The sequence below is a fragment of the Daejeonella sp. genome, from assembly GCF_017495225.1.
GTDB lineage: Bacteria > Bacteroidota > Bacteroidia > Sphingobacteriales > Sphingobacteriaceae > Daejeonella.
Genome location: NZ_JAFEIG010000033.1, coordinates 1 through 57,671, shown reverse-complemented (window position 1 = coordinate 57,671; position 57,671 = coordinate 1). Strand labels below are relative to the sequence as shown.

The following is a 57,671-nucleotide window of genomic DNA, read 5'->3' as shown; positions in this document are numbered from 1 at the left end:
TGAATCAGTTGAATACTATTTTGTATAATTTTCCGACCAAGATCTGTCTGCTCAGGGTTGCGAACAAACAATTTGTCATTCATTTTAATCTGAAGCTGTAATTCCATAAGATCATCTTTTATTTCTGAACACAAATTGCATTCAATTATTTCTGAATTACAAAGTTAGATAAAAGTTTTACAATTATATGAGATAGTATTACTATCATTTAAAATAATGATACTATCTTTGTTTTATTAAATAACAAGAAAAAAATTAGGAAATGGAATCAAAAAACATGTTTAAGGAACTAAAAAACGACCTCCCAGCGAGTATAGTCGTGTTTTTCGTGGCTGTTCCACTTTGTTTAGGTATTGCCCTTGCATCTGGTGCTCCACTTTTTTCGGGAATTATTGCGGGTATTATTGGAGGTATTATTGTTGGGATGGCGAGCGGTTCGGCATTAGGGGTTAGCGGTCCGGCAGCTGGTTTAGCCGTAATTGTATTAACATCCATTGCAACTCTAGGATCATGGCCAGCATTTTTATTGGCAGTAGTAATTGCTGGTATTATTCAATTAGCCATGGGATTTGCAAAAGCAGGTTTTATTGCCTATTTCTTTCCATCTTCAGTAATTAAGGGTATGCTTACGGGTATTGGTTTACTTATCGTTTTGAAGCAAATTCCGCATGCTTTAGGATACGATAAAGATGTAGAGGGTGATGATTCATTTATACAAGCAGATGGTGAGAATACCTTCTCAGCAATAACGAATGCATTTGAATGGGTTACACCAGGGGCATTATTAATTGCGGCAATTTCGCTAGTAATATTAATACTTTGGGATACCGTCCTGACTAAAAAGCATAAAATTTTCCAATTAATTCAGGGACCAATTGTGGTAGTTGCCTTTGGTATTTTAATGAATTATTTATATCAAAATGGTGTTTTAAACTTTAGTTTAGCAACTGATCAGGTAGTTCAACTTCCTGTTGCTGAAAACTTTTCACAATTCTTAACACAATTTACATTTCCAGATTTTAGCCAATTAAGCAATCCGGAAATTTATAAAATAGCGATTGTATTAGCCATTGTAGCAAGTTTAGAGACTTTACTTTGTGTTGAAGCGACAGATAAAATTGATCCCTATAAACGTGTAACACCAACAAATCAGGAGTTAAAAGCCCAAGGATTAGGAAATATTATTTCTGGCTTAATTGGTGGACTTCCAATCACGCAAGTAATTGTAAGAAGCTCGGCAAATATCTCATTTGGTGGGAAGACAAAAATGTCGGCAATTTTACACGGCGTGTTTTTATTAATTAGCGCGATAACTATTGCTGGATTGTTAAATATGATTCCATTGGCAAGTTTGGCGGCCATTTTGATTATGGTAGGATATAAACTAGCGAAACCCGAGCTATTCAAGCAGATGTACAAATTAGGCTGGGAGCAATTTATACCTTTTGTAGCTACAGTTGTTGCTATATTATTAACCGATTTACTTAAAGGAATCACCATAGGTTTACTTTTCGGAATATTTTATACGCTACGTCATAGTTATAGAAATTCACACCATTTACAAACAAGAACAAGCACAGAGGAGGGTCAGAAAGTATATCATTTATCCTTAGCTGAAGAAGTTTCTTTCTTTAATAAGGCTAGTGTTTTAAAGGTATTAGATGAGATCCCTGAAAATTCCAAGGTGATTATTGATTGTACAAAATCTAAATCAATTGCGCATGATGTAATTGAGTTGATTATCAATTACCGTACAAATGCGAAGACAAAAAACATAAAAGTAGAAACCATCAATTTTATAGAACCAATTGTAAATTAATTAAAATTAAGAACATGAAAACATTAACAAAGGAATTACAAGATGCCATCACACCAACAAAGGCGCTTGAACTATTAAGAGATGGTAATAAACGATTTGTAAGTAATTTAAAGGTAAACCGTAATTTATTACAGCAGGCCAACGAAACTTCTGACGGTCAGCATCCATTTGCGGTTATTTTAAGTTGTATCGATTCTAGAACTTCGGCGGAGCTTATTTTCGACCAAGGTTTAGGTGATGTATTCAGTGTGCGTATTGCGGGAAATATCTTGAATGAAGATATACTTGGAAGCATGGAATTTGGCTGCAAAGTAGCTGGTTCTAAGATTATTGTAGTATTAGGACATACTAAATGCGGAGCTGTTAAAGGAGCTTGTGATCATGTTGAAATGGGAAATTTAACCTCCCTTCTAACAAAAATCAGACCTGCGGTTGATGACGAAAACACGGTGAAAGAAAATAGAAATTCAAGTAATGCTGAGTTTGTTGAAAAAGTTTCTGCCATAAATGTTAAGCGTACAGTGAAAGCAATCATGGAAAGAAGTCCGATTTTAAAAGAAATGATTGAAAGCGGACAATTAGGAATTGTTGGCGGAAGCCACGATATCACAACTGGTGAAGTAGAGTTTTTTGAGGATACATTAATATTGAATTAAGCCAGTTTATTTTGAGGAAGGAGGGGCGCATAAAAATGCCCCTTTTTTATTTAATAGATTTTTTAAATCAAAAAGCACTATTTTTCCAGCAAATATCATCAAAATATGAAAATTCAATTTCCCCGAAATTTTATCATAATCATTTTATTAATCTTTATTTGGGCACCCAATTACGCACAAAATACGAGAATTACAGATCCCAATAGCATCGGTTGGTATGCGTTTTCTGCCAATATTAAATTGAAAAAGTCATGGAGCCTACACTCCGAGTTTCAATGGCGACGTGATAAGCTTATCAGTGAGCCTATGCAAAACCTCTTTAGGACAGGCATTGGTTATACCATAAATCCTAAATTGAGTGTTCGCGCGGGCTATGCCATAGCAGAAACCTATAATTATGGGGATATTCCACTAAATAATTTGGGGAAACAATTCACTGAGCATCGTTCATGGCAAATGGTAAACCTAAACGATAAAATAAAAAGCTTTGAAATAAGTCACCGTTTTATGCTTGAACAAAGATGGATCGGAAGATATTCAAATGCACAAATTCAAAAAGAAGATCAATTTATATTTTCGAACAGATTTAGATACATGTTTAGAGTGCAAATGCCACTAAAAGGGAATACTATGGCTGATAATACGCCATATTTAGCTGTTTATGATGAATTATTGATTGGTTTCGGTAAAAATGTGAATGAAAACGTGTTTGATCAAAACAGATTTGCAGTCCTTTTGGGATATCGTTTTAACTCCAAAACTCGCATTGAAGGAGGATATTTGAATCAAATTGCCCAACTATCCAGAGAAGTGGAAGGAAGAAATGTATATCAAAACAATAAAGGTATTTTAATTAGTACGATTTTGAATTTTTAATCAAAAAGCTATTCCAATTCCTAAAATTATTCACTTTTAAAATTTTACGATAGAAATACCAATTCCGGTAAATAAAACAATGTGCTTTACTAACTTTGCCGAGCATGGCAATAAACCTCTACAAACCATTTGAACGCTTAAACTTTAGTAAGCAAAACTGCTTTATTAGCGGAGAAAAACTTCAACATTCGGAAGAAGAGATCCATGTATTTCCATTATGGCTTTTGCACGAATATGAGCTCCACGACAAGCCATTTAAGCTATTGGATGAAAGCATGTCGACTTATAGTCACATGAAGCTTCCATGTGCTTCAAGCATAAATAAAGAGATATTAGAACCGCTAGAAGAGGAAATAAAGACAGCATTTTTATCTGGTTATGATGCGGTACAAAATCTCCCTGATTTAAAACTATTCCAATGGATAGGTAAAATGCTTTACGGGATTTTATTTAATGAAATCCGCATTGGCATAATGCAGCAAAAAGCTAAGGGTGAGGAATTTATATTTTCACAATCGCTAGTACATAAATTTGGAAATCTGCATTTAATGCTGCAATCCCTTACAAAACCTATGGAATTTGAGGGGAGTAATCCTTGGACGATCAAAGTATTTAAAATCGAATCCAAGCAAGATCTTTTCAATTATCGGGATGAAATAAATACCCTCACCTATTCTTTTGCCATGAAGGATTTCGGAATAATTGCATGCTTACAAGACAATGGAACCAATGCCATTTATCATAAAGAAATTCTAGCAAAAGTACAGAACAGTGCCCTTCACCCAGCGCAATTTGAAGAAGTTTGCGCCCGTTTTTTTTATTCCAATTACCTATTTAATCGCTTGCCAGAATACACTATTATGCCCACAGATGAGGCCATTTACATCGAAGCAATGCCTTTGATGGGAATGAGTAGTAAACCACTATTTGATGCTTGGCAGAATAAAACATATGCCCAGGTATTAGAAAATTTCTGGAAACCTTGGGGCATACTTTTATTTGAGATATTGAAAGATCCGGAAAATCCGCTTACTCACCTTTTAGATGAAAATGGTCTGTTAATTCCTGCGGCAAAAGTTGATTTACCCTCTTAAAATTAAATTAGCCCATGAGCTGCTTAATAAAATAGCTAGTAATATCAGGATAATAAACAATCGTTAAAAAAACACCTGTTAAAGCGCCATAAAAGTGTGCATCATGATTTATTGCATCTCTAGAATTACGAGCCGCATACCAGCAATAGGCTAGAAATAAAAATCCATAAATAACCGCCGGAATTGGGATTGGGATAGGGAAAATCATCATTTTATTCAAAGGATAGAATAAAATATAGCTAAAAACCACAGCACAAACTGCTCCAGAAGCCCCCAAACTGTTAAACCAGAAATGATCTTTATGCTTAAAAATAGAGGTGATATCACTCAAAATGATGCTTAAAATATATAAAACTCCAAATTGAACGTGCCCCCAGCTGCTGTATGATGCAAAAGTTCTTTCAAGAGTAAAAGCAAAGAAATAGTAAGACAGCATATTTACTAAAAGGTGAGTCCAGTCCTTATGGATTAAACCACTGGTAATCAGACTATAGAGTCGGCTACCGCGACTTACACTATAAGGATGAAGCATAAATTTTCCATAAACCTCAGCATTTGAAAAAGCATAAATACTGGTAACTATGGTAAAAATGAAAATAATGGTAGCAACGGGTGTTTCGTTGATAAAGCTTTCTATCATTCTAAATCTAATTTAATTGCTGAAACTAATCGGCCAACAGGATATCTTCTATGTGTTTTTTCGTAATATTTGGAATTTCGGTACACCCAATCGAGCGCCGAAAAATTAGCTGTATTTTTTTCTTTTTCAAGCCTCAAACGCTCTGCCAAAGCAGGATCATCTTTGAGAAGCTGAGCAGCAACATCTTCAAAAACATAATCCGAAAAATGCTCTTTTTGTCCGATGATAGAATCAAAGAAATCCCATGCAAAAAATGAATCTACTCCTTGAGGCTCAAGAGTTTCAACGATATAACGGTTTTTAACTTGATTGGTAAAAACCACATAATCGCCAGCATAAAAGTTAACCTTTTGATTTTCAGCCCTAAGCTTAACCTGCGATTTCAAATAATGACCCTCGTAAGGTGTTGAACCACCTTTATAATCTTCTATATAATACATTTCAAGATCGATCAACTCATCCGATTTTAAACGCTTCATTTCAACGCCATTTAACTGCAGAAGTTCAATTACCTTTTGCCATGCTTGCGGAATTACATAAGCAATGGGTTTGTTTACAGTTAAAGAAGCCTTATAATCATCAAAAACCTTGATTTCGCGCTCAAAAGGCTCATTTCGATCATAATAAAGACGCGATTTACCACTCACCTCACTCGTTTTACGTTTAGCCTCATAACCCTTAAATGAAAAGGTAGTAAAGGTATCGGTGTTCAATGACCATCTTAAAGGAAAGACTAATTGGTTTTTTACCGCTTCATCTGCTTTCTTCTTAGTTTCGCCAATGAGTTGAGCATCCTTTTGAACAGTAGCAATAGCATGACTCATAAATAGATAAGTGCTCTTAACTCGTTCATTAAAAGGCTTTAACATGTGAGTTTCTGGAATAAATCCAATGGTATTATGAAGCGCTGCATAGCCACTTGAGTACCTTGGGGTTTCTAAAAATCCTGTAATTCCAGACTCAGGAGTTTCGCCCATGCTATTCACGTAAGGGGTTAAATCATACCCTGAATTTTTCATTTTACTGTAAAGTTCAGGAAGCATTTTGGTACTTAGATAATTTGATAAAATAGGGTTTAACTTATCTTTTTGTGACGCAATTAAAGTCATGGTATATTGGTAATCGGCGCCATTGCTGGTGTGATTATCCAAGAATACATCGGGCTGCCAGGTATTAAAAATCTGCTGGAAAGACCTTGAATTTTTTGAATCCGATTTGATAAAATCTCTGTTTAAATCCAAATTTTGGTAATTCCCTCTAAAACCATAAGCTTCAGGACCGTTTTGATTTACGCGAGATAAACCACGGTTCAACATCCCATCGATATTATAAACAGGAATAATACAAACGACTACATTCTCGGGAATTGAATTCTTTTCAAGCATATCGCGTACCAGCATCATGCTGGCATCAATACCTTCTGGTTCACCTGGATGTATTCCATTATTAATCAATAAGATACGCTTGTTTTGTTTACGAATGAGAACAGGATCGAAAACTTTATCCTTTGATAAAACTACCAATTGTAAAGGCTTACCAATATCTGTCGGACCATAATTGATTAGCCGCATCTGATCATATTTTTTATCCAAGAGGGTATAAAAATCAATCAGTTCTTGATAAGTGCTGCTAATTTTTTCGTTTTTTTCAAAAGGAATAACTTGAGCCTTTACATTTTGAATGCAAAGAGCAAAAAAGAGAAGAATTAAGGTTTTTTTAAACATAATCGTAAATACAAATATAATGCAATAGCTAAGCGAATTGATAATTTTGGAATATTCTAATTAGTTGATGTTTTTTATAAAGATATATTGCTTATTATAAATAACTTATACAATAAAATACCTTGGTTATAAAGGCCTGTTTTTTGGTAATTTATTAACTATCAAATCATAAGAATGATCTATCATTTCTATAATTTGCTTATCAGTCAGTCTTCCATTCATAAACACCGTATTCCAATGTTTTTTATTCATGTGCCAACCTGCTTGTACTTCATCAAATTCCTCTCGGAGTAAAATTGCCCTTTCGGGATCACATTTCACATTAAATCGGTCGGGTTTATCTAAGCCACATAATAAAAAGATTTTTCCACCCACTTTAAACACAAGCGTATCATCCCCGAAAGGGAAGGTTTCTTCCACATTAGCTTTAGAAATGCAATAATCTCTTAAACTTTCAATGTTCATGAGGATAATCTTAATTTTGCCTTATAATTTAAAGCTAGATAAAAATGAGTGCTTACGAAAATATAAATAATAGTCTTACCGATCGTTTTGTTCGATATACAGCCATTGATACCCAGTCTGACCCAAGCTCTGATAGCTTTCCATCCACCGAAAAACAAAAGAATTTAGGAAGATTGCTTGTTGCAGAACTTTTAGAAATGGGGATAAATGATGCACATTTAGACGGGTACGGCTATGTTTATGCAAGCATTCCGAGTACTTCGGATAAGAAAGTCCCAGTTATCTGCTTTTGCTCACACATGGATACCTCGCCCGACTGTTCGGGAGAGAATGTAAAAGCAATTATTCATAAAAATTATCAAGGGGAGGATATTATATTACCAGATGATGAAACACAGATTCTACGTTTGAAAGATCATGTAGATTTAAAAAATCAAATTGGCAATGACCTGATAACTGCCAGTGGTTTAACCCTTTTGGGAGCTGATAATAAAGCTGGAGTAGCTGAAATTATGGAAGCCGCTAAATTTTTAATGAATAATCCGGAGCTCAAACACGGTGAAATAAAGATTCTGTTCACTCCAGACGAAGAAATTGGGCATGGGGTAGATCATGTGGACATCAAGAAATTGGGCGCAGATTTTGCATATACCGTTGATGGCGAGAGCCTTGGTACGATCGAAAATGAAACTTTTTCGGCCGATGGTGTTAAACTAATTATCAAGGGAATAAGTGCACATCCTGGATTTGCGAAAAACAAGATGGAGAGTGCCATTAAGATTGCATCCGAGATCATTTCGCAATTGCCAAAGGATACATTATCGCCAGAAAGCACTTCAGATTTGGCAGGTTTTATTCACCCAGTTTCAATTAACGGTGGAGTAGAACAAACTGATATTGAGTTTATTATACGTGATTTTGATACTGAAAAATTAAAAGAGCATGAACAATTTCTAGAGGAAATTGTAAAGCAAGTATTAAAAAGTTATCCCAATTCAACCTATGAATTTCATGTGGAAGAGCAATACCGAAACATGAAAATGATACTCGATCAATATCCTAATTTAACTCAATTGGCCATTGAAGCCGTTGAGCGAGCAGGTTTAGAGGCAAAACTTCAACGGATTAGAGGGGGTACAGATGGCTCGCGACTATCATTTATGGGTTTACCTTGTCCGAATATTTTTGCTGGAGAGCATGCCTTCCATAGTAAACAAGAATGGGTATCTGTTCAAGACATGGAAAAAGCAGTACAAACGATTGTAAACCTAGCTTTAATTTGGGAAGAGAAGTTTAAATAAATATTATTCCTTTATAACATGAATCTTACCTAAAATTCACAAAAAAGACTAAATACTTAGGTATATTTGCAAATTCAACGAAAACCAATTGCAAAAAAATTCATTTTCTTTCTCTTTAATTACATTTTCTATTGTAACGGAATACTTACTTAGAGAATTTAAACCTTAATTGGCCATACAGTCTAAATCCATTATGAAGATAAAAATTAATATACTTTTTATTTTTTGCTTGATTGCATTTTTTGCTTTTCCATCACAAGGATGGTCGCAGAAGAAGGCAGAGATAATTAAGAATAAATGGGCATCAAAGCCTGTTTTAATAGACGGTGTATTAACTGATTGGACGGATAGTTTGGATTTATATAATGATGTAACTAAGCTTTATTATAATATTTCGAACGATCATGAGAATATCTATTTCGCAGTAAAAAATAACTCTGAAGAGAATCTAAGCAAAATATTGGCTCGTGGTTTGAGTATCACTGTAAATTATGAAAATAGTAAATCAGTGGGTCAAACGGTAACTTTTCCAATTCTTGATCGTACTCCTGGCAAAAAACAAGTAGAAACGGAAGAGCCAGAAGCTAAAGAAATACAAAGGCGAATTATTTCTAAGATCAAGGAGATAAAAGTTGAGGGTTTTAAAGAGTTGGTAGACGGTGGTATCTCATTATACAATACTTATGGTATTAAAGCGGCGATGGCATTTGATGATAAAAATGATATGATTCAGGAAATTGCGGTTCCACTTCGCTTGCTTGGAATTGAACCCGATCGCACTGAATTAATCACATTTCGAATACGCGTTAATGGATTTGAAGGATCAACAACTATCCAGCGAAGAGATATGAATTATTATGACGATATGTATGGAGGCGCTTACGGTGGAAGAAATGGACGTTATGGTCGTGGCTACAATGGAATGTATGGGGGCATGCCTCGAGACAATTTTATAACTACTAAGATCTCAACAAGTACAGAATTTTTTATAAAAAGTACATTAGCTGTAAGGCAAAATTAAAATTTACCCAATCTGTTTCATTAAGCAAACAGGTTAAAAACCAATTATGAACAAACTACAATTTAAAATGAAAAGAATTTTACCCTTAATGATCGGATTCATGATCAGTTTTAGTGCTATGGCACAAACTAGTCGTGATATTGGTGGGGTGGTAAAAGATACAAGCGGGACTAGCATAATTGCCGCAACGGTTAAGTATATTGCTGGGAAGGATACTCTTTTTACACGTACAGACTTAGATGGGAAATTCAATTTCAAGAATATTAAATCATCAACTTTCTTAATCACCGTTTCTAGCTTAGGCTATCAAGCAATAAACAAAAAGTTCTTTTTTAATGATGGAGCCACTCCCCTAACACTTGAGCCTTTTGTTTTAAAATCTGAAAACAGAATGCTTGGTGAGGTAGTAATTTCTGGTACTGCATCAATCACGATTAAGGAAGATACTATAAGTTATAGAGCATCCGATTATGCTTTACGTGAAAATGCTTTAGCAGAAGATTTATTGAAAAGATTACCTGGTGTTGAGGTTGATAAGGACGGAAATGTTACCGCACAGGGAAAAGCCATTACGAGAGTTAGAGTTAATGGGAAGGATTTTTTTGGAGGTGATGTTAAAACAGCTACGCAACAATTACCTGCAGACGTATTACAGTCGGTACAGATTATTGAAGATTATGGTGATCAAGCAAACTTGACAGGGATAAGAAATGGAGATCCTGAAAAGATCTTAAACTTTACCATTAGAGCCGATAAAAACAAGGGTTATTTTGCCCGCGGAACTATTGGTGGTGGCGACAAGGATAGATATCAAGGATCAATTACTGCAAATACCTACAACAATAGCGAGCAGTTTTCTGTTATTGGAAACCTCAACAATACCAATACTTCTGTATTTAGTTTTGGCGGCGGTGGCGGATTTGGCGGCGGCGGTGGCGGCGCACGTGTACAAAGTGTTGGCGGTGGCGGTGGCGGTGGTACGCGCTTCACCGGCGGTGGCGGATTTGGTGGTGGCGGTGGTGGATTTACCGGCGGTGGCGGCAATAACGATGGTTTAACAAATGTTGGATCCATCGGTTTAAATTACCGTAAAGATTATGGAAAGAAAATTAGCTCCTATGGTAATTACAGCTATTCTAATCGTGATAATAATGTGTTTAGCAATCAGCTGCAACAAAATAATTTCCAAAATTCACTTATCTCAACCGATCAGAATTCAACAAACAACAGAATTAATGATAATCATCGTTTCGGATGGAATCTTGAATACAAACCAGATAGCATGAACTACATAAAGTTCAGTCCCACATTTGGTTATAGTGGTACAACAGAATTAGGGAACTCCAATTATATTCAGCGTGATAACAACCTCTTAACTTCTGATGGTCTTTCTAGAAATAATACCGTTTCTAAAAATCCAAATTTCGGGGCTAGTATTTTGTTCAATCACCGACTTCAGAAAAGAGGTAGAAATATCTCCTTATTAGTATCAGCAAATAACTCTAGAACTAAACAGGAAGATGATCAATTAACAGACTATATTAACTACATCGTTTCTGGCCTTAGTACACCCGTTTATAGAAATCAAGAATTGTTTGATAATAATAGGAATTCAAATATAAATGCGAATCTATCTTATAATGAGCCACTTAGTGCTACAACAAACTTAGAATTTAACTATAATCATAGCACCACAAATTATAAAACAGACCGTGATACTTATGATATAAGTACTGCAGGTTTATCAACTTTTAATACCACCTTGAGTAATGAATTTAATTACTCATTCAGTACAAATAGATTTGGCATTAACTATCGTGTAAATCAAAAAAAATATAATTATTCGTTCGGATTGAGTGCACAACCCAATGTATTAGAGGGAAATTCAGTTGTAATGGGTGTTAGAACGCCAAATCGTAATACTGGCTTCAACATAATTCCATCTGCGAGATATTCATATAATTTCTCAAGAACTAAGGCATTTAATGCAAACTATTTCGGTAGAGCTAGTGAGCCAACTTACATACAATTACAGCCTACACCAGATATTTCGAATCCGCAGTACCCAGTTTATGGAAACCCTAACTTGAGTGCTGAATTTTCACATATCTTGAACTTTAGATACAATAATTTCAACTTTAACTCGGGTGATGTATTATTCATTAATTTATCCGGGAATCTTACTGAGAACAAAATTGTTTCTAATATAGTACGTAAAAGAGATCCTATTGTTGGTTTAGTACAAGAATCAAGGTATTTAAATACAGATGGATATTTTACTGCCAGTGCTTTTTATAACTATTCAAAACCATTCCAGGATAAAAAGTATGTGTTCTCAATCAATGGTTCTGCAAACTATATCAATAATATTTCCTTCACAGATGATGTGAAGAATACCGGTAAAAACTGGATTTTCTCTCAAGGATTGAATATGCAAATTCTTCCAAATAAGAATTTAGAGTTTAACCCTGGTTTGAGATATAGTTATAATACCAATACCAATGATGCAATCACAAACAATAATACCGAAGTTTCAACTTATGCTTTGAACTTTAATAGTAAGGTATTTTTCCTAAAATCATGGTTATTAGGTTCTGATTTGAGCAAATCATTCAATAATGGATACAGCAGTTCATTGGCGGTTAATCCATTCATTATCAATACCTATTTAGAAAAGCAGTTTTTCAAGGATAAGCGTGCTTCACTTCGTTTGCAAGCGTTTGACTTGCTAAATGAAAATACTAGTGTATCACGTTCAGTTACTGGTAACGTAATTACAGATAGTCAAAGCAATCGTTTGGCAAGATATGTAATGCTTAGTTTTACCATGAGAATTCAGAAGTTTAGTGGCAAGCAACCGGAGCAACAACAACAAATGATGGGTCCGGGTATGTATAATAGAGGTGGAAGTGGAATGGAAAGAAGCTATAATTAAACCTATTTTTTTAAAAAATACAGCCGCTTCTGAAAGGAAAGCGGCTTTTTTATTGCCTTTAATGTGGCATTTTTTCTTTGTGATAATTATTATATTAGAGATTGTTAAGATAGATTAAAAGCTAAATTTTTTAATATAATTAAAGATGAATCAAAAAAACACACAACAAAGTGGGATGTTTTTAATACTTATCCTGAGCTTATGCCTATCTATTAAGTCAGTAGGACAAGTACGAACACATGGGTTTAATCCGCTACCCAAGCAATGGGATGAAGCGATCCCACTTGGCAATGGCATGTTGGGTGCTTTGGTTTGGGAGAAAAATCAAGTTTTACGTTTTGCATTAGATCGTGCAGACCTTTGGGATAGCAGACCGATGAAAGGGCTTCACCGCGATGAATTTAGCTTCCAATGGGTTACAGAACAAAGGCTAAAAAATAATTATAAACCGGTGCAGGAATATTTTGATTGGCCTTATGATCGGGAACCGGCGCCGACAAAAATTCCGGGGGCTGGGATTGAGTTTAAATTTACGAAGGGATTTGAAATTGCTGAATCTCAATTAAATCTGAATGAAGCGATCTCGGAAATTACTTGGAAAAATGGCGCGCGCTTACAAACTTTTGTCCATGCAGAAAAACCTGTTGGTTGGTTTAAATTTGAAAATCTCAGCACAGGTTTCGATGTTGAATTAATTCCCCCAGCTTACCAAAGTCAAGTAAAAAACAGTGGCGATCCTGTTGGCGGCGATGATTTAGGTCGCTTGGGTTATGAACAAGGAAAGCTTAGCAAAGAAAATAATACCATCATTTATCAGCAAAAAGGCTGGGGCGATTTCTCCTATGAAGTTATTGTTTCCTGGAAAAAAATAGATTCAAAAACAATTGAAGGGGTTTGGACCATAAGAAGTAATCCAGATAATTTTAATAGCAATCTCGATCAAAAATCATTAGAAACACTACTTAAATCTGGCTTTGAGAACAATAAAAAGAGTCATTTAGCTTGGTGGACAACTTTTTGGGCTAAATCAAACTTGAAGGTTCCAGACCCCGTTTTACAGCATCAATGGGAGATGGAACAATATAAATTTGGAGCAACTGCTCGTGAAAATACACCACCAATCTCACTACAAGCTATTTGGTCGGCAGATAATGGTCGCATACCGCCCTGGAAAGGAGATTTCCACCATGATTTAAACACCCAGCTTAGTTATTGGCCATCCTACAGCGCCAATCACCTGAATGAAGCAATGGGTTACCTGAATCATTTTGAATCGAATAAGGATAACTATAAGCGCTATACCAAGCAGTTTTTTGCTAAAGAGGGAATAGCCGTACCAGGGGTAACTACACTCGACGGGACTGAGATGGGCGGATGGATTCAATATTCACTATCCCCAACCGTTTCAGCATGGATTTCACAGCATTATTACTTACAGTGGCGCTATAGCATGGACAAGGAATTTTTGAAAGAAAAGGCCTATCCTTGGATAAAATCGACAGCCCAATTTTTAGAACAGATTTCTGTTTTAGACGAAAAAACAGGTAAAAGAAAACTCGTAATCAGCTCTAGTCCCGAAATAAACGACAATGATGCAAGTGCCTGGTTTACCAAAACAACCAATTATGATTTATCATTGATGCAATTCAATTTTAAGGTAGCTGCAGAGCTAGCTCAGGAATTAAAATTAAAGGGAGAAGCCGAACATTGGTCGGAATTATACACTCAACTACCCGAATTGGCACTTTCAGAAAATAAAGAATTAATGGTTGCTCCAGACTATCCATATTCTTCCTCACATCGTCATTTTTCGCACATGATGTCTATACACCCTTTGGGATTAGTCAAGTGGGAAGATTCAGATGCATCGAAAGATATAATCAAATCCAGCATTAAGCTTTTAGATAGCATAGGTCCAAAAGGCTGGGTGGGATATTCCTATTCATGGTTGGGAAATTTGAATGCAAGAGCAAAAGATGGAGAGGGTGCGGCAAAGGCTCTAACAATTTTTGCCAAAGCCTTTTGCTCGAGCAATAGCTTCCATGTAAATGGCGACCAGACTAAATCTGGTTATTCGGACGCTCATTACAGACCATTCACCTTGGAAGGAAATTTCGCTTTTGCCTCCGGATTACAAGAAATGTTAATGCAGTCGCATGCTGGTTTTCTAGAAATATTTCCTGCCATTCCAACTAGTTGGGATAATGTTTCATTCCAAACCTTACGTGCTGAAGGAGCTTATCTAGTGAGTGCCGAAAAGAAAAACGGAAAATTAAAAAGCTTAAAAATTCAATCCGAAAAAGGTGGAACCCTCAAAATAAAAGCTAATTGGGGAAAATATGAATACAAAAACACCTCAAAATTAAAGGTGAAGGATTTAGGAAATGGATTTATTGAGGTAGAGTTTAAAGAGAATAGTGGGGTGGAGTTTTGGGAGATATAAATTTTAAAGGTAGAAGGATTAGTACCTTCTACCTTTAAATTTAGAATTTGCTGATAAGCATTATTTTAACATCGAAAAATCCATCCCCTGCATATAAACAGCTTCTACTTTTTCTACTAATTTGCCATTCGCTTCAGATTCGGTACTAGCTTTAATCCATTCAGGATCCTTCCGGAAATTTGCCCAAGATAATTTGGCTGCTGCCTCATTTTTGTGCGATAGGAAGTAAAGCAATTTAGGTTGAACAGAAGGATCACTCTCAATGGTAGTGAAATAAATGATGTTTTTCATACCCATGTTCTTAAATATTTTCATGGTATGATCTCTAAAACGAGATTCAAGATTGGGTAATTTTTCAGGTTTTGCGGTATAGATACGCATTTCAAAAGTGCTCAATTCGCCTGATTTAGAAGCTTTAAACTTAGGGCTATAATCTGTTGTTTTTAAGAAATATGTTTCAGCTTTAGCAACCAATTTTCCATTCTCCTCCGACTTCCTAGCAGCTTCTTTCCATTCTGGGTCGGCAGCAAAAGCCTTCCAAGATGCATCTCTAGCCTCCTTATTTGGGTAAGACATCAAATAATAAAATGAATTATCCGAACTTTTAGTAGGCACCCAATATCCCAATCCTTCGATTCCATGCTTCTTAAACAATGGCACCGCATGATCTCTAAATCTGGTAATTAAAGCCTCCAGTTTCCCAGGATTGCAATAATAAACTCTTAATTCATAATAGCGATTATCCGCCGCCTTTACAATGCTCAGTTGACTTAGAAAAAGGAATAAAATTAGTAGGTATTTCTTCATTTTGATTGTTGTTAATTCAATTGAAAATTAGCCAAAAAATGAAGAAATACCTAAAAATCTTTTTTTGCTTTATTTGCTAAGATTAAAATCGGCAGACTTTGTGTTTGCAGAGCTATTTCCTACAAAAACTTTAAAATCTCCCGGTTCGGCTACAAAATCTAAATTAGAATTATAGAATTTAAGATCCTCGATGCTAAGCTTAAAATTCACTTGCTTTGACTCGCCGGCCTTCAAAAATACCTTTTGAAAAGCTTTCAATTCCTTTACGGGACGGGTAATAGAGCCTACCAAATCGCGAATATATAATTGAACAACTTCTTCACCATCTCTAGCACCCGTATTTTTTACTTGCACTGAAACCTGAATAGTTGAAGTAGAAGTCATCGATTTTGCACTCAAAACAGGTGCTGAAATTTCGAAATTAGTATAGCTTAATCCGTATCCAAATGGATAAAGAGGTTCATTGCTAACATCCAAATAATTAGACTTAAACTTCTTAAACCATTCGCCTTCCGCAAGCGGTCGGCCAGTATTTTTATGACTATAATAAATTGGAATTTGTCCGATGTTTTGAGGAAAAGTTGCCGATAATTTCCCTGAAGGATTTACATCGCCAAACAAAACATCCGCGATAGCATGACCAGTCTCAGACCCGCCAAACCACACATTAAGGATTGAAGGAACATGTTTATTTTCCCAGCTAAGATCTAATGGACGACCATTAAACACTAATAAAACTACAGGTTTTCCTGTGGCCAATAAAGCCTCAAGCAATCTGCGTTGAACATCAGGAATCTTGATATCTGTGCGACTAGAACTTTCGCCACTCATTTCAGAACTTTCGCCAAGGGCAGCAACAATAACATCCGATTGCTTAGCCGCATCAAGAGCTTCTTTAATCATTTCTGCTTCCGGACGATTATCACGAGGAATTGTACGACCAAACATGGTAGCGCGTTCTTGATACTCAGGATCTTCTAATAGGTTTGAACCCACTGCATAAATCAATTTATTGCTGGCTCCTAGTGCATCTTCTAAACCTTTTCTCACTGAAATTGCTTTACTAAGATCAGTAGAAACCGACCAAGTGCCGGGCATATTAACTTTTGAATCGGCTAATGGACCAATTAAAGCTATTTTATCCGTCTTTTTTATTGGAAGAACATTATTCGCATTTTTTAATAAAACAAAACTTTTTGTGGCTGCTTCACGCGCAATTTTTCTGTTTTCGGCAGTGAATATTTTGGTTTTGGAGCGCTCATCATCACAATATTTAAATGGATCTTCAAAAAGACCCAATTTATATTTTGCTTCTAAAACAAAGCGGCAAGCACGATTGATATCCTCAATGGATACCGAACCAGCTTCTAACGACTTTTTAAGAGTAAGCAAGAAACCTTCGCCCACCATATCCATATCTACACCCGCTTTTAATGCTAAAGCAGAAACCTGATTTAAATCGCCGAAACCATGCTCAACCATTTCATTAATACCAGTATAATCGGTAACAACTAATCCTTTAAACTGCCAGTCTTTTCTCAAAAGATCGTCTAAAAGCCACTTATTAGCCGTTGCCGGAACACCATCAATCTCGTTAAAGGAAGTCATGATACTACCAGCACCTGCATCAATAGCTGCCTTGTATGGAGGCAAATATTCATTGTACATACGCACTTTGCTCATGTCTACCGTATTATAATCTCTTCCGGCTTCACCTGCGCCATAGAGGGCAAAGTGTTTAACACAGGCCATTAAAGTGTTGATTTTTGCCAAATCATCTCCTTGGTACCCAATAACCATAGCTTTTGCAATTTCAGAACCTAAAAATGGATCTTCGCCACTACCTTCAGAAAATCTTCCCCAACGTGGATCGCGAGAGATATCAACCATGGGAGAGAAAGTCCAGTTGATACCATCAGCCGCAGCTTCTTCGGCAGCAATTTGAGCACTTTTTTGAATTAATGGCATATCCCAAGTCGCCGACATACCCAAAGGAATAGGAAAAGTAGTTTTATAGCCGTGGATAACATCCAAACCAAAAATTAGTGGGATTTTTAAACGGGTATGATTAACGGCTAAATCTTGAGCTTTACGAATTTTTTGCGGACTTGTTAGACTGAAAAAACCGCCAACTTCGCCACGTTTTACTTTGTTTTCTAAATCAGAATTGCCAGTAGAGCCGGTAATTGCCTCACCACCTGTAAGTAAATTTAACTGTCCAATTTTCTCTTCAACAGTCATTTTGGACATTAAATCATTAAGAAAAATATCCATTTTGCTTTGAGAAGCGGTATTGCTAGTCTTTAATGTTTGTAGATTTTGTTTTTGTTGAGCACATGCTGTATAAATTGTTAATGCCGAAATTGCAATTAGGTACTTTAATGATCTCATTTTCTCTCTCTCAATTAGTTTTTCTATGTAATTATATTTTTGTGCTTTATTCTACAAAACCTATTTGTTGAACAATCTTTGCTTTTCCCAATAAAATGGAAAAAACGGTTTATTTATTAATTAACCTTTACAGGTTCTGTTGCTTTTGAAACTCCATTTTCATTAAATGATTCGATGCTGAAATAATAGGATTGACCAACAGTTAAACTCTTTAAATCCAGACTATTAGCATCATAAACTAGCCATGAATTATACAATTTATCGGGAGCAATTCCCCATTTAATATTATAACCTTGAGCTCCATTTACTTTATTCCAAGTAAGTAAAGCATCACGTTGATCTTTTTGTCTATCAACTTTAAAAGCCTTCACAGGTTCGGCAATTTTACCTTCTCCTTTCCCAAAAACCCGAAGTCCCGAAATTGCCAAATGTGGTGTAGGTACTCGTAAATTATTATACTTAATGTATCTTACTCTTTGCGCATTTTCAAGTTCTACATAATCGTTCGGAACATCCTTAAAACTTTTCTTTCGATCAATTAGACTAAACCAATTTTTGCCATCAAGTGAACCCTGAACTTCATAGCGGTGGAACATGCTATCCGGGCGACCATAAAGATTTGATTTATAATCATGGTAATTAATTTGAATGGCGTGAACTTGAGCAGGCTTTTCCAAATCAATTTGCAACCATTGCTGATCATCATTAGACTTAGCCAACCAAAATGATTTTACATTTTCATCTGTAACATGGTTTGCGCTTAAAGTATCAACAGCGGAGGATGCCAGTACAGGTTTTTTATAGGATAAAAGCATCCATCCCGTAAAGTCACCTTGTTTACCCGGGATTGATGGAGCATAATGTGGGTAATCTCCAAAAGAAGTATTGCTGTACATCAAGCCATCTTGATCAAACCAGGTTGGGAAAACACATAATCTTCTTTCCCAGTTCACATTCACAGAAACAGCCATAGATGCGAAATGCCAATATTGACCTCCTGGCCCTAAGACCGTGCTTCCATGCCCTGCGCCATTAATAAAACCTCCAGGCTTGTAAAAAACGGGGTTATTGGGTGCATAAGTAAAGGGGCCAAGCGGATGATCTGCGGTATAAACACCATCACCGTACACGTTAAATTCAGTCCCAGGTGCCGCATACTGCAAATAATATTTACCATTATGCTTAGTCATCCAAGCACCCTCCATATAGCCCTCCATAGTTGAGCTATGATTATCACCAAATCGTTCCCATCCATGCTTCGACTCATCCAAATTAAATAATTCGACTTTATTCCCTTTGGGACTAAAGCGGCGGTTTTTATCTAATTCTATCGCTCGAATAGGAAATAAGTTTGATGAACCCCAATAGATGTAGGCTTTATCATCATCATCGATAAATAAGGCAGGATCTTGTAAATCGTTTAAAATGGACGGGGTAGCCTTCCAATCACCTTTTTTAGGATTATCAGTGTATAAAACACTCATAGATCCAGAAGGATCACCCATAACATATAAAACAGAATCCTTATAATTATGTGCTGCAGGGGCATTAGAGCCTTGAAAATACCATTTTTCAGGTTTAATAAAATTCCAGTTACTTAAGTCTGTGGAGTGCCAATAACCCAAAGATCTAGTTACAAACATGTAATACTCGCCACGAAACTCAACCACAGCCGGATCAGCACCCGAACGGTATGAGATGTTTTTATCAGAGTTATAAATCATGTAGGTATAATCCAAGTTTATCGGATTACAATAGGTTTTCATTTGAGAAAATTGGGCATAAGTTTGCCCAGTGAAAAAAATAAAGGAGAAAAATAAAATTATACTAAACCTTTTCATTTTACTGTTTTTTTAAATAGGGGCTTTCAAAGCCCAATTTCTTCAATCCAGATTGTACATCTTCATCCTGCATGAATAATTTCCACAACAATCCACTTCGGTAGTTTTCAATCATCACCACTTCAGGACCTTTATCGATACCTAAATATCTAGGAACATACCAGTTAGCGCTTTCACTAAAGGCATCATAGAAGCCAAATTTCCCCCAGATTTTATCTTTTTTATTTTCATACCAGTAACGCATGGCAGCCATAGACTGATCTGGAGTATAAACAAGAGATGAAATGGCAGCAGTTGGAGTAATTACGCCTAAATCTTTTTCTTTGCTAGGAGCATGACCCGCGTAACCAATCATGGAATAACTTGATGTGAGTCCCCAGCTATTCTTACCATAACCCTTATATCCAAGCGGATTATCCACACACCACTGATAATTAATTAAAGCTTGATTTTTAGCTTCGAGTCCGTAATCACCATAGGCATCTTTAAGGCCATTAGGGTTTAAACCCAAGAAGGAATAATGTGCCCAAAATAATGGTCCGCCATAGGGTTCATCTCCTTGATGAAAAAACTGAAGTGAAATATCTTTATAAGAGCGCGGAGATTTAATATCACCACTCATTGCCCAACCTTCATCATACACTTTTTTATCAATTCCATGTGTTGGAGAGGCGGCAGCCATCACGTACATAATTAGGCATTCGTTGAAACCTTTCACAGGGAAATTCATTTTCCATTGATTTTGCGGACTCCAATGCCAGTATAAAACATTCTTTCCATTACGATAGAAATCAAAGTCGATACCTTTCCATAGCTCATCAGCTAATGCAGAAAGGGCTCTTTCTTCACGATTTCCATTTTTAAAATATTGTTTCACACAGATAAGTCCTTGAGCAACGAAAGATGTTTCCACTAAATCGCCACCATCATCAAATTTTGAGAAAGGTCTTACTTTACCGGTTTCGCCAACCATCCAATGAGGCCAGGCGCCATGAAAACGTTCAGCCTTTTTAAGATAATTTAAAATTTTGCTTAGTCTTTCAACACCCTCTTCTCTACCTACAAATTTCCGATCAATACCGCTAATGATGCCCATTAAACCGAATCCGGCAGCACCAGTAGCTACTGTATTTTTATCATTTTGGGGATAAATATTATCTTCATGGTAACGCTCTCTTCCAGCACCAGAAATAGGCTCAGCACCATCCCAGAAGTATTGAAAGCTATGGTATTGAACTGTATCAAGAAGCTGTTCATCGCTTAATTTACCATCAATTTGAACGTTTTTTTTAAGTCCACATGAAAAAAGTGAAACAGAAATTAAAAGACAAATGGTGTAAAAATATTTCATGTTTAAATTTTGGGGCTTTGAAAGCCAAGTTTTATTAATCCAGATTTTACTTCGGGACATGACATAAATAAATCCCAAATCAATCCTGTACGGTAATTTTCAATCATCACAATTTGAGGGCCTTGATCAATAGCTAAATAAGATTGAGCAAACCATGGATCATGAAGTGAAAAAGCATCTTTAAAGCCATATTCGCCCAATAATTTATCACCTAATTTATAATAGAAAAAGCGAATAGCCTGCATTGACTCCTCGGGAGCAAAAGGCAAAGATGCCACAGCAGCTGTAGGAGCAATATAACCCTTGTCATTATTAGGAGAACTGGCTGTGTATCCACCATTTATATCACTTGCTGTTAAGCCCCAACAATCTTTTGAATAGCCAAATTTTAGTGGATCGGCCACACAATAATTATAATTTATTTTGGTGTGGGCTTTAGCTTGAACTTCATAATTGGCATAAGCATCTGTAAGTGAATTCGGATTTAATGCCATAAAACTATAATGCTCAAAGAATAATGGTCCGCCATTAGGAGGCCCCAAAGGCAATTGAACACCATAATATGTATTTCCATTCTTCATGCCGCCATTTGCTGCCCAGCCCGCATCATAAACAGATTTTGGGATGGTATGAGTAGTAGAAGATGCGGCTAAAACATAAACCATCAAGGCTTCATTCCAGCCTCTAACTGGAAGATTCATTTCCCAATTAAAATTTGAACTCCAATGCCAATACAATCTATCTTCACCATTTTTTCTAAACCAATCCCATTCAACGGCATTAAAAAGAAGATTTACGTCGGCACGTAGGTTTACTTCATCTGCATCATTTGAATTAAAATATTGACGAGCAACGAGTAAGCCTTCCATTAAAAAAGCTGTTTCTACAAGATCGGCGCCATTATCTTTAGCGCTAAACGCTTGTACTTTTCCGGTATTTCCATTGATCCAATGTGGGAAAACACCGTGAAAGCGGTCGGCCGACTTTAAAAAAGAAAGAATCTTTTGAATTCGTGCCTTTCCTTCAATTCGGGTAATAAAATTTCTGTTCACTGCGGTTACGATAGACATGATGCCAAAACCGGTACCGCCAGTAGTTACAATATCTCCAGAGGTATTTCGCTCACGTGCCATACCGCTGTTGGGATGAGCAAAGTCCCAGAAATATTTAAATGTTTGTTTTTGGATTAGGGTGAGGAGGTCGTTGTCGGAGATACGGGCAAATTTATCTACATCATTTGCTGAAGTAGTAAGATTTACCGTGACTGCACTTTGAAGCTTGTTTCCAAGTTTAGATAACAATCCAGTATTGACTGTTAATATATATTTTGTAAGCGCTTGTAGAGCCGTTGGCTTGATTACAAGTGTATTATCGTTGTTTTCGAATGTAGAGCTAAATGTAGCTGTATTGCCAAATGAATCTGAAAGATTGATATTATCTTTTATTGAGGCAGCATTAATTGGAGCAGAAAATGAGATTTTAATTTCAGGCTCCTGATTTAAACCATTATAGGTAAAACCGCTGAATGCACCATTTACTTTTAAATCGGTAAAAAAATACGTGGAAGGTAGTGTTGGGTTAGTTGGAGTTATAACAGTACTTGATTTTTTACAGCTAACAATCGTTAAGAGTAATAGTAAAAATGTAAAAAATCTATTCATTCTATTTTAAATTTAAGGGTTGCCCCATTGAGCAACCCTTAATTAGTTTTTATTTTCCTCTACCTTCAAGTTTAGAAAGTGAGCTTATTTCTACATCACTTAATGCTTTATCGTAAATTCTAACTTCATCCAACTGACCAGTTAAATAACTAGCCCAATCTTGTTTACCTGTGCTTGTAGTTAAACTTGGTTGAGTTTGAAAATGAACTGTTCCGAACACCATCTTTTGAGCGTTTTGGAATGTTATTGGTCCGTTATTAGCAATCACCTGAGTTGCAATTTTTGAACCATTTACATAAATTCTATAAGTAGAGCTTGCTGCATCATAACTGGCAGTGATATGATTCCACTTATCCCATGGATTTACCATAGCATAGTTTCCCAACCAATTATCAACACCATTATTGTTAACGCGCATTTTTAATTGACCAGTTGATGCATTGCCACCATTCTCGAAAAATATGGTTAGGTTACCCCAAAAACTATTAGGATTAGCAATATCCATTAAGCCTACAATGCCCTTATCATTTAAAGGCATATTTTGCCACAGACTTACTGTAAAACTTTTTAAGTTTTGTACAGCAGTAGGAGTATTGGTTATAACGTAGCCGTTTAGTGCGCCTTGCAAAGCTTTGCCTTTAACACCATTACTAAAATCAGTACCAGTAGAAGTACCAGCAACTTTAGATACGCTATCTATTAAGTTTCCATCGAATGACCAATGCGCAACAAGATTGCTTGGAGCGATTTGCTTAGCACTTGTATAGCCGCCAATATTTAAAGGCGGTGCATAGCTAGATGGATCAAATTCTTTTTGGCAAGATGAAAAGCCTATAGCTCCAATTGCCAATATGATTAAATATTTTGTATTCATTTCTTTAAATTTAAACTATTAATAACCTGTATTTTGAGTTAAAACACCAGCTGCTTTATCAATTTCATTCGCTGGAATTGGCCAAACTTCATTTTTATTAGCTTTCCAACCCTTTGCTCCGAATACCGTTGCAGCACGTCCTTGACGAATTACATCAAAATAACGATCAGATTCCATAGCTAATTCAACTTGTCTTTCTTTCCACACAGCTTGACGCAATAAAGCTTTATCAGTTGTGGTAACATCTGGCAAAACTCCACTAACTCCACCTCTAGCACGTGCTCTTACTCTATTTAATGAATTTAAAGCAAGAGTAGTATTACCCTGCTCATTAGCAGCTTCTGCATTCATTAACAAAACATCAGCAAATCTAATTACCCTAACATTTTGTTGAGCACCTTCATTAAATCCACTAATAATTGATGAAAACGGAACATATGATTTTTGGTTATACATTGGATTATCACCAGTAGCGGCAATAGCATCACCTTGTGGCGTTGTTTCACCTCTAAAGATGATTGTTGCATCTCTTCTAGTATCTCCTGTTTCGAAAGCGCTTGCCAAAGCTGCGGTAGGAACATTAAAGCCCCAACCAGCTACTGATCCTCTAACACCTTGAACTTGGCTATATTGAGAATTTGCAGAACCTGGAATAGCAGCCACAATTTCACATTGAATTTCAAATACAGATTCAATGCTATTTTCGTTGTTAAGACGGAAACTTTGCTCAAAGTTTGGCACTAAATTATAACCCATACCCAATACAGAGTTAGTTAAGGTTAAAACTTGATCCCACTTAGCTTGGTACATCGCCACTTTAGCATGTAATGCCATAGCTGCACCTTTAGTTGCGCGACCTAAATCAGCAGCAGGATAAGTTTGCGGTAAAGCTGCAGCAGCTTCAGTTAAATCCTTCTCAATTGCTGCATAAACCTGTGCTTTAGGCGTTCTTGGCTTATTAAATTCAGATGCATCTTTTGGTACAGTTAAACGTAATGGCACATCGCCAAAAGCTCTAACTAATCTAAAGTATGAATAAGCACGAACAAATTTTGCTTCTGCCAAGTATCTAGCTTTTAAAGTTGCATCCATTTGGATGTTTGGAATATTATCCAAAACTTGGTTACAAAGATTAATGTTTTGATACTGACCATTCCAAAATCCTTCTAACTGACCTTGCGTAGAAGTTACAGTGAAATTATCAAAGTCATTTAAAAAGCTAGCATCGTTTGGAGAGCTACCCTTTTCGGCATCATCACCTGGAATACTTTCTAATGCCAATGCCGGAAAAGCTGTATTTTCCCAATTTCTAAGGCTAGCATAAATAGAGTTAACAGCCTTAGTTGCATCCTCTTGACTTTTCCAAAAGGTAAGAGCTGGCTGGGTTGCTTGCGGTTCAACGTCTAAGAAACTCTTTTGACATGAAGGCATAACTAAAAGACTAGCACCTACAATTAGTAAGCCTATCTTTTGTACATATGTATTTCTAAAATTTATTTTCATTGCTCTTTATATTAGAATGTAACTTGAAGTCCTAATCTGTAAGTTCCAGATAATGGATAAACACTTGCATCGATACCAGCATTTGTTGGTGATCCACCTACTTCTGGCGTAAATCCTCTGTATCCAAATAAATTGATTGCATTTTGAGCATCAGCAAAGAATCTTAGTCTTTGCATTTTAACTTTATTTGCAATATTTGATGGTAAAGAATAACCCAACTGAACATTTCTTAAACGTATGTATGAGCCATCCTCAACATAAAAGGAGTTTGGAGCAGCATTGGTAGTTGATCCAATTCCTGCTGAAGGATAAGTGTTTGAAGTACCTGCACCTCTCCATCTGTTATCGTAGAAATCTTTACTAAAGTTTTCGTTACCGAAACGGAAGGCTAAATTGGCATTATACACATCAACACCAGCCACACCTTGAACATCAACAGTTAAATCAAAATTCTTGTATTCAAAATTAGAGCTAAAACCAAAATTAAATTTAGGATTTGGATTTCCTAAAACAACACGGTCTCTACCATCAATTACCTTGTCGCCATTTTGATCAATATATTTGAAATCTCCTGGTTTTGCATTTGGTTGTGCAGATCCTGTTATTTCAGCAGCATTTTGGAAAATACCTGCTACTTTATAACCAAAAAACTGCCCAATTGCTTGTCCTTGAATAGTACGTGTAGCTAAAGCTCCATTCGCAATTCCGGCACCACCAGCAAAAATTGGATTCAAACCAGTCACAACAGAAAGAACTTTGTTTTGGTTGTATCCGAAGTTAGCACTAAATGAGTAAGATAAACCTTTTGAAGTTTGATCAGACCATGATCCTAAAAATTCGAAACCTCTATTTTGAAAATCTGCTTGGTTACCAATTAGGGAGCCTGAAGCAGTTCCAATAGATGATAAAATTGGAATTTCAAAAATTGCTTGTTCTGTTTTCTTGTTGTAGAAACCAGCTTCAACGCTTAATTTATCATTGAAAAATCTAGCTTCTAAACCTAGGTCTGTACCAACTGTACGCTCCCAGTTTAAGAATGAAGGCACTAAAGAGTTAACGTTTGCTCCTGTATAACCAACACCATTAAAGAAAGCAACAAGGCCACCACCTTGAGATACTGTTAATGTAGTAGGATTTACCGGTACACCAGCATTACCAACTTTACCCCAAGATCCTTTTAACTTTAAGTAGCTAAGAACTTTTTGGTCTTTCATGAAATCTTCATTACTAACAACCCATCCTGCACCAACAGCTGGGAAATATCCCCAAAGATCTCCACCACCAAAAAACTGAGAAGCGGCATCAGCACGTAATGTTGCATTTAATAAATAACGGTTTTTGAATGAGTAATTTAAGCGACCGAAGTATGATGCCGCAGTAGATAAGTTTCCACCATCAGAAACAGTACGTGTTGCCGCAGTACCAAGCGCTAAGTATAAATCACCATCGCTATTATTAGGAACATTGAACGCACTTGAGTTTAAAAAGTAAGATTTTCTTCTCTGAACTGATTGACCAGCTAAAACTGTTAAATTATGATCTCCAAAAGTATTCTTGTATGTTAATGTATTTTCAAGAATCCAATTTCTGTTTTCTCCTCTATTAACTCTAAGTGTACTTTGTGTAGTTCTTTGTCCCTGAGTTGCAGCATAAAGAGGAGTATAACCTCTAACTTCATTATGTCCAAAATCGCCACCAGCACTTGTTTTAAAAGTGAAGTTTTTAGCAAAAGTTAATTCTGCAAAAACATTACCTGTCATACGATAGTTTTTAGATTTTTGATTGAAAAAATCTAAAGTTACCTGAGGGTTGAAGTTATTTCCACCACCTAAACTAAAGTCGTTTGCATCACCATAACTACCATCTGCATAATAAACTGGAACTACCGGACCAGCAGCATATAGTTGACGGAAGATTCCTCCATCGATATCATTGGTACTGATAGAAGTCCCAGAAACTGTATAACCAACTTTTAAAGGATCTAAAATTCGGAAATCATTTGAAAGTTTAGCGGTATAACGCTCATAACCTTGAGTTTTAACGATACCGTCTTCATTTGTATAACCTAAAGAGAAGTTGTAATTATTCTTTTCAGAACCACCATTTACTGATACCTGATGATTAGTTTGTAAAGCATTTCTGAAAGCTTGATTGTACCAGTTAGTACCTTCACCAAAGCTAGAAGGATTAGGAAATAAAGGAGAAGCACCATTTGATGCAGAAAGCTCATTTATTATAGTAGCATACTCAGTAGCATTAGCCATCTTAACCTGGTTGGTTACAGCCTTAAAACCTGTAGATCCATCATAGTTAATACTTGGTTCACCTCTTGTGCCTTTCTTAGTTGAAATTAAAACAACACCATTTGCAGCTCTAATACCGTAAATTGATTGTGAAGAAGCATCTTTTAAAATACTTAAACTCTCAATATCATTAGGATTTAAGAAACTTACCTCATCGTACCATACTCCATCCACAACATATAATACTCCTGTATTACCGTAAATTGTTCCGGTACCACGGATAGTAATTTGTGGTGAAGAACCTGGAGCACCATTATTTACAATAGAAACACCAGCTACCTTACCCTGTAAAGCACTAATTGGGTTTATTGAAGCCTGTTTAGAAATTTCTGAACCCTTTACAGTAGCTACAGAACCTGTAACATCAATTTTTCTTTGAGTTCCATAACCAACAACCACAATCTGTTGTAATTCGTTTGAATTTGTAGTTAAAGAAGTATTAATAGTTGTATTACCATTAATACTGATTTCTTTTGTACCGAAACCAATGTAGGTAAAAACTAAAATACCATTAGAAGGTGCACTAATAGAATAGCCACCATTTGCATCCGTTTGAGTCCCTATTGTGGAACCTTTAAGTTTTATACTTACACCGATTAATGCTTCATTGCTAGTACCATCAGTAACCTTTCCGGATACTTTGATATTTTGTGCAAATGCACTAAAACAAGTGATAAGAAATAAAAATACTAGTAGAGATTTTTGTTTCATAATTTTTAATTAGTTAATTGTTAAACCGAGAACAAAATCGAATTGTTTTGATGTTTCACCAAATAAAATAACTCTACATCACTACACATATAATAAAATGACTCGCCTCAAACACTCAAAAAAAGTTTAATAATAAGCCAAAAACTATGTTTAATGATTTCATGAGCAATATTTAGACTACATCAAACTGTGTTTAAAAAGCACTTAATTTTTTGAAAAATAAAATCGATTTGTGTGGTAATGATGTAGTGTTATAACTCCATAAGAAACTCAACTAGGTTCTTATCATGGGGCAGACTGAGCTTTTTTCTTAAGCGATATCGTCTAATTTCAGCGCCTCGAACACTAATATTAAGTAGAGATGCCATTTCCTTGCTACTCATATTCATGCGCAAATAAGCACATAGTTTTAAGTCGTTTGGAACAAGATCAGGATGATGAATTTTCAATTTTTTAAAAAAATTTTCATGCGTCTCATTAAAACTACTTTCAAATAAATTCCAATCCCGTTCATCATTCATCCCCTCATCAATAATTTTTTGAAGTCGCTTGAGTTGTTCATCAGGAAAAACTTTTCCATTGGCATCCTTTAGATTTTCAATCTCAACTTTAATTTTCTGCAATAATTCATTTTTATAAACAATATTCATTGCTGAATTTGTTACTTCACGACTCTTGCTATCGACCTCAGCTTGTAGTTTTTCATTTTTTAGCTTAATCAATTTTTGCTCATTAATTATTGCCTCTTGCTTCAAGTGTTCATCACGCTCTTTTTGAATACGAATTTGGATTTTCTCTTGATGCTTTTGAAGTTTACGGAAGTACCATAACCTCATCAAATAAACTCCTCCAATAATTAATAAAATGTAAAAAATCATCGCCCAAATACTTGCATAAAAAGGAGGAAGAATTTCAAATTTAAAGGAAGTGATTTCGGATAATTCTTCATCATTAAGCCTAGCTCTTACCTTAAACTCATACTTCCCAAAAGGAAGATTAGTAAAGTCTTTCTGAGAGATAGTTGACCAGGAAGACCAGCCATTTGAATAGCCGTCCAAATAATATTGGTATAAAATTTTACCCTGACGATAAACGGGTAAGCTATAATGAATTCGTATGCTGTTTTCTTGGTGACTTATATTAATTGGTAAACTTAAGGTTGCCCGTTCAGTAAGCGTGGCAGTCCCTGTGGTTATATTTTCTACTTTACCAATAATAACCTTAGGGATATTTTGCTTTACTTCCTTAAGGTTTTGATTATACAATACGAAACCATCGTCAATACTTATTAAATAAAGATTATGGTCAATTTTAGAAATATTTTCATAATTCTGAACCATACGACCATTTAAAACACTGAATAGGCTAGAATTGACCTTGATATTGTCTGGATCAGAGAAGTTAACAAGAGCTACTTTTCCCTTTTCGATAAACCAATAACTTTTATCGTCAGCCTTGATAACCTTGTTAGCCCTTGAAAATGATCCAAGATCTTTATTCAATTCTTCGTACTTCTTAAAACGATCTATAATATGGTCATAAACATAAAATCCTGAATCTGAGGTAAATACAATCTTTCCAAAAAGATTAAATATATTTATTCCATAGCTCGAAGGAAGACCTTTTGTTTGATCATAATTTTTAACTGCACCATCAATATCTATTAGATTCTGCTTAAGGTTCATCTTAAACAAACCTTTATAGGCATGTGATGACCAAATATTGCCCTTTTCATCTTGCTCTACATAACGAGATGGAGCAGAGAAATTATTAATTTTATTCGAAAATTTATACTGACCAGCGCCATCCTTTTTGTAAATAACCAAGCCATTATAAGTCCCCTGAATTAATTTATTAGGTTCTGAACTCATTTTTTTAATCGTCCAGCCACCATTTATAGATGAAATCTTTTCTAAGGAAGCCCCTTTAACCCTAAATGTTCCATTATTATGGCCGCAGAAAAGCTCACCATCTATTAATGATAAATCCCACACTTGGCCTTGAGAATTGGGAATTAGTTTAAAATCAAATGATTGACCTTTATTATTAGCATTCCATGCACTAAAATATAAACCCTGATTAGTACCAATATAAATCTTATCCTTAAATATAATACTAGAGTAAACTGTACCAAAACCAAGACTCTTGTCAAGGAAAAAGGAAAGAGGGGAGTTTAATTCAATTCGATCAATACCATTATCTAATCCAGCCCATAAATTGTTAGAACGATCAACAAATAAGCTTAAAACAGTGTTGTTTTGGAGCCCTCCAGTCTTATTTATACGTTGAATAACATTACCATCTTTGTCAATAATAACTATACCATTGAGAATAGTCCCGAAAGCAAAATATTTGCCATATAAATCAACACCATTATTTAACTGATTGGTAATCAGGAATTTATTTGCAGGAATATCCCACTTTTTTACTTTTATACCATCAAAAATAAATAAGCCATTATTTGAAGTACCAAGTACAAAACTGTTGGCTCTATAGGGTAACATACACAGTACAGCCATATTGCCTAACAACTCACTTCCAGGAACAAACTCAAGCTTTGTACCTTTAAGTTCAAATAGCCCCTTATTAATTCCCTGAATAAAAAACCGATTCTTTACCTTCATTAGGAATAAAAATGGCCCTTTATCTATGACTTGAATTTTTCCCTTATGATAAATTAAGATAGCTCCAAAGGATTGGAAAATAACACGATCTCCGTCTATATAGATTTTCCATACTTCATCATTAAAATTGAAGTTTTTAGGAATTAGATTATTTAATGATTTATATTTTAGAATTGCTTTTGAATCAAAATACCAATAGCCGATCTCACCAAATCCACCGGTATATACTTTGCCTTTATCATCAACAGCAACAGAACGAACTATTAGAGTATGAGGTATTTTATATAATTGCCAATCATTACCATTAAAAGTTAATAGGCCCTCCGAATTGCCAAAATACATAACACGATTTGCGTCGGAGGTTAATGACCAATTCTGGTTTCCAGCTAAATATTCGGACTTTGAATAATTTCGAACATTGGAAACACCGATACTCTGGATATCATTTGCAAAGGATGAAAAAGCTACAAAACAGCAAAAAATGGACGTATAAAATATTCTCAACATCTCCAATTATGGATTCTTCTTTTATGAATAATAGAAATCTATAATTTCAAAGCTAATGCTAAAAGAATAAAAACAAGAAGCATACAGTATAAATAAAGTTAAATGAACAATATCTATAATATTTTTAACAGTTTTAAACCTTAAAAAACAATTATAGTCGATTTAAAAGTTCAGAGATAAGAATATCTATGATAAGATTAACTGTTAATTTTATTAATACAAAATTAATAATATTAACTATAGTTTATCTAATTCATCAAAATCTATTTCTGGCTTTATACCATCAGCCTCACGCTTGAAAATTTGATCCATTGAAGTAAACTGATTAAAGAAACCTGCATTTTTCAAGAAAAATTTATTGCCTTTAACACCGCCGGCATAATCTTTACGAAAATTGCCTCTCGCGGTTGCATCGGCTGTAAATTTAGCACTGTTTAATTCATGCCATTTACCCGTACCATCCATAATCCATTGATTTTGAAAATAGCCCATACGAGTAATATTACCGGTTGTGGTTGCAAAATTTTCAAGAAATGAATATAGATTAGTCAAATTAGTGGCTTTTTGAGGTCTTTTAAAACGTGCAATCAAAAACCATTTATTTTGGACTGGATCTTTAAAATAAGCCGTGTACTCGGTAGTCTTATCTTTAAAATCTGGCTTTACACCCAGTAAAAAGGCATAGCTTTGTTCGGTTTTCCATGGGAAAACCATATAGCTTTGTCCGCCCGAACCTTCATTCCCAAATTCACCAGTTTTTACTGTTGCACCCTTTTTTAACAAGACAATTTTCATGCTATCAGGAATACTTTTGGGATCATCAGTAACAAAGGGACTCCAAACAGAAAACAATATTCTTCTCTCAGTAGGAGAATTCACCTGCATACCAAAATAGCCTTCTCCAAAACCATTAGCCATATAATATGATCCAATTATATCATTTTTAGCAGGAACTTTAATTTCATTATAAAACCACTTAACATCACTCTTAATGATTGGTGGAATATCATATCGCAAATGAACTGATGGCCCTCTACGACCAAAATGAAAAGAGCTTCCATTTTTAACGTAAACCAAATCTTGATCAACTTTTTCGCCACTGATAATCAAGTCTGAAATTTCGGCAAATTGAGAATGAGTCTTTTTTAACCCTTGAATATCAATTTTTACGTGACCAGCAGCTTTAACTTCAATTTTTCCAATTGAAATTGTATCAAATATGGAGTTAGAGATTTCTTTATCAAAAATCTTAGATCCCGATTTAACTCTTATAAAACTTTTACCTTCTGGGACTCTTAGACGTAAAGAAATATTCAAAATTTGAGGGACGGATGCCCTGAAGTAAATATTAGTAATTGCCTGTAAATCAGTCCATTCAACGAGTCCCTTATCCTTTATCTTAGCTCCTGTACCTACATAGGCATTACCACCTAAAGGAATAATTGATTTAAATGTTTGTGCAGAAACACTTAGGCTAACGAGAACCAAGAAGGAGAACAATAATTGTCTTTTATTCATTTGTAATTATTTAAAAAATTAAAACATACCAACTTCAGCAATTGCCGCAAATTGTTGATTATCCCATGCGGATTTAGAAATTACTTTAAAGTACCGCATTGTTAGCACAGTTTCGAAAGTAAAATATTGATTACCATTAGATTTAGCTGCCAAATAAGTCTTTACCGAATTAAAGTTTATTCCATCACTACTAACTAATAATTCAAAGTCTTTAATAGCTCTTGAGAGTCCGCTACGTTGAGTTAATGTAAAGCCTTTAGCAGATTCCATTTTGCCCATATCAATAACAAATTGATGCGGATAGGAGCTAGCAGCACTAGACCATTTAGAATGCCAATAGGTTGCTGCATTAGCATCAATTAATGTATTTGCTCTACCATTTATACTACCCTCTCCAGATAATTCTTCAGAACTAAATGAATTAATTTTCCAAGCCAACTTACTAAGTTCTTGCTTAGTACTAAAATCAAGCACAGGAATACCCGTTACAAATTTATAATTATAACTAGTTTCTGTTACCCGTCCATTGTCATGCACCAATTTTACCCTTAGCTCATAATTTATACCATCAGCTTTATCAATAAAATCAGACAATGGAAAATCTATTTTAAACTCATTATTGCCTATTGGTATGGAAGTCCAAGTAATTGCATTATAATCATTATTTCCGCCTGCATTAATATCTGAAACAGTTTCAGGATCATTAAAATAGAGTATGTGATTTACAGGTGCGATTGAATTAAATTTACCACTCACATTAATTGATGCACTCGCTGAATTATAGCTTGCATCAATGGACGTAATACCAGCATCCACAGAGCTGTAATAAGTTTTACTATCCGAATTAAATATCTGATTTACGGAAAGAACAGCGCAATCAGCGGCAGTTAAAAATGTGGGAGATTTACCTAAAGTATAGTTTCCAGCACCCATTAAAGCTGTTCCTTTACTTGAAACCTCACTTTGCTTTGCGCGATTATGTGGAAGATTCAAACCATGTCCAAGCTCATGGAATAGTCCACCATACCACTTAGTAAATTCAAAATTATCAGTTCCAAAGTGCTTATAATCAAAGTTTGGAAAATCTAAAGCAAAACAACTTTTTCCAACACCAAAAAAAGGATTAACCCCATCTATTGGAAGTGTTGAATTAGAGTTAAGGTATAAAGCAGGTAAAATAATCAAAGTATGATCACTTGTCTTTTCGGATGGATTTGCAGCAAAATAATCATTGATTTCTTGAAGAACAGTATTGTAAGTTTCCTTCTTATAATTATCTCGGCTTAGCTTCCCTCTAATTGTTACAATTTTAACACGAGTATTGGCTTCATCCTTTAATAAACCAAAAGTTTTAGATCCAAAACCATTTAAACTCATTTGATCGGCAAAATACTTTTGTCCTGCCAACATTATCTCGGAGAGTCTTCGTTCGTAATCGGTATAGGGACTTAAATCTGCGGGAGCAAAATAAACGATATTTAGATTGCGTGATTGATTGCTAGAGAAAGAAATTGGCTTAACTGGTTCAGGTAGCTTTTGCTCAGGCTGTTTAAGATCTTTTTTACAAGCGGTTAGCAAGAAAATAACAATAACAAATAGAAAAATTCTTCTCATGCAATATATCCTCAATTAATTCAAATAAATGTTCTTTAAAACATTAAAAAAACCCAGCAAATAATCATTTGCTGGGTCGTTGTAATTTTTGGGATAGAATTATTATTTAACAGCAAAAACATCAATTTCAGACAAAAATGTATGATTCGTGCCTACTCTTTGAGTTTCTAATGCAGTAAGTTTTAAATAACGATATGCTACTTCCGATGATACTGGGAAATTTTGAAGATCATTTGAAATAGCAAAATTAAACTCACCAAAAGAGGTAAAAGTTGTGCCATCAGTACTAGCTTCAAGTTTAAATTTCTTCATACCTGCAGCATTGGGTGTTGCTGCATAACGATTAGTGATACCAACCGATATCATTTTAACAGCCGTTTTCATGTCAATTAATACCCAATGCGGATAAGGAGTTACAACCGAATAATCAGTATGCCAATAAGTCAATCTATCCCCATCCAATAATTTTTGAGGCGAACCATTTGTGCCCTCCTGTGTAGAAAAGCTAGATGCGGTAATTGTCCATGCTTTTTTATCAGCAGTAATTGCAGTTGATTCATCTTTAAAAAGTACTGCATCATTCTTATCACAAGCCGAAATTGCTAACAAAGCAAAGGCTAGTATCATGTAAGTTATTTTTTTCATTTTTTCTTTATTTAAAGGTCTGTATTAAAATTTTCAATACAGACCGTGATAAATATTAAGGATTTTGAACTAGTTTAGGGTTTTTGTCGATTTCAGTTTGCGGAATAAATGCCACTACTTTACTATCTCCAGGATCAACAGTTTGATTTGTTGAAGTTCCAGTTCCAGGATAATTTCTAACAATAGGTCTGTTGTTACGGAACAAATCGTAAGCACGATGGCCCTCAAATGCTAATTCTAAAGCACGCTCATCAAGAACCGCATCGAGTACTGTTTTACCCGCATTTGCAAGTCCGGTAAGCGTAAGTGATGGAATACCAGCTCTTGTACGAATACGATTTACGTCATCAAGTGCTGCCTGATCATTTCCTGGAATCTTAGCATTTGCTTCCGCTCTAATTAAGAACATCTCTGCTAATCTTAGATATACTGGAGAACTCAAGTTTACAATACCTTCCTGAAGATTATATTTATTGATATAATACATCGGTACATTTGGCGTAATCTTATTATTTACTTTAACAACACCATTTTCCATTAACGGACTTAAAAATTTCAATCTTACATCCTGTGGATTTTGCATGTAGGTATCGAAAATTTTCTTTGAAGCGTATAATTCACCCCAACCACTAGCTGCCTGATTTAATGGATTACCACTTGCATCGCCACTGAAATACATAGAACCAATAGCGCTATAGCCTCTATCCTCAGTTTTAATGTGTCTGATACAGAAAATGGTTTCCTTATTAGCATCAGGACTACTTCTGAAATAATTCGGTAATTCTGAAGTAGTTAATAAACTATAGCGACCAGAATTAATAACCTTATTTGCATATACTATTGCATTAGCATTATCGCCTGAGTACAGATAAACACGAGCTAAAAGAGCTTCAGCAACTTGCTTTGATGCAAAAGAATTACTCTTATTCTGAGTCATGAAATCAGCTGCCTTTAATAAATCAGCAATCACGAAATCATAAACCTGCTTAACAGTACTTCTTGGTAATACTAATTTCTCAGCATCAGTTAAACCATCCTTTAAAATAGGCACACCTAAATTAACTTCAGGGCTTTGAGGGTAAGGTCTACCAAAAATTCGAACCAAATTAAAATGAAGCATGGCTCTAATGTAAAGGTTCTCACCTTTCAATTGTTTAGCATCAGCTGCTGCTGCATCTGGAATTGCCTCAATAACACGGTTTGCAGCACCAACAGAACGGTATGCACTAGCCCAAAAACTAGCTGCGTGACTGGATGTTTTGATCGGTGTATATTTATAAATATTACTTAAATCATCCGATGAGTTTTGCCCTTGGGCAATTGCATCAGAAGGATACTCGGTGAAAAAATAACCGCTTCTAACATAAGCAGCATCTTTAAATAGAGCATATGTACCTATAGTTGCAGTTTCAATATCTGCTGCACTCGTAAGCGCAGAACTCTCATCAATTGCCGTTGATGGTTCAAATGATTTCTCACAAGCTACATTGGCCAGGACTAACATTCCTGCCATAAGAGCTGTTGTTACATGTTTTATTTTCATCAGATTATAATTAATTGTTTGATTGATAAATTTTGTATTTATTCATCTATTTAAATTAAAAGCTCATGTTGAAACCGAACACAACTTTCTTACTAATTGGATATTTAATGGAAGAAACACCATCACCTAAAACTACTTCAGGATCTGTTCCTGAGAATCTAGTGGCAGTCCAAAGGTTATCTCCACTCACAAATAATCTCGCTCTTGAAATTTTAGCTCTGCCCAAAATTTGCTTAGGCAAATCGTAACCTAAAGTTACGTTTCTTAAACGGATATAACTACCATCCTCTAAAAATCTGGTTGAGGTTGCGTTTGAATTATCTGCTCTACCATGAATAGGTTTTGGATGTGTGGCTAGATCACCTGGTTTTTCCCAACGATTCCAACCCTCCGCCAAATTCATTTGGTTATAACTTTCGTATAATCCATCGCTATCAAAGAAAAAACGACTATCATTATACACCTTGTTTCCATAAACAAAGTTAAAGAAGGTATTTAAGCTGAAATTTTTGTACTCGAAATTATTGCTTATACCTCCAGCAAATTTAGGAGCAGATGATTGTCCAACATATTGTCTAGTAGCTGAATTATAATTACTAGTATAAGTTAAGTATTCTTTACCACCCGAATCTTTAACTCTGTTTTCCCATAATGGAGCTCCAGTTGCTGGATCTACCCCAGACCAAACTGGCATAAACCACTCATCCATATCGCGACCAACCGCAATTGGTTGTCTAGCTCCTGTACTTACCTCAGTACGTCCAGCATTAACTTCCAAAACTTTATTGCGGTTAAAGGCAATATTGAAATTAGTTTCCCACTTTAAGGTTTTTACTAAATTTCTGCTGTTTAAACTCAATTCAAGTCCACGGTTACGAACATTTCCCACATTCTCAAAAACACCACTATAACCAGAAGTTGCAGGAAGTGGTCTGAAGAACAATAAAGAAGCTGCTTCTTTTTGATATAAATCAACGTTTAAATCGATTCGATTAAAGAATCCAACCTCAAAACCTATGTTGGCAGATTTAGACTTTTCCCAAGTTAAATCAGGGTTAGCCTTTTGGCTTGGAGCTGCCCCTGGTAAACCAGCATAACTAGCACTCGAAGAAATGGAATATAATCCTAATGCAGCATAATATCCAATACCTTCCGCATTACCCGTTGTACCATAACTACCACGAACTTTCAAGAAAGTAATAGGCTTTACATTTTCCATGAAGCTTTCCTTACTCACAATCCAAGATGCACCTAACTGATAGAAATTTCCTCTTGGGTTATTTGTACCGAATCTTGAAGAATATTCATTAACATAAGATGCTACGGCAAAGTATTTTTCTCTAAATCCATAATCTACCTGACCCAAGTATTTACTAAATTGATAACCATCTCTACCACCTGAAGGATTGGTAACAATATCAGTTGCAGTACTAAATGCATCTCTTCCAGCAGGAAGATTTTTTACATTAGCAGAAAAATTATCATTATAACCCTCTTCAACTTCAGCAACGCCCAATACTCCAACACTATGATTACCAAAAGTGTTTGAATAACGTAAACGATTTGACGTTAAAAATGAATTCGAGTAAGAGGTTGAAGCACTAGCAGTTCCATTATTAGTAGCTCCACTTTTTGATCTTTTATCATTAAAACTATCTGATCTAAAATTATTTAATCTTCCTCTGTTGTTGGTTGAGAAAGTTAAATTTTTAGTGATATTATAATCAAGGTTAATATCCAAGTTTACGTTAAAGCTTCTTGCACCAGATGTATTATATTGAAGTGTATGCAAAAAGTTATCTCTATCTCTACCATACCAAGTACCAAAACGGGGATCTATCGGACTTCCATCTGCGTTATAAGCCGCATCAAAAGGAAGATTTACATATGCATTGTACAAAGTACCTGTCGGATTATAAGTGTCCTTGTTAAAAATACCATTCAATAAAACTCCTAACTTCACTTTATCACTTAACTTTTGGGTTAAGTTAGAACGGAAGTTATAACCGGTTTTACTATCTACAATTTGAGTACCTTCTTCTTTATAAAAGTTACCAGACACGTAAAACTGTGTTTTTTCACTACCACCAGAAGCAGAAAGCTGATGACTATTCACCATTCCTTGACGGAAAGCTAAATCCCACCAGTCAGTATCATTGTTTTTACGCTCAGGAGTTAAACCAGAATAAAACTTAGATTGATAATCATAAAGTTCGGCAGTATTCATAAGTTTAAACTTACCTGTATTAGGATTACTTAAACCAACACTACTGTTGAAATCCATTTTAGTTACTCCGGCTTTTCCAGTTTTTGTAGTAATAATAATTACACCGTTAGCTGCTCTTGAACCATACAATCCAGTTGCAGCAGCATCCTTCAAAATAGTGATATTCTCAATATCAGTGGGATTATAAGTACCACCAATATTTCCGTCAACTACAACTAATGGACTAGTACTAGCATTGATACTACCAGCACCTCTAATAACAATACTTGAACCAGAAGTTGGTGAACCAGAACCTGTTGATACTAATACCCCTGCAGCTTTACCTTGTAGTAAGCTAGAAACTTCGTTCGATGTAACATCCCTTAATTTTTCACCACTTACTACAGAAACCGAACTGGAAATCTGTTCTAGTTTTTTAGATGAATAACCTACCACAACTACCTCACCTAATCCTGTGGAACTAGATTTCATGGTGATGTCAATCTGATTAGCATTACCAACCACCCTCTCAATTGTCTCATAACCGATATAGGTAATTTGAAGTACATCCGTTGAGGATGCCATAATCTTGAATTTACCATCAAGATCTGTAGTGGTTCCTATATTGGTATTTTTGATTTTAATCGAAACCCCAATAAGGCTTTCTTTTGATTCGTCTCTAACCGTACCAGTAATCTGGCGGCTAGCTTGTGCGAACACATCAGCGCTATTCAAAAATAGCAATGATAGTAGCAGAATCAGTTTAAATACTCCAAGCATTCTTACCGAAGAAAGAATTTTACTTTGAAAAGTACTTTTAAAGACATTTTTTGTGTAAATCTTCATCATAATTTGTCTGTTTAGTGAATTAAGATAACCAATACCCTATTGAGAAATCAATTACATGAATCTACTTTAGTTAAAACGAGACAAAGAATTTTTTTTACACAATTATTACACAAACGTTTGATTAGAGTTTAAAGCAATAAAATAATATGAAATAATCATATTTTCTACATACAAATATTGTCTAAAAAATAAATGACCTTCAAAGAACTTTAAAACGATTTGAATTTTCAGCCGTATATTTTTTGAAACTCCATTTTTTTAAAATATTATGATTTGTAACTTGGGAATAAAAATATTTTAATTTAAATAAAGTGCGGTTAAATTAGAATGAACCTGAATTCAGGACTTAGTAATAAATTGTTTTACGCAAACGTTTGCAATTTTATTTAAATTAATAAAAAAAGGCCCCTGAATAATTCAAGGGCCTAGATATTTCAAATTTTATTATAGTCTAAAGTCCGCTATCATCTAATGCAAACACATTTTTACGCGACTTCCATTTACCTCTTGTAAAATCAGGGAATTCCTGCGGTTTATTTCCTTCTTCCAACGATTTTGTTGAAAGTGGTAAGATAACACTCATGGTAACTGAATCATAAACATCAATTGGTGGCGTTTTCTTTTGTTTGATTGCCTCAATAAATCCATTGAATACAAACCAATCCATACCACCATGACCAGCACCTAATGCTTCTTTTTCGTATTTTTTCCAAAGTGGGTGATCGTATTTATCTAACCAAATTTTAGCCTCATCCCAAGCATGTGGCTTGCTTACTCCTTCAACATGAATGGATTTATTTACATCCATCCATAAACCTTTGGTTCCTTGGACTCTAAAACCTAATGAATAAGGTCTTGGTAAATGAGTATCGTGCGTAAGCATAACTGTTTCACCATTAGCACAATTCATCATGGTTTGAGTAACGTCCCCATTTTTATAGTTAATTTTTGCATTGGGATGTCCTGGAGATTCCTTTTCTACATAAGCTGCTAATCCTCTAGCCTTCGAGCTGAAAGAAACTAGATTTGTGAAACGATTACCACGATTGATATCAAAATACTGCATCACCGGTCCCGCGCCATGAGTAGGGTATAAATCGCCATCCTGATCAATATTAAATTGTGTACGCCATTGCGCTTCACTCAAAGCATTGGGCCCAAACTCTACACCACCACCATAAATTTGCTTTCCATTATTAAAAAGCACATTTCTAAGGTCATGTTGATATCCTCCTTCAGCATGAAGCATCTCACCAAACACATTCTGACGAACCATATTTAAAACAGCCATCACATCTCTTCTATAACATACATTTTCGAGCGTGCTATAATGCATACCGGTTTTCTCAGAAGTGTTAACAACATCCCAATGTTCTTTGACACTCAAACCTGCAATTACTTCACAACCAACATGTTTACCAGCAAGCATTGAATTTACCGCTTGACTATGATGATATTGCCAAGGTGTGGCAATAATTACTGCATCAATATCCTTATGTTCCAAAAGGCGCTTGTAAGCATCAAGTCCGCCAGTATATTCTTTTGCAGCCGGTCTACCCGATTTGGCAATTTCGGTTCTACAAATATTTAAAGAACGCTCCTGAATATCACAAATTGCAACAATTTCTGTATCGTCTCTTAAAATTGCTTCTGAAATATGACTCATACCTCGAGCTCCAACTCCAATAAATCCTAACCTAACCTTAGCTCCAGATTTAGCAAATAAAGTGCCTGAAGGCAATATTGTAAATCCCGCAGCAGCGATAGCCCCTGTTTTAATAAAATCTTTTCTATTCATGAACTTATTTATTATGTATTTAATATTCGAATTTAACGCCTATTTTAATTTTAAATGAAAGTAATTATATATTTTACCACAGCTGCTAATTTGTTTATTTAAAATGTACACAAACGTTTGATTTTATTAATCAAAGTCTATTATTTTGTTTAAGCCTTGAAATTTAAGTATTTTAGTGTTTTACCTCAAGATATGCAATCCAAACCGCCAACCATCAAAGAAATAGCACGTTTGCTAAAATTATCTATTTCTACGGTGTCGCGAGCATTGCATGATCATAGAAGTATTGGTATCGCAACCAAACAAAAAGTTAAAAGTTTGGCGGCCGAATTGAACTATGAACCAAATCAAACGGCCATTTTCCTCCAACAAGGTAAAACAAAAACCATAGGAGTAATTCTTCCAGAGCTAGCTGAAGACTTTTTCTCAACTGCCGTTAATGCTATTGAAGATATTGCCTACGAACAAAATTATACTGTTCTTTTAGCTCAATCTCATGATGATGAGGAAAGAGAAAAACAACTAGTCGAAAAAATGAAAAACCACCGTGTTGACGGACTCCTAATATCGGTGGCAAAAAATACAAGCTCTTATGAACATTTTGAGCAATTAAAAAAATACAATATTCCAATAGTGTTTTTTGATCGAATTCCTTGTTTAAAAAATATTCATTTTGTTGCCTGCAATATGGAAACTGGAACCATTCAGGCATTAAACTACTTAATTAAAAAGGGACATCGTGCCATCGGTTTAATTAACGGCCCAATAAACTTGTATGCAAGTACCGAACGTAGAGATGGCTATATCAACGCTCTTCTCAAAAATCGACTCAAATTCGATCCATCTTTAGTAATTAATTGCGATTTAACTAAAAAAGAGGTTGAATTGGCAATGGATAAGCTTCTAAAAAACAGGAGGAAAGTAACTGCCGTTGTAACATTTAACGACTATGTAGCTTTATATGCCATTAATTATTTACGCCATAATAATGTGAAATCAGCAAATGAAATCGTATTTGTAAGTTACTCAAACTTGCCACTCATCCAATATATGCATCACGTTCCCGCTGCCTCTGTTGAACAATACCCCTATAAACAAGGCCAAAAGGCAACCGAAATTCTGCTAGATATCCTTAAACAAAAGGATGAAGATAAACCGGAAAATGAAGCCTTTTATAAAGTTATAATTGAATCTAACTTAATCGAAAATCTAAAATAAAAGCAATCATTTTAAACATATATATGATTAAAACAATACTCCTACGGATTGTTTTAATCAAAAAAAGAATAATTCCTCAGTTATTCTGATTAAAACGATAAGAACCAAATAAATTAATTTGAAATTGATGTTCAATGCTTTATTGATTAAAAATTAACTTTCATTTTTCATACTCAAGCGATTAAAATTATCATTTTAAGTAATTATTGTCGAATATTATTAATAATATTGTTATGATATTATTAATTTTATATCGATAAAAAACAAAAAATTTTATTTTATAGGATAAAAAGCATCTCCAGAATGAAAATCTATCCAATGAATTGAAGATTTTAAAAGAAGATTTTAAAAAACCAAAAACCAAATTTTAAAATGATTAACAAAACAAAAAAGCTGGTCCTTACTTTGATGTTATCAATTGGGATCTTCAGTACTCATTTGTTTGCTCAAACTACCATTCGAGGAACGGTAAAATCGGGCACAACAAGCCAAAAAATCGACGGGGCAACCGTTACGATTAAAGGCACAAAAAATGCTACACAAACCAATAATGGTGGCCAATTTAACATCAATGCAAAAGTTGGTGATCAATTATTGATCAGTTTCTTAGGCTATGAAACAGAAACAATTACTGTAGAAAATAGTTCAGCCGAATTAAGTGTCCTTCTTTTTGAAGTATCAAACACCTTAGATGATGTGATTGTTGTAGGTTATGGTACACAAAGTAAATTGAGTTTAACGAGTGCCGTTTCTCAAATTAAGGGTGCAGACTTAGTTCGCAGACCCGTTTCTAATTTACAGCAAGCGCTTCAGGGCCAAGCACCGGGACTTACGGTATTAGATAGAGGTGGTGAGCCTGGTAGAAGTTCAGCAACCTTAAGAGTAAGGGGAATCACCACTTTCTCTGGAAATAGTTCTGCAAATAGTTCTCCTTTGATTATTATCGATGGAGTTGAACAAACTCTATTTAATATTAACCCTGAAGATGTAGAAACAATTTCTGTTTTAAAAGATGCATCTTCTACTGCAATTTATGGATCTAGAGCTGCGAATGGTGTTATTTTAGTTACCACTAAGAGAGGTCAGTCAGGTAAAACACAAATTGCATACAATGGTTTCTACGCCATTCAAGAATCAACTAACAATCCAGAAAATATGGATTTAGAGCCATTTATGCGCTATCAACAGTTAGCACATGTAAATTCAGGTATTCCTATCGCAGCACGTTATACTGATGCAAGTATTAGCACCTGGATTAATTCAACTGATAGAGATCGTTATCCTCTACCAAATACCTGGTTTCAAACGGTTTTAAAAGCAGCTCCTCAGCAAAGTCATAACTTCTCCTTTAGCGGTGGTAATGATTTTTCGAAAACTAGAGTAAGTTTACGCTATATGGATCAAGACGGTATTGCTCCGAACCATAGCGCCAAAATTCGTGAAATTAGAATGAGTAACGATCTTTCACTTACTTCTAAATTAAAGTTTAGCACAGATATTAACTTACGTAATAATATCTCTAACAGGCCATTTGCTTCAGATATCTTCAATAGATTTTTCCATGGAACATTATTTGCTGCACCAAAGTACGCAGACGGAACCTATGGTTTAAGTCCGCAAGGTTTTAACCCTCTATTATTAGCAGAGCAATCTGGATTTAACAAAATCACAACCAACTATTTATACACTTCCGGAAAACTTGATTATACAATTCTTCCAGACTTAGTATTTAGTGCTCAAGCTGCTGCAGTAATTGATGAAGCAGGAACTACCTCATTTCAAAACAATGTTTTAAATGTGGATCTAATCAATAATAGAACATATGCTGTTGCAAATAATTCACTTACAGAATCGAGAAGTAAATCGACTGAAATCACAACAAACTATCTTTTAAATTATAGCAAGAAAATAAAATTGCATGAATTTAAGGGATTATTAGGCTATTCTGAATTATATAACAAAGGTAATGGCATAAGTGCATACAGAGAGCGTTTTTACAATAATGAAATACAGTCTATTGGTCAAGGAGCTAATGATGCAACCAAAAACAATAGCGGCTCAAATTATCAATACGGTCTCCGTTCTGGATTCTTAAGATTAAATTATGCATTTGATAGCAAATATCTATTAGAAGCAAATGGACGCTATGATGGTTCTTCTAGATTCACAGGCGATAATCAATATAGCTTTTTCCCTTCATTCTCTGCAGCTTGGAGAATTTCAAGAGAGAAGTTCTTTGAAGGTTTAAATCTTCCAGTAGACGATTTAAAGTTCCGTGGTTCTTGGGGTCATTCAGGAAATCAAACAGTTCCTTTGTATAGCTATTTTGCATCACTTTCTCAAGGTTCTTATACCTTTGGAGGAACTGCTGCTCAAACTTTCTCACAAACATCACTTGCCGATCCTAACATCACTTGGGAAACAAATATCCAGTCGGATTTCGGTATTGACGCATCTATGTTCAATAATAAACTCTCGTTCTCAGTAGATTATTATAAGAAAAGAACAGAAGGTATCTTATTGGCCTTACCTCTTCCAGTTGTTACCGGATTCTCTAGCTCTACACAAAATGCTGGAATTATGGAAAACAAAGGTTGGGAGTTTACATTGGGTTATAGAAATAACAATAATAAATTGCAATATTCATTTAATGCTAACTTAGCAATTAATAATAATGAAGTATTAGACCTTAAAGGTGCTGGTCCGTTTATTAGTGGTTCTGATCTTGATCCAAGAAATATTGTAAAAGTAGGACTACCATTTAATGCGCATTGGGGTTATAAAACAGATGGGTACTTTAAAGATGCTGCAGATATTGCTGCTAACCCTACAATTTTACCAAATACCAAACCTGGTGATGTAAAATATATCGATTTAAATAAAGATGGTAAAATCAATTCGGATGATTGGACTGTGATTGGAAATCCATTTCCAAAATATACTTTCGGTATGACCAGTGAGTTTAATTACGGTGCTTTCTCATTAAATATACTATTACAAGGTGCTGCTGAAGTTGATACTAGACTTTCTGGAGCTCTTTCAGAACTTGGTATTTTTGAAGGCTTTACTCATAAAATTGTAACAGATAATTTCTGGACACCTGAAAGAACTAATGCCAAATTCCCACTACCAAGAAAGAATGATGATCGTAACGTTAGAACTAGCGATAGACAAATTATTGATGGTTCATACTTAAGATTAAAAAACGTACAACTACTTTATAATTTACCAAAAAATATTACCAAAAAAGTAGGAGTAAGTAATGCTAGAGTATTTGTATCGGGAACCAATTTATTAACTTTCTCAAAGTTAAATGAGTGGAATTTAGATCCGGAAGCAGAATCAGGTAGAGGTATTTACTATCCACAAACTAGCTTATATAGCCTAGGTTTAAACCTGAACTTTTAATCATTTAATTTAATTAATCATGAAAAAGAATATATTAAAACATACACTAATTGTTCTGGTTTTATTAAGCGGACTGTTACAATCTTGTCGCAAGGATATACTAGAAACAATTCCTGATGATAGAATTTCAGCAGCAGTTTTTTGGAAAACTGAAGCAGATGCAAGGTTTGCTGTAAATTCTGTTTATACCTCATTAGACGCAACAAATCTATTTGTGTTAGATGGTATTACTGATATTGGTCATACTAATACAGTGTTCACCGCCGAATATGCAATCGAAAATGGTTCCTATGATGCAACCCATTCGAGAGTGCAAGCAGAATGGCAAAGTGGATACCGTGGTATTTTCCTAGCAAATGATGTATTGGAAAATATTGGTAGAGTGCAGTCAACAAATACAGCATTAATAAACCAATTTAGAAGCGAGGCAAGAGCTCTTCGTGCCTATCACTACATTAAATTAATTGGTTTATATGGAGATGTTCCATTAATTACAAGCAATGTTACTCCAGCTGATGGAGCAAAAGTTAAGAGAGCAAAAGCTGCAGACGTTTTAGCTTTTATCGATAAAGAACTAACTGAAGCAGCAGCAGCCCTTCCAAATTCATATGGTGCGGCAGACAGAGGAAGAGTAACAAAAGGAGCAGCTCTAGCGCTTAAAGCTCGTGCGCATTTGCAAGCTGGAAACTTTAAATTAGCAGCCGATGCAGCAAAGGAAGTAATGGATTTAAATGTTTACGGACTCCTTTCAGAGTATGGTAAAATATTCACTTATGCTAATGAAAATAGTAAGGAAGTTATTCTAGACAAACAGTTCCTTGCCGGAACAGCAACTCATAATGCTTTCGCTTTTATGGGCCCTAATAGTCAGAAGGCTAGTGCCAGCAATTATGTGCCTACTAAAGCTTTAATTGATCAATTTACCATGAAAAATGGTAAGTTAATTACAGATCCAACCTCTGGTTTTGATCCAACTAAACCTTATGATAATAGAGACCCACGATTAAGATTCTCATTTTATGTGGATGGAGACGCTTTACCAGGTGGAGGTTTTTACAGACCAGTACCAGGACAAAATGGTGCCGATGAAGTAGGTAAAACTCAACAAAATACTTCTACAGGATTCAACCTGAAAAAATATGTTTCTGCAGAAGATTTCGCTACACATAATGCATCTCACTTAAACTTTATCCTACTTCGTTATGCAGAAGTTCTTTTAACTTATGCAGAAGCTAAAATTGAACTTAACCAAATTGATGCTTCAGTTTATAAAGCAATCAATGACGTTAGAACTCGTACTGATGTTGGTTTACCTGCATTAGCAGATATGACTCAAGATCAATTAAGAGAAGCCGTAAGAAGAGAAAGAACTGTTGAACTTGCATTTGAAGGTCATAGATTATTTGATATCAGAAGATGGAAAACAGCAGCTCAAGTAATGCCTGGTAAAGTATTTGGCTTAACTTATTATTCTGGTGGAAATCCAGTTACAATAGAGCTTCCAAGTGTGGTGAAAACATTTGATGCTTCAAAACATTATTTATGGCCTGTGCCACAAAGAGAAAAATTATTAAACCCAGATCTTGGACAAAATCCAAATTGGTGATAATTTTTAACTAAGGTTCTAAAATGAGCAAAAAAAGCAGCGAGAATATTCTTGCTGCTTTTTTTTGCACTTTAAAATTTTCAATAAGCACCTTGAAAAAAATTCTACAAATAGTAGTATTCGTATGACCTCGCTATGGATTAGTAAATCGTGAGTAATTTTCAAACTTCTATAAAAATTTCTTAAGCAAAGGTTTATGAAACAATCTGAACAGAAACCGTTTGCAAATGTTCTAGATAGAGAAAATTCTAGGCGTTATTATGAGAATATTGAAAAATGATAAAGAAAAATAGAATTAATCAAACAATGTAAACTATTTAAGGATTAGACAAATTCAGTTAAGACAATACTCTTTGAAGAGAACCATGCCAAGATTAATAAAAATGTGATTATAGCACAGGTTTATTTCCATACAAATCCACTTAATCTAAAATAACGCAACACCTTATTTGTCACTTTTAAAACACTACGAGTAATTTTATTCCTAATTTTTGAGAATGAATTTTCAGGAGTGCTTATTTGTACAAATGAGGGTGTGCCTGTTCTCTCATGAAAAGGTTCTTTTATTGATCTTTTTTCAACTACAAGTATGCTGTCGTAGTAATGAATTGAAAAAACTGATTTAGTAAACTCATCCACTTTTAGATTTTTTTGCTCAGAATGATAAGCATTAAGCGAATCAATAAAGTTTTTACTATACTCAATAAAAGTTCCTTTTCTCTTATTTCCTCCGCCAAACTCTAGCCAATAAGATGTATGTAAATCTTCACATAAATAAACACCATCTTCTTTTACATAATCAAATAATTCTTCATAACTAACTATTTGCTGAACCATAGTATGTCCTCCATCGTCAATCAGAATATCAATTGGCGGTATTTGCGCCTTTACTTCTCTTAAAAAATTCCTATCAGACTGAGAACCGATAAATATCTTGATGTTTTCCTCCTCAAATTCTTTGCATTGTGGGTTAATATCAATACCATATATTTTAGCTCTAGCTCCGAAGTAATCTTTCCACATTTGAAGACTCCCCCCGTGTGATACACCAATTTCAAGAATTACAATGTCTTTATTTCTATACTTACTAAAATGACGATCATAGACCTCAAAATAATGATTCCATTTGTGGATAAGTCTTTTATCATTTAATCTAAAATAGTTTTCTAAATCATTCATACTATTGTTTTTCTAAATATTTGATGGGGCAGTTCGTCTAAAAATAAATTAATTTTCAGGCAATACAAAACTGGTTAAATATAAGCGATTTGACAGAATAAGAATGTAGGTATTTTATTTATCCAATTGCGACAAAGAGAAGCAGGCAAAGCAGCTTAGTTTGCCTTATTTGTCTTATTTCCGCTTGAATTTAGAATAGCGTTTAGCGATTAATAAATGAAAAGGTTTTATTGCTCTCTAAAAATATATTAACAAAAAGCATGAAATTACATGTAAAATTCAAGATTGAGAGGAATCTTGGAGTGAGTCTATTGCTTTTAAAAAAATAAAGCAATGGAAGGATTAAATTGGAAACGGTAAACCTATTTCAGGATAAGAAAATTAAAAGTCAAACAAGTGGTCGCGACAGGAATCCCGGCAGACAGGCAAGGAAGCCACATCTAATTTTAGGAAAATCTATTCTTAAATATGATTATCAATGTATTAAAAATTTAATGCAGTAAAATATTTCTATGGTTTGTGTTGCCCAGAGCAGAGTTTTACCGCTTGCTTCTTTCAGAAAAGGAACAGCTTGAATTTGCTTTAGACGTTTCAGGAGTATAAACCTAACAGCAGCAACGCTGCTGTTAGGAATTATTGAATCGTGTTTTCGTGTTTTTGTTAAACTCGTTATAGAATGAGTTCGTTTATCGCACGATAGTGATGAAACCTTTATAATTAGGTAAACCCGCACCAACATCAAAAATATAGTAATAAGTGCCTTCTGGCAACGGCGAACCGTTAAGCGATCCCTCCCAATCGTTATTATAATTCACTTTACTATAAATTATATGTCCGGATCTGTCGAAAATGATCAATTTATTAGTTGGGAATAAAGTAATATTCCTGATTACAAATTCATCGTTTATACCATCCCCGTTAGGCGTGAGAATGTTTGTGGCATCTATTTCAGTAAGAGCCACCTTGAGTGTTTGCGACACATCCGTTGCTGCGTTATAATCGGCATTTCCGGCCTGACTGGCGGTAATGGTGCTGGTTCCTACTCCAATAATCGTTACTGTGTTTCCGCTGATGGTAGCTACTGCAGTATTGGAACTGGTATAGATTACAGCATTGCCTGATGCTCCACCGGTAGCCGTTAAACTGAATGTTGCATCGCCAACGGTTTTTGGTGCCAATGCCGAAAAGCTGATGGTTTGCGCAGCCTTAGCCACAGTAAGTGTTTGCGGCACATTGGCAGCTGCATTGTAATTCTCATTACCGGCCTGACTAGCAGTAATGGTAGTTGTTCCTGCTCCAATAATCGTTACTGTGCTTCCGCTGATGGTAGCTACTGTAGTATTGGAACTGATATATCTTACAGCATTGCCTGATGCTCCACCGGTAGCCGTTAAACTGAATGTCGCATCGCCAACGGTTTTTGGTGCCAATGCCGAAAAGCTGATGCTCTGCGCTGCTTTAGCCACTGTTAGTGTTTGCGACACATCGGTTGCTGCATTGTAATTTGCATTACCGGCCTGCGAGGCAATAATATCTGCACTGCCTACACCAACAAGGGTGACCGTGCTGCCTGAAATGGTAGCCACAGCTGTATTCGAACTAACATAAGTGATCGCATTGCCTGAACCTCCACCACTTGCGGTTAGATTAAATACCGCATCTCCGAAAATTTTACCAGCTAAAGCTGCAAAGCTGATACTCTGTGCTGCCTTAGCCACCGTTAGTGTTTGTGGCACATCGGTTGCTGCGTTATAATTGGCATTTCCGGCCTGACTAGCAGTAATGGTAGTTGTTCCTGCTCCAATAATCGTTACTGTGCTTCCGCTGATGGTAGCTACTGCCGTATTGGAACTGGTATAGCTTACAGCATTGCCTGATGCTCCACCAGTAGCCGTTAAACTATATGCCACATCACCAACGGTTTTTGATGGCAATGCCGAAAAGCTGATGGTTTGATCCCCTTTTAAACGGGTAACAGACACGGTGTATGTTTTAGTCGTAGTGCCATCAGGGGCAGTAACCAGTATGCTGATAGTATTGCTGCCCACAGAAAGCGTAATAGCTTCCGATGCGCTTCCACTGGTCACACTTGTTCCGTTGACAGTAACTGTTGCTGTGGCATCATCCACCGTCGGAGTTACTTTAATGGATTCTGTAACATGGCTTACAGTTGCCATGTAGCTGGTTATTCCTGCTGCAAAGGAGGGTGATATCGTTCCGCTGTTTAAAGCTAATAAAGATAAATTGGCATTATTAGATACAAGCACTGTTATCGTTCCTGTTGCACTTACAATACCGCAACCTCCTGTTAATGGAATACTGTAGTTAAAAGTACCTAATTCGGTTGGCGTACCACTAATCGTTATCGTGTTTGATGCCCAATCTGCAGTTACTCCTGCAGGTAATCCTATAGCAGTTCCAATTCCAGTAGCTCCAGTAGTTGTATGAGTAATTGGAGTCAATGCCGTATTAGTATATAAAGTTGGAGTTGTTGATGCTGCTCCTGCTGTAAGTGTTGGATTAACCGTAATGGTAAAAGTTTTTGAATCTCCAGTACAACTCACAGCTACGCCACTTGTAGAAGGTGTAACCGTTATAGTAGCTACAACAGGTGCATTGCTTGCATTTGTTGCAGTAAAGCTGGCAATATTACCTGTACCACTAGAGGCAAGGCCAATGGACTCTGTATTATTTGTCCAGCTATAAGTTGTACCTACTACAGAACCAGTAAATGTTACAAGGGTAGTAGAACTGTCATTACATACTTCCTGATTGGTAGGTTGTGTTACTTCAGGTGCTGAGGTAACTGTTATTGTTCCTGTTGCACTCACACTTCCATAACCTCCTGTTAATGGAATACTGTAACTAAACACCCCTGATTCTAAAGGTGTTCCACTGACGGTTATCGTATTTGATACCCAAGCTGCTGTTACACCTGCAGGTAAACCCGTTGTAGTTCCAATTCCTGTAGCTCCAGTTGTTTCATGAGTAATAGCCGTCAATGCCGTATTGATACAAACTGTTGGCGTAACTGAAGCTGCACTTGCTGTGTTTGCTGCGTTTGTTGCGTTGGTATCTACAGTAATTAATTGTGTTATGGAATTAGAACATCCTTCTGCGTTGGTTCCAACAAGAGTATAAAGGGTATTAGTTGTCGGAGATACTGTAATTGATGCAGTTGTAATTGCAGGATTAATGAAACCATAATATCCACCAGAGCTATTTTCTACCAATTGCCTATCCTTACTAGAAACAACTGAGTTAAAAATAAATAATTCAGTAAAGTCTGCATCTGAAAATTCACCTGAAGAACCCATTGAAATACCATTTGGACCCGCTAATCCACCACTATTAGAAGTTAACAAAGTGCCATTTTCATAGATTTCAGAGGTGTTTCCGTCGCTTGTTCCCGTATAAACATAAGCATCAGAATCTGAAGCACCGCCGCTGTAATTAACCCAGCCTTCATAATAAGCTACTCCTTTTGACCCTGCCCACCAACCAAGTAACCAGTTGTTATTAACGCCGTCTAACAAACGGTTTCTTGTTGTTCCTGTTTGTTTTGCAGTATAAATTACTGTATAAGGTGGTGTGAAATTAGTGTTATTATATAGCCTTTCATGTGTAGCTGCGGTTATTCTCAAGATTGGTTTTTCATTCAAACCATTTGCAACAAATAATGGCTGTAACGAACTATTTGCTTGTATCAAATCATTTCCATTACCTGATTGATCATATAATTTGGTGACATAACCATTAACGCCTCCTAAGAAGGTGGTAATGGAAGCTAAATCAAGATCAGATCCGAAAAACCCAAAATCTTGCTCAACATTATCTGTTGATCTTCTTAAACGGACTGCACTTCCAGTGTAGGAAGAAAGCAATTTACGTAAGCCAACGGCAAGTTTTGATTGAGCCGTAGAATCTAATGGAGTAGCTTGCGACCCTCCAATCGACCAAGAATACGTATTGGCTCCACTTGCTGTTAGGGTAGTAGAACTTCCAGCACTTATCGAAGTTGTACCTGAAATAGTTAGAGTTGGTAAAGGAGTAACCGATAAGGTAAATGTGCTTCCATCACTAACAGATCCATTCGCATTCTTAACAGTGATAGTTCCTGTATAAGTACCCGGATTTGTATTTGCAGGTACAGTAATATTAATTGGTGTGCCAGAGAGAGCATTGTCAGTTACTGCAACAAAACTGTTTGTCGGCATTCCATTCCAAGTAATACTGTAACTAACAGGTGATCCTGTCACACCACTATAATTCAATGTTGTTGTTTGACTTGAAGCAGTGGAACAGACCGCCCTTGCTGCATCTGATGTTGAAATAGTAGGTAACGGAGTTACCTCTAGATCGATAGTTGCCTTGTTTGAGCAACCGTTACTTATGACAGTATACGTCAATTTAGTTGTCCCTAAGGCTATTCCGCTAACTAAACCGGTATTAGATATTGTTGCAATACCAGTATCCGAAGAGCTCCAAGTACCCCCTGCAGTAGCATTGCTTAATTGAAGCGTCGATCCAAGACCAACAGCTGCAGAATTTAAACTAAGTACTGTGAATATATCTGTTCCGGTATTACTAAAGGTATGTATGGTATTTCCGCCTGATTGGGTAATAGTTCCACCGCTTGCAATAGGTCTGCCAGGATAAGTAATTGCTACAACACCTTGCCCTCCGGCACCGCCATAGCCATTGTAATTTCCACCGCCGCCGCCGCCGCCGCCATAATTAAAACCTGGTTGACCATTAGAACTTGTTGGATATTGAGGCGATCCATGACCTCCATTACCAGCCAAACCACCACCTAAACCTCCTAAGTTTATGATAGTATTAACACCATCTTCAAAATTTCCGGCTCCACCGCCTGCAGCTGAGTAACCATCTTGTTTTTGACCATCAAAACCTGGTTCTCGTACACCTGGATTCCTTCCGGCTCCACCGATTAAATTAATTGTACCGCCAGTAGCAATTCCACCTTCCATACCAAACCCGGCACCTTTACCTCCACCTCCAATAATATTAATCGAATTGAAAATCGCTTTTGAATCTTCGCCATTTCCTCCAGGAATACCACTCCATCCAATTCCACTGTTTCCACCTGAACCAACGGTGATATTAACTACATCGCCCGAAGCTAAGGATAAAGTTCTAATAGCAGCTCCACCGCCACCGCCAGAAGCACCCCAGTCGCCATTTGCACCGCCACCACCACCAATAGCTTGTACGGTAGCATTTACAGATGAGTTTCCTCCTAAAATAGGGGAAATGACCGCTACTGTACCTGAGGCACTAATAATTTTTGTTTCAGCATTAGTTGAAGAAACGGAAATATTTCCCGATACAGAACCTGATGCACCAACAGTTGTTCTAACATATACAGTTGTTGCTGCTAATGTTCCAGAAGCAGTAATGCTAACTGAAGATCCAAATCCTGTTCCTGGAGTTTTACTTACTTCAAACCCATCTGCTGCGCTAACCACCACATTATTTTTAAGATTTTTACCTGAAACAGTAAAAGACTGTTCCATTGATGAAGCCCCTGCACAAGCTGAAAAACCAGTTAAGGTAGCTACTGATGTAGTGATTATGGAACCACCATCCACCAGTATATCAATGGTATTGCCTATACTGTTCAATGTTAAAGTTGCATTATTGCCAGCTCCATCTTTAAGAGTGCCGCCGTTTAATGAAAGGTTATCAACAGTTATACCGTTAAGATCTACATCACCAAGAGCTACACTATATCTGAATATAAGCGTAGTACTGCCTGTTCCTGAAAGATATGTCGCATTTACCGTGCCCCCCGTCAGACCAATAGTGAGATTAGGTACACCTCCTCCGGTATTTACCAATACAGACTTGTCAAAATTAACCGTAAAATCAAGGTTTTGACCTAATATGTATGTGGCATTGGCCGGTACTAATACCGAGCTTACCACTGGACCAGTTTGGTCTATGCTATAAACTTGTCCAACGCTGAAGCCTGCCTGTATAGCATTACCTGCCAAATCCGTGATTCCCGTGCCGCTACTATTTAAATCAAGGCGCATCGTGCCATCGCCCGTTACGGTATTAACCGTTACCGTATAAACGCTGCCGCTAACTGCACTCACGCTGCTAATTGTGCCTCCAACCGTACCGGTAGTGCTTAAGCTAAAGTCACTGACATCCACGCCCGTTACGCTCTCGCTGAATGTGACTGTAAATTGGTCTGAGGATGCCCCATTGGGCGTACTGCCAACCCTGTTAATAGAAGAAACTAACGGCGCCGTTTTATCAATAGTGTACTTATCACCTGCAAAAGGCAGGGCCATAGTCATACCGGGTAATAAACCCGAACTATTGGCTAAATTTAAAGTGATCGTACCATCTCCGCTGCCTGTATTTACTGTTAAGATATAAGATGAGCCCGAACCGGTTATCGAGCTTACACTAGCACCGTTCAAACTCCCTGTTGTGGTCAATGAAAAGTTGCCAGTGGTTAAACCGGTGACCGATTGTCCGAAGGTAACCGTGTATGGTACCGTTGAAGCATTGTTTGGGCTACTGCCTGTTTTACTAATGGAGTTAATCCCCGACGTATTATTCGGATTTCCCGGCACCGTTGTGGTCAGGTATAGTTCGTTTCCTACCCCGCCGTTATACTCTACCGACATAGCCTGGTATGTTGTTCCAGAGGTTAAGCCTGTTATATTAACAGATGTACCCGTGCCGGTATACACACAATACCAGCCGGAACTTCCAATCTCTGTACCCGAACCAAAAACAGTACCAGCCGTGTACGTGGTATTGTTCACCGGTGAAGGCGAGCCGGATGCACCTGCCTGAATAAATACTGACCTTGCTCCGCCGTTGCCGTTTGTCCAGCTTATGGTTGCAGTTGTTGCAGTAATGTTTGAAAAGCTTACACTCGAAGCCTGTACACTTGGCGGCCCTGTAACCGTCATAGTCACACTATTGCTTGTTGCAGTTGACGTAGTTAAACAGGTAATGCTGCTTGTCATAATACAGGTGACCACATCATTATTAGCTAAAGTTTCATCTATATACGTAGCGCTATTGGTACCCACATTGATGCCATTTTTTTGCCATTGATAAGCCGGTGTGCCTCCATTGGTTGGCGTAGCGCTAAAAGTTACCGATGTACCAGAAGCGATGGTGGTAGCCGAAGCCGCTATGCTTACCGATGGGGTAACATTGCGCAATGTCATGTTTAAAGTATTGCTGTTCACCACCAGAGAAAACGAACAAGATGTAGGCAAAGCAGAAATAACACAATAAACAGCCGCCCCATCGCTAAGGTTACTTGCAACATAAGTAGCTGATGAAGAGTTTTGTACCGATACCCCATTTACAAACCATTGAAAGGTACGAGATAACCCGCCATTAGTAAAGGCAGCCGTAAAGGTTACTGGGTTACCCAAACAGGTTGTAGTACCGGTATCGGCTGTGATGCTAATAGTAGGGTTGGGTACACCCGAAATAAATGTCCAGCCGGTTGAATTGCTCACATTCTGACTGCTCGGCCCTGCCGTGAATGTTGCTCCTCCGGTAACATTGATATCTGTAGTACGGATATAATCAGTACAAATAGAACCACTGGCCATGGAAATCGTAGCCTGTGTACCTATACTGCTTGATTGCAGAAAAGCAGGCGAACCGCCTGTAGCACCGGTAATACTTAATGAATTTATGATAGTTTGGGTCTTGCCAGCTCCAAACGTGTAGATAGAACCTTCCGGTCCATTCAAGTTAAGCGTTCCAAAAGTGTTATTTTCGTTTAATGTTACGCTATTGCCAGATATGGTTGCAGTTCCTGCAATATTAATGTTACCATTTGCGATAAGCGTTCCTGCACAAATCAAATTATTGGTAATCGTAATAGGAGAATAAAAAGTTGTATTATTTCCCGGACACGTCAAATTACGAAAAGTATCCGAGTCAAGAATTCTGTTAAAGCCTGAAGGATCTGCAAAAACTACATCATTATAGATTTGGTTACCTCCCCCAAAATGAGCACCGCCGGGACTAGTTAAATTAATGGTTGATGTACCCGCAGAAAGTGTCATTCCACTAACGCCTCTAAATTCCCAAGGAACATTGCCATTTGAAAGATTTATAATAGAAGAACCTAGTGTCAGCGATTTAGTACCGCCACCACTGTAGGTGAAAACATCTGCCGTTACGGTCTGGTTATTGGTGTTAAAAGCTCCATTGTTAATCGAAACAGTACTGCTTACCGTCAAAGCATCCTGCAAGGCCCAGCCACCGCCTATACCATTTAAGGAAAGGTTGTGCATCGACTTTCCCGCTGTAGTTATCGTTTTACCAGTAGTCGTTGCTTCAAAACTCATGCTCAGGGTGTTGGCAGTGATCGTCATCCCAGGCACCAGCGTTAATGAACCATATACCTTTAATGTTTTGTTATTCCCATTAAAAGTAGGCATATTGGCTACACCAGTCCAATCTATATTATTACATACAGCCGTAGAAATATCCAGCGTTACCGTCTGACCCGATGCACTAAACGA

The 57,671-nt window shown here is 36.2% G+C and carries 32 protein-coding genes (1 of these 32 running past the window's edge); 11 read left to right on the top strand and 21 right to left on the bottom strand.

The window, feature by feature from the left end; translation table 11 throughout:
• Positions 1-107, bottom strand: the 5' end (the start) of a protein-coding gene (locus QZ136_RS11870) for a TetR/AcrR family transcriptional regulator (protein WP_291403795.1). Its footprint begins 565 nt before the window's first position; the window shows 107 of its 672 coding nt (coding positions 1-107); the start codon lies at positions 105-107; its stop codon lies beyond the left edge, outside the window.
• Positions 108-262: 155 nt separating this feature from the next.
• Between QZ136_RS11870 and QZ136_RS11865 the strand changes: the two genes are divergently transcribed.
• The 4 genes from QZ136_RS11865 (at position 263) to QZ136_RS11850 (ending at position 4,445) form a co-directional block, all read left to right on the top strand.
• Positions 263-1,819, top strand: a complete 1,557-nt coding sequence (locus tag QZ136_RS11865; protein WP_291403793.1) for a SulP family inorganic anion transporter — start codon at positions 263-265, stop codon at positions 1,817-1,819.
• A gap of 14 nt (positions 1,820-1,833) precedes the next feature.
• Entirely contained in the window at positions 1,834-2,475 is a 642-nt protein-coding gene (locus QZ136_RS11860; RefSeq protein ID WP_291403792.1) for a carbonic anhydrase family protein, read from the top strand.
• A 105-nt stretch (positions 2,476-2,580) separates the two neighbouring features.
• Positions 2,581-3,351 (top strand): DUF2490 domain-containing protein, encoded by a 771-nt coding sequence (locus QZ136_RS11855; protein WP_291403790.1) that lies wholly within the window; start codon positions 2,581-2,583, stop codon positions 3,349-3,351.
• A gap of 104 nt (positions 3,352-3,455) precedes the next feature.
• Positions 3,456-4,445, top strand: coding sequence for a hypothetical protein (locus QZ136_RS11850; protein ID WP_291403787.1), 990 nt, complete (start codon positions 3,456-3,458; stop codon positions 4,443-4,445).
• A gap of 7 nt (positions 4,446-4,452) precedes the next feature.
• On the opposite strand, the gene QZ136_RS11845 is transcribed toward QZ136_RS11850, so the two are convergent.
• From QZ136_RS11845 to QZ136_RS11835, 3 genes are all read right to left on the bottom strand, one after another.
• A complete protein-coding gene (locus QZ136_RS11845) occupies positions 4,453-5,085 on the bottom strand; it encodes a rhomboid family intramembrane serine protease (protein WP_291403785.1) in 633 nt (210 codons plus the stop codon).
• A complete protein-coding gene (locus QZ136_RS11840) occupies positions 5,082-6,809 on the bottom strand; it encodes a M14 family metallopeptidase (RefSeq protein WP_291403784.1) in 1,728 nt (575 codons plus the stop codon). The genes QZ136_RS11845 and QZ136_RS11840 overlap by 4 nt, the downstream gene beginning before the upstream one ends.
• Positions 6,810-6,935: 126 nt before the next feature.
• On the bottom strand, positions 6,936-7,274 hold the full coding sequence (locus QZ136_RS11835) for an MmcQ/YjbR family DNA-binding protein (protein WP_291403782.1): 339 nt from the start codon (positions 7,272-7,274) through the stop codon (positions 6,936-6,938).
• Between the two features lie 44 nt (positions 7,275-7,318).
• Between QZ136_RS11835 and pepT the strand changes: the two genes are divergently transcribed.
• The 4 genes from pepT to QZ136_RS11815 all read left to right on the top strand — a co-directional run bounded on the left by pepT (position 7,319) and on the right by QZ136_RS11815 (position 14,974).
• A complete protein-coding gene (pepT, locus tag QZ136_RS11830; RefSeq protein WP_291403780.1) occupies positions 7,319-8,575 on the top strand; it encodes a peptidase T in 1,257 nt (418 codons plus the stop codon).
• A gap of 193 nt (positions 8,576-8,768) precedes the next feature.
• Positions 8,769-9,596, top strand: a complete 828-nt coding sequence (locus QZ136_RS11825; RefSeq protein ID WP_291403778.1) for a hypothetical protein — start codon at positions 8,769-8,771, stop codon at positions 9,594-9,596.
• A gap of 67 nt (positions 9,597-9,663) precedes the next feature.
• The gene (locus tag QZ136_RS11820; RefSeq protein WP_291403776.1) at positions 9,664-12,531 is read left to right on the top strand and encodes an outer membrane beta-barrel protein; all 2,868 of its coding nucleotides are present in this window, start codon (positions 9,664-9,666) and stop codon (positions 12,529-12,531) included.
• A gap of 145 nt (positions 12,532-12,676) precedes the next feature.
• Positions 12,677-14,974: a glycoside hydrolase family 95-like protein gene (locus QZ136_RS11815; protein ID WP_291403774.1), complete on the top strand. Its 2,298-nt coding sequence runs from the start codon at positions 12,677-12,679 to the stop codon at positions 14,972-14,974.
• A gap of 60 nt (positions 14,975-15,034) precedes the next feature.
• On the opposite strand, the gene QZ136_RS11810 is transcribed toward QZ136_RS11815, so the two are convergent.
• From QZ136_RS11810 to QZ136_RS11740, 15 genes are all read right to left on the bottom strand, one after another.
• The gene (locus QZ136_RS11810) at positions 15,035-15,781 is read right to left on the bottom strand and encodes an NIPSNAP family protein (protein WP_291403772.1); all 747 of its coding nucleotides are present in this window, start codon (positions 15,779-15,781) and stop codon (positions 15,035-15,037) included.
• Between the two features lie 69 nt (positions 15,782-15,850).
• Positions 15,851-18,172: a beta-glucosidase BglX gene (bglX, locus tag QZ136_RS11805; protein WP_291403770.1), complete on the bottom strand. Its 2,322-nt coding sequence runs from the start codon at positions 18,170-18,172 to the stop codon at positions 15,851-15,853.
• Between the two features lie 116 nt (positions 18,173-18,288).
• The gene (locus QZ136_RS11800) at positions 18,289-20,013 is read right to left on the bottom strand and encodes a family 43 glycosylhydrolase (RefSeq protein WP_291403769.1); all 1,725 of its coding nucleotides are present in this window, start codon (positions 20,011-20,013) and stop codon (positions 18,289-18,291) included.
• A gap of 1 nt (position 20,014) precedes the next feature.
• Positions 20,015-21,364: a glucoamylase family protein gene (locus QZ136_RS11795; RefSeq protein ID WP_291403768.1), complete on the bottom strand. Its 1,350-nt coding sequence runs from the start codon at positions 21,362-21,364 to the stop codon at positions 20,015-20,017.
• A gap of 2 nt (positions 21,365-21,366) precedes the next feature.
• Positions 21,367-23,025 carry a glucoamylase family protein gene (locus QZ136_RS11790; RefSeq protein WP_291403767.1) on the bottom strand — a complete coding sequence of 553 codons (1,659 nt, stop codon included), beginning with the start codon at positions 23,023-23,025 and terminating at the stop codon, positions 21,367-21,369.
• Between the two features lie 49 nt (positions 23,026-23,074).
• Positions 23,075-23,899, bottom strand: coding sequence for a LamG domain-containing protein (locus tag QZ136_RS11785; protein ID WP_291403766.1), 825 nt, complete (start codon positions 23,897-23,899; stop codon positions 23,075-23,077).
• Positions 23,900-23,917: 18 nt separating this feature from the next.
• Positions 23,918-25,402, bottom strand: coding sequence for a RagB/SusD family nutrient uptake outer membrane protein (locus QZ136_RS11780; RefSeq protein WP_291403764.1), 1,485 nt, complete (start codon positions 25,400-25,402; stop codon positions 23,918-23,920).
• Positions 25,403-25,413: 11 nt separating this feature from the next.
• On the bottom strand, positions 25,414-28,416 hold the full coding sequence (locus QZ136_RS11775) for a TonB-dependent receptor (RefSeq protein WP_291403762.1): 3,003 nt from the start codon (positions 28,414-28,416) through the stop codon (positions 25,414-25,416).
• 251 nt (positions 28,417-28,667) lie between these two features.
• Positions 28,668-31,547, bottom strand: a complete 2,880-nt coding sequence (locus tag QZ136_RS11770; RefSeq protein WP_291403760.1) for a triple tyrosine motif-containing protein — start codon at positions 31,545-31,547, stop codon at positions 28,668-28,670.
• A 237-nt stretch (positions 31,548-31,784) separates the two neighbouring features.
• A complete protein-coding gene (locus QZ136_RS11765) occupies positions 31,785-33,065 on the bottom strand; it encodes a DUF3472 domain-containing protein (RefSeq protein WP_291403758.1) in 1,281 nt (426 codons plus the stop codon).
• Positions 33,066-33,083: 18 nt separating this feature from the next.
• The gene (locus tag QZ136_RS11760; RefSeq protein ID WP_291403756.1) at positions 33,084-34,679 is read right to left on the bottom strand and encodes a discoidin domain-containing protein; all 1,596 of its coding nucleotides are present in this window, start codon (positions 34,677-34,679) and stop codon (positions 33,084-33,086) included.
• A 102-nt stretch (positions 34,680-34,781) separates the two neighbouring features.
• The gene (locus QZ136_RS11755) at positions 34,782-35,324 is read right to left on the bottom strand and encodes a discoidin domain-containing protein (RefSeq protein WP_291403755.1); all 543 of its coding nucleotides are present in this window, start codon (positions 35,322-35,324) and stop codon (positions 34,782-34,784) included.
• 55 nt (positions 35,325-35,379) lie between these two features.
• Positions 35,380-36,867 carry a RagB/SusD family nutrient uptake outer membrane protein gene (locus QZ136_RS11750; protein WP_291403753.1) on the bottom strand — a complete coding sequence of 496 codons (1,488 nt, stop codon included), beginning with the start codon at positions 36,865-36,867 and terminating at the stop codon, positions 35,380-35,382.
• 55 nt (positions 36,868-36,922) lie between these two features.
• On the bottom strand, positions 36,923-39,922 hold the full coding sequence (locus QZ136_RS11745; RefSeq protein WP_291403751.1) for a SusC/RagA family TonB-linked outer membrane protein: 3,000 nt from the start codon (positions 39,920-39,922) through the stop codon (positions 36,923-36,925).
• A 451-nt stretch (positions 39,923-40,373) separates the two neighbouring features.
• On the bottom strand, positions 40,374-41,720 hold the full coding sequence (locus QZ136_RS11740; protein ID WP_291403749.1) for a Gfo/Idh/MocA family oxidoreductase: 1,347 nt from the start codon (positions 41,718-41,720) through the stop codon (positions 40,374-40,376).
• 156 nt (positions 41,721-41,876) lie between these two features.
• Here QZ136_RS11740 and QZ136_RS11735 point away from each other — a divergent pair, with 156 nt between their 5' ends.
• The 3 genes from QZ136_RS11735 to QZ136_RS11725 all read left to right on the top strand — a co-directional run bounded on the left by QZ136_RS11735 (position 41,877) and on the right by QZ136_RS11725 (position 47,952).
• On the top strand, positions 41,877-42,938 hold the full coding sequence (locus QZ136_RS11735) for a LacI family DNA-binding transcriptional regulator (protein ID WP_291403747.1): 1,062 nt from the start codon (positions 41,877-41,879) through the stop codon (positions 42,936-42,938).
• 372 nt (positions 42,939-43,310) lie between these two features.
• Positions 43,311-46,346, top strand: coding sequence for a TonB-dependent receptor (locus tag QZ136_RS11730; RefSeq protein WP_291403746.1), 3,036 nt, complete (start codon positions 43,311-43,313; stop codon positions 46,344-46,346).
• 19 nt (positions 46,347-46,365) lie between these two features.
• Complete coding sequence (locus tag QZ136_RS11725) at positions 46,366-47,952, top strand: RagB/SusD family nutrient uptake outer membrane protein (RefSeq protein WP_291403744.1); 1,587 nt, start codon at positions 46,366-46,368, stop codon at positions 47,950-47,952.
• 402 nt (positions 47,953-48,354) lie between these two features.
• On the opposite strand, the gene QZ136_RS11720 is transcribed toward QZ136_RS11725, so the two are convergent.
• Together QZ136_RS11720 and QZ136_RS11715 are read right to left on the bottom strand one after the other, a co-directional pair.
• Positions 48,355-49,131 (bottom strand): class I SAM-dependent methyltransferase, encoded by a 777-nt coding sequence (locus QZ136_RS11720; protein WP_291403742.1) that lies wholly within the window; start codon positions 49,129-49,131, stop codon positions 48,355-48,357.
• Positions 49,132-49,817: 686 nt separating this feature from the next.
• Positions 49,818-57,587: a gliding motility-associated C-terminal domain-containing protein gene (locus QZ136_RS11715; RefSeq protein ID WP_291403740.1), complete on the bottom strand. Its 7,770-nt coding sequence runs from the start codon at positions 57,585-57,587 to the stop codon at positions 49,818-49,820.
• Between the last annotated feature and the right edge of the window lie 84 nt (positions 57,588-57,671).

What these genes read in the sequence shown, in the direction of transcription:
- QZ136_RS11865 (WP_291403793.1), top strand. Translation starts at nt 263, where the DNA reads ATGGAATCAAAAAACATGTTTAAGGAACTAAAAAACGACCTCCCAGCG.
- QZ136_RS11860 (WP_291403792.1), top strand. Translation starts at nt 1,834, where the DNA reads ATGAAAACATTAACAAAGGAATTACAAGATGCCATCACACCAACAAAG.
- QZ136_RS11855 (WP_291403790.1), top strand. Translation starts at nt 2,581, where the DNA reads ATGAAAATTCAATTTCCCCGAAATTTTATCATAATCATTTTATTAATC.
- QZ136_RS11850 (WP_291403787.1), top strand. Translation starts at nt 3,456, where the DNA reads ATGGCAATAAACCTCTACAAACCATTTGAACGCTTAAACTTTAGTAAG.
- QZ136_RS11845 (WP_291403785.1), bottom strand. Translation starts at nt 5,085, where the DNA reads ATGATAGAAAGCTTTATCAACGAAACACCCGTTGCTACCATTATTTTC.
- QZ136_RS11840 (WP_291403784.1), bottom strand. Translation starts at nt 6,809, where the DNA reads ATGTTTAAAAAAACCTTAATTCTTCTCTTTTTTGCTCTTTGCATTCAA.
- QZ136_RS11835 (WP_291403782.1), bottom strand. Translation starts at nt 7,274, where the DNA reads ATGAACATTGAAAGTTTAAGAGATTATTGCATTTCTAAAGCTAATGTG.
- pepT (WP_291403780.1), top strand. Translation starts at nt 7,319, where the DNA reads ATGAGTGCTTACGAAAATATAAATAATAGTCTTACCGATCGTTTTGTT.
- QZ136_RS11825 (WP_291403778.1), top strand. Translation starts at nt 8,769, where the DNA reads ATGAAGATAAAAATTAATATACTTTTTATTTTTTGCTTGATTGCATTT.
- QZ136_RS11820 (WP_291403776.1), top strand. Translation starts at nt 9,664, where the DNA reads ATGAAAAGAATTTTACCCTTAATGATCGGATTCATGATCAGTTTTAGT.
- QZ136_RS11815 (WP_291403774.1), top strand. Translation starts at nt 12,677, where the DNA reads ATGAATCAAAAAAACACACAACAAAGTGGGATGTTTTTAATACTTATC.
- QZ136_RS11810 (WP_291403772.1), bottom strand. Translation starts at nt 15,781, where the DNA reads ATGAAGAAATACCTACTAATTTTATTCCTTTTTCTAAGTCAACTGAGC.
- bglX (WP_291403770.1), bottom strand. Translation starts at nt 18,172, where the DNA reads ATGAGATCATTAAAGTACCTAATTGCAATTTCGGCATTAACAATTTAT.
- QZ136_RS11800 (WP_291403769.1), bottom strand. Translation starts at nt 20,013, where the DNA reads ATGAAAAGGTTTAGTATAATTTTATTTTTCTCCTTTATTTTTTTCACT.
- QZ136_RS11795 (WP_291403768.1), bottom strand. Translation starts at nt 21,364, where the DNA reads ATGAAATATTTTTACACCATTTGTCTTTTAATTTCTGTTTCACTTTTT.
- QZ136_RS11790 (WP_291403767.1), bottom strand. Translation starts at nt 23,025, where the DNA reads ATGAATAGATTTTTTACATTTTTACTATTACTCTTAACGATTGTTAGC.
- QZ136_RS11785 (WP_291403766.1), bottom strand. Translation starts at nt 23,899, where the DNA reads ATGAATACAAAATATTTAATCATATTGGCAATTGGAGCTATAGGCTTT.
- QZ136_RS11780 (WP_291403764.1), bottom strand. Translation starts at nt 25,402, where the DNA reads ATGAAAATAAATTTTAGAAATACATATGTACAAAAGATAGGCTTACTA.
- QZ136_RS11775 (WP_291403762.1), bottom strand. Translation starts at nt 28,416, where the DNA reads ATGAAACAAAAATCTCTACTAGTATTTTTATTTCTTATCACTTGTTTT.
- QZ136_RS11770 (WP_291403760.1), bottom strand. Translation starts at nt 31,547, where the DNA reads ATGTTGAGAATATTTTATACGTCCATTTTTTGCTGTTTTGTAGCTTTT.
- QZ136_RS11765 (WP_291403758.1), bottom strand. Translation starts at nt 33,065, where the DNA reads ATGAATAAAAGACAATTATTGTTCTCCTTCTTGGTTCTCGTTAGCCTA.
- QZ136_RS11760 (WP_291403756.1), bottom strand. Translation starts at nt 34,679, where the DNA reads ATGAGAAGAATTTTTCTATTTGTTATTGTTATTTTCTTGCTAACCGCT.
- QZ136_RS11755 (WP_291403755.1), bottom strand. Translation starts at nt 35,324, where the DNA reads ATGAAAAAAATAACTTACATGATACTAGCCTTTGCTTTGTTAGCAATT.
- QZ136_RS11750 (WP_291403753.1), bottom strand. Translation starts at nt 36,867, where the DNA reads ATGAAAATAAAACATGTAACAACAGCTCTTATGGCAGGAATGTTAGTC.
- QZ136_RS11745 (WP_291403751.1), bottom strand. Translation starts at nt 39,922, where the DNA reads ATGATGAAGATTTACACAAAAAATGTCTTTAAAAGTACTTTTCAAAGT.
- QZ136_RS11740 (WP_291403749.1), bottom strand. Translation starts at nt 41,720, where the DNA reads ATGAATAGAAAAGATTTTATTAAAACAGGGGCTATCGCTGCTGCGGGA.
- QZ136_RS11730 (WP_291403746.1), top strand. Translation starts at nt 43,311, where the DNA reads ATGATTAACAAAACAAAAAAGCTGGTCCTTACTTTGATGTTATCAATT.
- QZ136_RS11725 (WP_291403744.1), top strand. Translation starts at nt 46,366, where the DNA reads ATGAAAAAGAATATATTAAAACATACACTAATTGTTCTGGTTTTATTA.
- QZ136_RS11720 (WP_291403742.1), bottom strand. Translation starts at nt 49,131, where the DNA reads ATGAATGATTTAGAAAACTATTTTAGATTAAATGATAAAAGACTTATC.
- QZ136_RS11715 (WP_291403740.1), bottom strand. Translation starts at nt 57,587, where the DNA reads ATGCCTACTTTTAATGGGAATAACAAAACATTAAAGGTATATGGTTCA.